The sequence below is a fragment of the Chitinophaga sp. Hz27 genome (genome assembly GCF_042263525.1).
Classification (GTDB): domain Bacteria; phylum Bacteroidota; class Bacteroidia; order Chitinophagales; family Chitinophagaceae; genus Chitinophaga.
In genome coordinates, this window is record NZ_JBHKFJ010000007.1 from 57,672 (window position 1) to 115,342 (window position 57,671).

The window sequence follows — 57,671 nt, forward strand, 5'->3', positions numbered from 1 at the left end:
TAGCCCTTATGCGCATATCCTGTTCACTGTTTTCAAATAGGTCCATTAATATATAAGAGAGCGCGTTTTATTTTTTATAGACGATGTTGGAGAAATATTTTTTATTTTTTTTAGATGTCTGTGAGCAAGAGCAACAGTAAAGCCCCAAAAACCTTTACAGACGTACCTTCCAATGACTCGCGCATTTGTTTAATGGCGCGATAGGCCAAGGTACGACAGGTGGCAATCTCAATTTCCATCACTGCAGCGATTTCTTCGTAAGTAAGATCACAGTGATATTTCAGATAGATGATTTCCTTTTGCCGGGCGGGTAGTTGGTTGAGCTGATCGGCCAGCAGGCGTATCAGTCTTTGTTCTTCCTCGTTGGCGATAATGGAAGACTGTATAGATTCCGACTGGAAATTAAGTGTAAAAAGAGAAATATCGGCCATTAGTTTCACCCTGGCATTCTTTTTCAGGGTGAGGTGTAGTTTGCGACGCATAGCGGCCAGCAGGTAAAATTTAATATTTACACTGCGACTTAATTTATGGTGGTATTGATGTAGATCGATGAAGAGGTCGTGGATACAGTCGAGGATAATTTCTCTGTCGGCCGTATATCTGTTACCGTAAGCGAAGAGGATGTCGGCGTAGATTTCATACAGTGCTTTGAATGCTGGCTGCTCGCCCGCAATGACACTGTTCCACAGCGCAGATTCGTTTACTACCTGATAGTTCTCCAAAACAGAAAGGATAAATTGCCATCAACAGATGGCCTGATAAAATCATGGATAAAAGTACAGTTCCTGGCTAAAAAGTTATATTAATAAATCTTTATTTCACTAGGTCCTACTCGATGGTCTTATCAACAAGATAATAATTTTAGTCGGAGTACTTATACAGGTAGTAAACTTTATTCTTTGATTTATTTTTCGAGGGTGCCGAACAAGCCGTTTTTATAATCGGCAAAGGCCTGTTCTATTTCCTCGCTGGTATTCATAACAAAATTATCTTTGGCGGCAATGGGTTCGTTGATAGGCTCCGCGTTGAGATACAGTATCCTGGTGGCTTCTGTGGCCTGAATATGTACGTCGGCGTTAGGATCGTCTTTATCAAAAATGACAAGGTGATAACCATTAACGCTGGTGCCATTCACCAATACATTACCATCTACTACATACAGCAGCGTCCAGTAATCGCGTTTAGCGTGCAGTGATACAGCAGCCCCCGCATCCAGACTGCCCCATATAGCAGTGATAGGTGTAAAGTTTTGCAGAGGACCTTGCTTGCCTTCATATTCGCCGCCTACCAGTTTCAGATGTACGCCAGGATGGGCAGCCACGTGTGGCATATCTTCTCCTTTAATATACTGGTAGTAAGGATTTTCAAATTTATGAGCAGCAGGTACGTTGAACCAGAGTTGTAATAGTTCGTAGGTACCGCCTTCCTGGAGAAATTCTTCGGAAGGACCTTCACTATGCAGGATACCTTTTCCGGCAAACATCCACTGCACATCGCCTGCGGTCACTGTCATGGCATTGCCGGCATTATCGCGGTGGAAGCCCTGGCCCTGCAACATAAACGTTACCGGTGCAAAGCCCCTGTGCGGATGCGGATGTAGGCGCTCTTCAGGAGAGCCGGCTGCGTAGAACTTCGCCGGCATATGATGCACTACAATAAAAGGATTGGCAAAACGAAACTGCGCTGTTGGGAGCGACTGGCGTACCACTTCTGTATCGGTGATTCGTTTCTCACGGCCTTCCAGCACATGCAGTATTTTCTTTTCCATTATCAGCTGTTTTGAGATGGTTCAGGCAATAACTTCAGGCGGGCTTTTTCCACTGAGCTACGGAACATTTTCAGTATTAATACCTCGTAATGTTCGATCTGAAGGATCTCTCCTTCTTTAGGAATATTCCCGTGTTCGTAGTTTATTAAACCAGACAGCGTTTCATAATGTTCGCTTTCCGGCAATGGAACAGGCAGGAACTCGTTGATGTCCGAAAGGTTTTCGTGGGCATTAACGATATAGGTGAGATCATCTTTTTTCTCTACGATAGGTGCTTCGTGGTCATGTTCGTCCTGGATATCACCTACCAGTTCTTCCAGGATATCTTCCATGGTAACGATACCTTCTGTATCACCAAATTCGTTAGTAACAACTGCCATTTGCAGGCGTTGCAGCTGGAAAGTACGCAGGAGGTCTTTGATCTTCATACTATCCGGTACATAAAATACCGGTTTGAGAATCTCGGCGATGTTATCGAGTTTATTTTCATGCACCGCTTTTACGAGATCTTTGGTATAGATCACCCCTTTGAGTTCATCGAGGGAGTTGCTGTAAACCGGATAACGGGAATAACCATCTGTGATCACCTGATTTACCAGTTGATCAAATGGCAGAGAGATGTCCAGTGCGGAGATATCTTTACGATGTGTCAGAATTTCTTTCACGCGGCTGTCGTCAAATTCAAATACGTTCTGGATCAGCTCACGCTCTGTTTCTTCGATGGCGCCACCTTCCTGGCTTTCGGAGATGATGAGTTTCAGCTCTTCTTCAGAATGTATTTCTGATTCGCCGGCAGGTTGCAACCCGAACAGGCGCAGGATACTGTTGGCGAGTCCGTTCAGCATCCAGATGAATGGACGGAATATGACGAAGATAAAACGCAGTGGCATAGCCACTGCCAGTGTTGTTGGCAGCGGTTTACGTATAGCCATTGACTTAGGAGCAAGCTCACCAAATACGATATGTAATACGGTAATGATAAAGAATGCAATAGGAATAGCGATGGCATGTGCCGCGCTTTCTGTGATCGACAATCCGATGGCTGCCATGAAGTTCAGGACCAGTGTAGTTACCACTGATTCCCCAACCCAACCCAAACCTAAGGAAGCCAGGGTAATGCCCAGCTGTGTGGCGGCGAGGTAGCCGTCGAGATTGCTCAATACGTGTTTTGCCGCTTTGGTAGCCTGTGTGGAGGCACCAGCAGCGCTGTTTATTTGTGAAGATCGTACTTTAACAATGGCAAATTCTGCCGCGACGAAAAATCCATTTAATAAAACAAGAATAATAGTTCCGAGAACTTGTAGAAACATTATGTGGGTAAATTGGTTCGCAAGCCCAAATATAGGTAAATGATTTTTTATACGTTACGGTATTTTTGACAGGTTATTATCCGCCTCCTCATATTACAAATAACCATAACGCCAATAATGCAGCTATTATTTTTTCCGACTAGTCTACTATTTTCGTAGAGTTTATGTATTTTGTGAAGAAATAGACAGGAAAAATCCATGGAGAAAGTAGTTTCAACAGTCGTACCGAGCGCCATAGAACCAACAACAGCACCGGTTTTGCCGGCATCCCCCAGAAAAAATCGTTTCTTATGGTGGTCTGCTGCTGTCATCCTCCTCTTGGCAATTCTGGGAACTATATGGTGGCATACCCCTGCCTTCCGCGCCTACGCGGAGGAAATTCCGGCTACTTTTTATTATTTCCTGATAGCAGGATTCATATTCGCCATGATCGACGGCGCCATTGGCATGTCTTATGGCATCACCTCCACTACCTTTTCCCTGTCGATGGGTATTCCGCCTGCTTCTGCGAGTACGGCAGTACATATCTCCGAAATCCTCAGTAATGGCATTGCCGGCTGGATGCACTTCAAAATGGGTAACATCAATAAAAAGCTATTTAAAATGCTGATTATTCCAGGAATCACCGGAGCAGTAATTGGCGCCTATCTCTTATCTTCTCTCGAACATTATTCTACCTATACTAAACCAGTTGTTTCGCTTTATACACTGATTTTGGGAACCATTATCCTGAAACGTGCCATACAGGCACGCAGAGCTAAAGTGCAACAGGGCAAAAAGATTAAAAGAATCGGTATTCTGGGTTTCTTCGGCGGCTTCATCGATGCTATTGGCGGCGGCGGCTGGGGTTCTATCGTATTATCTTCGCTGATCGCAGGTGGCCGTCATCCTCGCTTTTCATTAGGAACGGTTAAACTATGCCGCTTTTTTATTGCCATGCTCAGTTCTCTCACCTTTGTAACGGTATTATCGCATGTTCACTGGGACGCGGTATCCGGCCTGGTGATAGGCAGTGCGCTGGCCTCTCCCATTGCAGCAAAAGTTTCAAATAAAATATCTGCTAAAACTATTATGATCGCCGTGGCAGTGATTGTTATACTCGCCAGCCTCAAAAGTATTTACGGCTTCGCTGTTAAAATTATTTAAAACCAATACCATTTATTCTTCCGTTACTGGCCTGTTCACTTTTAGTGTAACAGGCTTGTTTATTTCATACTCGACCAGTGCATAGATGACCACGGCTATACGATCATCCAATGGCTTCACAGGCAGGTACTGATTCTCAATATTCACTTTGATCTCCGCCGTTTTATCTACAAAAAGATACCAGCCATCGCTCTGTTTCTTCACCACATACCCCGTTAATCTAACGGTGGTACTGTCTCTATCCAGCTGCCTGGCTTTTCGGATCACCTCTCCTACCGTGTATTGCTGGTTCTGCCGCGGTGGTATAAAGGCAACAGCAGCGATGACAGAAAGTATGAACAGCAGACTTTTCATGGAAGCGGATTTTGCTAACACTAAACAGCTGTCAGAATAAAATGTTCAGCGGCCCGCAAATCGCGCAGAGAAAGGGCCTTCGGCGCTGTTGCTCCGCCTGCGGCTCGCAAAGGAGCATAAGTAGCAAAGCAGCAAAGGATTATATTATTTTGTTTAAGCGGAAAAAAAGATACGCTTACATAATAACAAAACGCAGGTCTTTGCTCCTTTGCGAGAAAAAAAAGCTGGCACCATAAGGTGCCAGCCTGGTGTTATTAATGGATGGATGCGGATTTACTCTATTGTCAGCTGCTGTGCTTTACGAATATCTACCGTGCCTGCATCTACGAAAACACAACCTTTCTTATAGGTTGCATCGTATGTCCAGCTATTGATTACTTTCCCATTGAGCATTACTTTCGTTGGCTTCTTACCACGAAATACTTCCAGTTTCAATGTTCTGCTTTCCAGCTGACCGGCATATTTTCCAGTGGTTGCAGCTACATTTACGGTTGTTTTTCCAGCGTTCACCAGACTTGAGATGTTCGTATAGGCAAAAGCGTTATTTTTCTTGTATGCCAGCGTAGCGCCGTCATCTTCGTATAATCTGAAATGCCCTGCAGCTCCAGGATATATTTCCAGCGTCAGCGTATCTTTTGGATGCTGGCGATCATACAACATTTCAGGGTATTTAGGAATGATTGCTCCTGCTTTTACAAATACCGGCAGCTTCTCCAGCGGCGCTTTGAAGTCGCGCAGCCATTGGCCACCTGCGTAAGTATCGCCATTGTCGAAGTCTGTCCAAACGCCAGCAGGCAGATAAATACTATCTCTCTTTTCTTCATCCTTATATACAGGCGCCACCAGCAGGTATTCGCCACTCATGAACTGATACTGCGTGCTATGGCCCCAGGTAGTGGTATCTTTTGGATATTCCAATACCATCGCTCTACAAACAGGGGTTCCTGTTTCATAGGCTTCGCGGCAATAGCTATACATATATGGTGTGAGGCGCATCTTCTGCTTCATGTAGTGACGGTTAATACTCGTATATGGCTCACCGTAAGTCCATGGCTGCTTGTTTTCTTTAGCCCAACCGCTGATAGACATATACACCGGGGTAAAGCATTTCCATTGCATATCACGCACATACGTTTTTGCGCTTCCCTTGAAGATCCCGTCTACATCACCGGTAGCGTAGTTAAAGCCACTCAGGCCACTACCAATCACAGTAGGGATATGGAAACGAATATATTCCCAGTTTCCGCTCTGGTCGCCACTCCACACGGTGGCATAACGTTGGGTACCTGCCCATCCGGCCACACACCAGATAAAACCTCTGGCATCTGCATTGCTTTCAATTCCTTCGAAAGCAGCACGGTTGCCATCAAGGCCCCATTTATAACCTGGTCCTACCCAGGCCACATCCAGTTTCATCACACGCGTACCCAGGCGACTCACTTCATCCTTAATTTTATCAACACCGTTTTCTGTCCACAAGCCAGTATAAAACCCTAACTGATGCAAACGTTGTACAACGGTATCCAGTCCCTGGTATCCACAACCATAGCCATCGTTAGGTAATATCCAACCACCTGGCATATCTTTCTCCCGATAAACTTTGGCTACTTTGTTGATCACATCTCCGGTAACTCCTTTTTTATTATAGCAATCAGCATCACCAAATTCTAGTCCCCAACGTGGCACCATAAAAGGTCTTCCTGTTACATGGGTGTATTGGTCCAACATGGTTTTAAGTCCTGGCCCGAAGAAATAATATGCATCAAACTCATAGCCTTCATGCTGTAGCTGCACGGTATCTTTAAAAGCATATTCCCCTTTATTGAATGTATTTCTGAAAATACCATAACCGGCAGTGCTGATAAAGAAAGGCGCAGGATTAGAAGTGGTGTTGGCGCCCCAGTTACCGAAGTTATTACGGATAGGAATAATGCTATCGCGGTGAGAGAAGTTGCCATTTTGCATACCGCCACCATAGAAATAATCATCTTTTCCTCTGCGGATTGCCTCTGTGGCTTGTTCACCTAAACTGATAGGCTCTGTTTGTTCGGATACCAGTTTACCTTTCTTATCGTAAACGGCTATACGAAAAGGAACTTTATCGATATGCAGCTGAAGTGCTGTTGTAGTTACTTCATAGAACTTCCCTTTGTCTTTCACCTGGTAAGGAATGGCTTTATCTCCGTTCCACACCACGATACCATTACTGAAAGCGTCTGCAAATTGGCCGTCGGTACTCACCTGCAGGCGATATACATCTGGTTGCAGCCATTGTAATTTAACGTCGGCATTATTTAATTTAAAGAGTAGATGACCTGGTAATTGTTGAAGACTGGTAACATTTGCCAGCGGTACTTTTTTCAGGAGCAGATGGGTATGCAGGGTATCATTACCAGCATTTTCATCTCCCGGCAGTATTACCTGGGCCTGCAAAGGCCAGATGCCTTTACTATGCAGATCTGCCTGTTCCAGCAGGATATCACGATAAGAATAAGGTGGCAGCGGGTTATTACGTAAAGGAACAGTGACTGTTTTTACAGCAGCACCGGTACCAATACTATATTTCACCTGTAAATCGGCCGTAGCAGCCTGTGTGCCCAGGTTGGTAATACGCACGGTTAATGGCTCCTGTGAAGAAAATGCCTGCTTTCCGTTTTGTGGCGTTACCACACTGGTGATGGCAACATCCAACGGATAAACCTTTTCGTAGGTAGCCAGGAATATCTTACCATTCAGCGTGCCTTTGGCATCTTTTACTACATTGCCACTGCCTTCATCAAATTTATAATAGTGTAAGAGGTGATTGTATTGCGGATCTTTGTCACTCACCTCTTTAAATGCGAGGCGTGCAATGGTAGCGGCATCCAGCTCTGTATCCCACATACGCATCTCGTCTACGGTAGCGTTCAGGGTACCAAAGCCATCACCGTCCAGACCTATCTGGGACAAAGGTAGAGGAATGCTTTTATCGATCGTTTGTATAAACTTACCGTCAATATACAGAGAAGTATGTGCGCTATCGGCCACTAGTACCAGATGTGTGAGCTTTCCTACCGGCAGTTCATAATCAAACAACACGTCGAACTTACCTTTTTTGGTCAGACCAATTTTATTGGTATTGTTATATTGCTCCAGGCGAATACCACTCTCATAGTCGCTGCTGGTAAGCAGGGAAGAATAGGTGCTGACCTTATCTCGGCTCACAAGGCATTCTACCGTGTAAGGCGGTTTCAGATCTTTACCGTTCAGTTCAACAAAATTGCTGGGTCCATGGAAGCGCAGTCGGTATTGCGCATCGGCCTTAATAGCAGAAACAGATAAGAGCGCCGTCAATGCAGCAGCTCCTATCAGGGAGTTGATAGATTTCATTTTCATTGTTCACCAAATATAACGGAGCTAAAATTACTGATCATAATTGAGAATTCCGGCATAAATTGTATTTAGAAAACTATCTTATGGGGTTTATCCGTAGCTATCGCAGTGTTATTTGGTTGTTGGGTGGCATCATGGCAGGCAGTATTGCAGGCCTGGTATGGGGTTCCAAGGTAACGATCATCCAACCTATTGGCGAAATCTTTTTAAATTTATTATTTACTGCTGTTATCCCGCTTGTATTTTTTGCTATCGCAGATGCCATCGCACAAGTAGACGCAGGTAAAAAGCTGGGCAAAATACTAGGCGTGATGTCGCTGGTCTTCCTGGCTACACTCCTTATCTCGGCCATCTTCACCATGATAACGGTTACTATTTTCCCTATTCATCAGGTGATCACATTGACCAAGCCGGGTGGCGACATAGGTCAGCCGGGCAATCTAGGGGAACAACTCACCCGACTCCTGACAGTAAACGAATTTTATGAACTACTGTCCAGGAAAAACATGTTGCCGTTTATTATCTTTTCTGTGATCACGGGCTTTGCCGCTATGCGCGCAGGCGCCACAGGACAAGCATTCCGTAACTTCCTGCATTCTGGCAATGAGGTAATGAAACAGATCCTCCATGTAATCATGAAGGCTGGCCCTATTGGCCTTGGTGCTTACTTCGCCTGCCAGGTAGGCACGGTGGGGCCACAATTATTTGGTACTTATGCCCATTCACTGGGACTATATTATATAGTGGGCATAGTTTACCTGATCACTGGTTTCACACTATACGCCTTTATTGCCGGCGGGTTTCCGGGCATTCGCATCTTCTGGAAAAACAATGTAGTGCCCATGCTCACCGCTGTGGGTACAGGCAGCAGTATTGCTACCATCCCTGCAAACCTCGAAGCAGCACCTAAAATGGGCGTCCCTAATGATATTGCCAATGTTGTGATACCGCTGGGAGCCACCTTACACAAAGATGGCTCCAGTATTTCTGCCATCGTGAAAATGGCCGTGGTATTTGGTATGTACGGAAAAGGTTTCGACAACCCACACACAATTCTGATGGCGTTAGGCATTACCGTTATCGTCAGTATTGTGGAAGGCGGTATTCCTAATGGTGGTTATGTGGGTGAAATGCTGATGATGAGCATATACGGCTTTCCGCTGGAAGCCTTGCCTGCCATGATTATCATTGGTACGCTGGTAGATCCGCTGGCTACTATTTTGAATAGCACCGGCGACAATGTAGCGGCGATGATGACCACCCGTTTTTTACGAGGCAGGTTGGAAAAGCCCGTCCCTTCCGCTGAAACGGGTCTTACCTGATATTCGTTTAGGCATTGACGGTAGTCAATCCTGCCGGTATCTTTTTAAATGCCTGCTCCAGGTCCTGAATTAAATCATGATAATCTTCCAGTCCTACAGATAATCGAATCAGGCTGTCGCTAACACCGGCAGCCCTTCTTTTTTCGTCTGGGATGGATTTATGAGTCATCGCTGCAGGATGACAGAGTAAGCTTTTAATACCACCAAGGCTTTCGGCCAGTTTGAAATATTGAGTAGCAGTAACGAATGCAGTAGCACCTGCTGCCGTATCGTTTTTCAGGGTAAAAGAAATGATTCCACCAAACCCTTTGCTCTGGCGTTTTGCCAGCTCATGACCAGGGTGTGAGGTCAGACCTGGATAGAATACTTTATCTACTGCAGGATGCTGTTCTAGGTACTCAGCTACATGTTGCGCATTTTCTACGTGTTGGCGTATACGTAATGGTAAGGTTTCTATACCGCGTATCAGCAGGAAGCTATCGAATGGTGACAATACTGCACCACAAGCGTTTTGATAGAACTTAATTTCCTGCGCCAGTTGTTCTGTTTTACTGATGACTACACCGGCAATCAGATCACTGTGGCCACCGAGGTATTTGGTAGCACTATGCACGACGAGGTCGGCGCCCAGCGCCAGCGGCTGCTGCAGGATCGGCGATGCGAAGGTATTATCGACGCACAAAAGTATATTATGCGCTTTCGCAATTTTCGCGATCGCTTCTATATCAGAGATCTTCAACGTTGGGTTGGTAGGGGTTTCCAGCCATATGAGCCTGGTAGAAGGTGTAACAGCATTGAACACAGCTGTAACATCGGCAGTGTCTACATAATTAACATTGATACCAAACTTTTTATAGACTTTATCAAACAGTCTGAAAGCGCCACCATAGATATCATCTACAGCGATGATTTCGTCGCCGGCTTTCAGCAATTTTATCACTGCATCTATTGCCGCGAGGCCACTACTGAAGGCAGATGCGCCTGCTCCTCCTTCCAGCCCCGCAATAATTTTCTCCGCTGTTTCTCGTGTTGGGTTATTACTACGTGCATAATCATAACCTTTGTTTACTCCTGGTGCTTCCTGAACAAAAGTGGACGTCTGATAGATAGGAACTGCAATGGCGCCTGTTTGCGGATCTACTGGAAGAGAATGGATCAATTGTGTGATTGTACTCATTGGTCGTTGATTTTTGAGATGAATAAAAGGGGTTCTTTTTTGCAGTATACTATCAGGAGAGATGCAAGGTGAGGTCTATACCATTGCCGTTGGGCATTGGTTTAAATAAAAAAAACTCATCTGTAGCCAGATGAGTTTTATATCTAAAAGAAAATTAGTAAAACTTGTATCTGACTTATCTTCCCTCGCGTGGCGAGGATGGATGCAGCACCTTTCACAGTGTGAAGGTTGCTAAGGTATCGTCGGGCCATGTCCCTACTCCTTTCTTGATAAGCAACTATTAAAGAACTGATGCAAAGATAGGACGCATTTTCAATTCTCCAAATTTATTTCCTACAAAATCAGTAGACTTCTACTTTTTCTGGGCAGCAATAGTATCCAAAATCCCTTGCTGGTAAGGGGTTGGGGCCATATGGAAATATTTTTCAAATTTCTCAGAATTGAAATGATATGGATAGTTATTCTGATATAACATCTCTACCATCTCTTTAATCTGCTTGTCGAACAGACCGGTGAGCGTCAGCATAAATTTATTCAACTTCATATATTTAGGCTTCACTCCCATGGCATCGGCGATCATCGCAATATATTCCTTACCTGTAGGCGCCGGCGCCGCTGTAGGCAGATGCCATACCTGGTTCCAGGAGCTATTGTCTTGCAGCAACAGGTGCATAGCCCTGCCCGCATCTGGCGTATATGTATAGCTATGCGGCATGTCGTCGCGGCCAATCCACATGGCAGTACTACCTTTCGCATATTTATCGATGATCAACAGGTTCAGAAAACCGGTTTTATCAGCACGCGGGCCATAGAAATCAGCAGCACGGGCAATAGTAGCCGTGATATTCCCTGCTTTTACTTCGTCCATCAGCTGGGTAGCAATTTTTGCTCTGATTTCTCCCTTTTTGCTCAATGGCTTGTAAGGAGATGATTCCACTATCTGCCCTTCTACTAACCCATACGAATATACGTTGTCGAAGAAAAGCAACTTGGCATTACTGGCCTTGCAGGCATTGATTACATTGTTCATAATCGCTGGCCACGCTACAGACCAAACATTAATATCATATTTAAGGCCGGCGCAAAGGATCACAACATCAGATCCTTTTACAGCATTTAAGGTTTGACTGGCATCAGTGATATCTGCAGCCACCAAATCGGTGATACCTGCATATGATTGGGGATTACGACTAACAAGTCTTACACGCTGACCGGCAGCTGCCAGTTGGGAAGTAAGCTCATTGGCAATGACACCGCCTGCACCCAGGATAGTGTAAAGTAAACGGTTGTTCTGTTCAGACATAGTACGGGTTTGAAATACAAGTTTAGATTATAACGGAAAAGCTACTGGATAGTTGTAAATGGCAGCTCGAATTTCAGTAAAATCTATAGCATATACAAGGAGACGATTGGAAAATGAACTTATTTTAATCAATATATAATATTATGTCTGTGAGATGCTATTTCTGCATAAAACTGCCATGTCTGTCTGCTAATGTTTTTTTCCCTCCCAGATAATATCCACCGCCATGTAATGCACGTCTGTGATATCATGCCCGGTACCCAGCAAATCATTCATATACCCAATATCAACAGTAAAAGGAAGATGTTTTGGATGCATAGTATAATAAACAGTAAACCTGGTTTCGCGATAGCCATAATTATCCCAATGATCCGACTCATGCTCCTTGCTTATGGAAAACAAAACTTCCGCACTTGTACTCAGCTTATTATGATTGATAGTATTCAGCGGAATACTCAACTGTGATTTTATTCTTGTTCTGAATTGAAAATCTTCATCTGCAGTTTTAAAATCCGGTGTAAAGAATTTCCTGAATTCTTGTCGTAGGGTATTCTTCCATGTAAGATGCCTCACATTGGTTGTCAGCGCATACCGGCCATAGAGGCGGAATTCCTGCTCATAGGCAGGCTCCTCATGATGATAAGGATAACTTGCTTCATAATTGTTCTGCCGGCGGTAACTAAGGGCATACGAAAACTCTTTACTCTTTCTGTAGTGATGATAAAACTCCTGGTTCAACACCAGAATAGCTTGATTATGTAATGGATTTGCATCACCTGTTGGGTTACTGGTTCTACCCAATCCCACATAGGTAAGCGATTCCACTTTGCCAGCGGTATCCAATGGCTGACGCATACCCAGCGCCATCCAGAAAGCAGTGTTGGCTTTGCCCAGGCCCGGCGGACTTAATTGCGCATATGCAGGCACAATCAAACATAATAACAGGAAAAAAAATATAGCAATTGAAATGTTGGCTTTTCTTCTCATATTTACGGTTGACAACAAATAGAAATGCGGCGCATGCCTGCTGAGAAGCAGCCACACGGGCATCATTGTTCACTGTACCAATGTTTCAGGCTATATGGTTAAGGTAAGCATACGTTTTTCTTCCATTCACATTACCACACGTACATCTATCTGTATAGTTAATAAAATAACATGATTGCTAAATTAAAGCCTCTGCGTTGGAATATATAGTACAAATCAGGACTTCCTTGTTCGAAAACCCGACATATCCTCTATTTCTTTATTAGAACATTCATCTTAGGTGATAGTAGTAATTGTAGTAAGACGCCATTAGTCCATCCAAAACCGTCTTGCAGCGGATACTCTCCCCCACCCGCTGCCAGGTGGATATCGGAGACGTTATATTTTTCCAAGAGTTTTCCGGTATGATTGAAAACGGTGATATTGAGATCAGTCCAGCGTTTGGCAATGGTATCTGCTAATGTCTGCTGGCCATAGTTGCGGAGTCCTTTGATGGTCATATATTGTAGCGGCGCCCAGGCGTTGGGTGCGTCCCATTGCTGATGGTTGCTTACCTGCGTCGTCATTACGCCTCCTGGTGCCAGCAATTGCTGACGTATAAAAGATGCCATTCGTTTAGCCGTGGCCGTAGCATTGGTCATACCAAAAAATAAAGGCGTAGCACCAGCAATGGTAACAGCGGTTGTTTGCTTCTGCCGCTTCCAGTCATAATCGAAATACCAGCCGCTCCGTACATTCCAGCAATACCGGATAATGGCCTGTCTCCTGGCGGCAGCCAGTTTCTTAAACACCAATGCCGAATCAGCCTTTCCTTTTTGTTGATAGCCTTTGGCAATCGTTAATTCCAAATGATATATCAACCCATTCAAATCGATAGGAATAATATCCGTAGTGTGGATGGTGGTCAATTGCTGCGGGTCTGTAAACCAACGACTGCTGAAGTCCCATCCGGATTCGGCGGCGGCGCGGATATTACGATAAAAGGTAGCAGGAGCCTGACTGGTTTGTTGTGCAGCCAAAACATCTTCCCGATAAGATTCTTCTCTTGGCTGATCACTGAAATCCCAGTAGCGATTCAGCACCTGCCCATCCTGCAATTTCACGGCATGAGCCACTGCATTACCTTTGGATAACGTATCAGCACCGCGCATCCAGAAAGCATATTCTTTTAGCAATTCCGGTAGGTAATGTGCATATACGGAAGTTCCTTTAGACTCCTCCAAAAGAGAAACCATCATTGAGAAAAACGGAGGCTGACTTCTGGTAAGGAAATAGGTGCGATTACCGTTAGGAATGAAGCCCAGTGTATCTATCAGCCATGCGAAATTATTGATCATATTTTCTACCATCTCCTCTTTGCCAGCAGTATGTAAGCCCAACATGGTAAAATAAGAATCCCAGTAATATACTTCCCTGAACCTGCCACCAGGCACGATATAGGGATGTGGCAATGGGATAAGCGAAATACTGCCATCAGGCGCAGGATCACGGCGCAGCACCGACCATAGCGTATCAATATGATGTTCGATGCCTGCCCTTATATCACTATGATAAGGGTGTGCCTGTGATGCTGGCATCTCAAAGTAATTATCCACAAATGTTTTAAGGTTAAATCCGGGTTTGTCCTTAGCGGCTATCCAGGCATCCATAATAGCGGCAGGCGCCATCTTAGGCTTGAGGTCTGGAAATGTTTTGCCATCAGGATAAATACGATTGAGTTGAATATCTTCAAACAATCCCGGATAGATGGTTCGGGGAGTGCCCTGCTGTGCAGGTAATTGCAGGTAAATGATCAGCAGAAAAGCCGTGAGGATTGTTTTCATCTGGAATTGATTTTCGGGTTATAACGTGCCTGGCAATACGAAAATAACCAATTATCTCCGGCAAAAAAAAGCTGTATTCCTTGCGGAATACAGCCTTACGTGTAGTGTATCGAAAAAAAAGATAAGGCCTGAATATCAAGGGTCCAGCGGATCACGGCTGTCGGCCTGTAAAGAATTCAGGTCCGGCAGATAGGAAATACTGGTTTCACTTACGTTGATCGTTTTCTTCATAGGCAGATAGCCCAGGTCCTGCCGGCAACGTAATTCAAACAGTCGGGTGCTGATGTAGGTAAGGTGCATATTATCAGATACGCATAAAATTCTCTTATCTACCGGCATACCTGTACGGAACACGATACGGTTGGTATTACGGATATTGGTGGTGGTATGGCGCGCGTAAGGCTCCACGATCACCGCATCAGCAGGGACTTGCAGACTATCTACGAGATACTTTTTCATCTCAATGGCTTCTGCAAACGGCGTGAGGAAAGGATGAACATGTCCGCCGGAAACAACGATAAATGGCGCTGCGCCACTTTTATACATGGCGGCACCACTTTTACAGCGATTTTTTCCTGGATCACTGATATTGTCTTTGTTGCCAGGACCTGCCCCCAGTATGAGGATGACACTATAATTATATTTCTTCCAGTTAAGTTTTTTTATCCGCGCGTATGGATCTTTGTTGATATTAGACAATGGCTCATACCTGGCAGCTTCATCATGTTTGTTGAATACCAGCAATGCCATGGCCAGGTCCAGTGAAGGCTCAAAAAAGAGATTGTCCTGATTATCGGCGGATTGCAATTTATCAAGAATACCATTTACGCCCGCATAGTAGGCTGGCGATTTTACATAATAGGCTGCAGAATCGATGTTGGGATATCGGAAACCTTTGTTTTCCGTATAGGCGCGAAGTATATAGTTAATTCCTCTTGCGGCGTCTTGCCAGGCCATTGTCAATAAGGTGGTATCGCTTTCGCGGCTATATAGTTGAAAAAGGCCACTATTGCGCATGGCAAATATCAATGGCGCCATGGCAGCCTGGTTAGTGATGAGCAGATGATTTAGGCGATAGCTGATGCCCGCCACCGCATCATTGGAAAAATAGAAAGGCGCTACCAGATCATCTGCATCATTCTTTCCTGCAGGTACCGGCCCTGCCAACCTGCTATTATATTCTTTCGTGATTTTTTGCAGCTGGGTATCCTGTGCGACCAGTTTCCTGACTGCCGGCATTTTCTCCATCAATGTAAACAGGTAAAAGTTCCTGTCCTGCACAACATTGTTTCCGGCAAAAAAGCTATAGTGAGGGTCTGGTGGCGACAACTGCGCCAAGGCTGGGGTTCCGCTAACGAAAAGACAGACAACTAATAATCTCCGAAAATTAAACATATACAAGATTACTGATAATATACATTATTAGAACATTTCTTTTTCAGATTTGTTCATTTCTTAATTTAATAAAAAAATATAATACATTTTTAACGCTAATACATATACGATTAATATCCAAAACACTCCACCAGTAAGGATTACAGCTTAAATCAATTGTAAATCAACCATATAAATAGCTTACTTTTGTACCAACAAAATCACGATAGTAGCCAACATCCATGTATCATAACCACGAGCAGAAAACTTTTGTCCGTTTTGGGGTACTCATATTACTGGTAGTTATACTAACCACTTTATTTCTGATGATATATATGCGTAAGCGTACTTCAGAAAGAATTGGTAGTATAGTAAATGAATTGTCCATAAAAGATAACAGCAGCCCACACCTCAATAAGGCTTCACAATTGCTGTACCAGGCTGATAATAACTTCAGACTTTATACTGTTACTTACGATCAGCAATATTTCACTGGCTACCACCAGGCATTGAAAGGCGTAAAAGCAGAACTGGATAGCGCCCTGGCAGATCAAGGACCTTATGCTATCAGCACTCTACTCGCGAGTAAGGCTAGGCAGATGGAAATATTTACACATTGTAGCCAGCGTCTGGATTCATTATTACAACTGGAAACTGAATGGCAAAATATTACTGTGCCTACCGGCGTTCAGCCACAGGCAAATACTCGCACGCAAGTGCATGTAGATACGATCATCAGCACCCAGGAAACAGCCACTAAAAGTAAAAAGAAACTCTTCGGGCGAATTCGTGATGCCATTGCCAATAAGGCGGATACCAAACAAACACATAAGGTTGCCATCATAAAACATACACCAGGAAAGACGCCCCGTGGCATTCCCAATGACCAGCTTCAGGCGATGCAGGCAAAATATGACCAGCTCTATGTGGAAGCCTCCCGAACCCGGAACCGGATGAATAATGCCGAAGCTGACCTGGTAGCATCCAGCAACCGCTTGTTTATTGCCATACAGGAATTGCTTCAACAAGCCAACGATGCTACCCAAACCGCCATCAGCGCGGCACGAACCCAAGCCCGGTCGGGCGCTAATATTTCCCTGGAAAAAATCAGACAACAGGGATACTGGGAAATACCACTCATACTCCTGCTCGCGGCCATTATCGTTTACGGCATCATGCGCTTATACCGCTACGACCTTGCCCTGCTTCGTTCTACTCAGCAGGCGGAACGCCTGGCACGACAAAAATCAGAGTTTGCAGCCACGATCAGTCATGAACTCAGAACCCCGATTCAGTCTATATTAGGCTATAGCCAGCAGCTGAACAGGGAATATAAGCCTGAAACGGTGGCGGCTATACGAACAGGCGCAGAAATGCTATTGCAGGTAGTCAATAACGTACTGGAATATACGAAAATAGAAACCCATAAGCTGGTATTAAAGCAAGAGAAATTTTCACCCAGATCAGCCATAGAAGAGGTTTGCCAGGTACTACAGGTACAGGCAGAACTGAAATCGCTGGAGGTAACGGTCAACATCTATTTTCCTACTACCCTGCAGGTTTCCGGCGATGTATTCCGCTTAAAACAGGTCATCACCAACCTGGTAGCCAACGCTATCAAATACACAGATAAAGGCGCCATCACTATCACTGCAGCGATGCGCACCATGGAAAATGGCAGCTGTCTCCTGGAAGTAACCGTAACGGATACAGGTATCGGCATACATAACCGCGACCTCCCTCAGCTCTTCGACGCATTTACACAGGCATCCGCAGATAACAACGCCTCTTTCAGGCCTAACAGTAGTGGCCTCGGACTCCATATCGCTAAAAAAATCATTGACCTCCACGAAGGAAAGATATACGTTAAAAGTATCCATGGCAAAGGATCTACCTTCTATTTCGAAATTAAATACGAGCCAATCGTTTATTCTCCTGCCACCAGGAAAATTACAGTGCCGGTAAATATTAACCAGACGGCAATTAATAATAACAACCAGGTAGTACGCATACTCGTTGTGGAAGACAGTGTATTAAACCAAAAACTGCTTTCAATGATGCTGGACAGAATGCAGGTCTATTACAAGCTGGCAGGCAATGGAGAAGAAGCCCTGGCACTGTTTGAAGAATATACTTTTGATATTGTATTAACAGATATTGACCTGCCAGGCATGGATGGAATTGCGCTCACCTCGCATATACGTAGTATGGAAGACAAAAAGAAGGCAGGCGTTACTATCATTGCCATCACTGGCAATGTGATGGAAGAAGACCTCGCGCTATACCTACGTTCCGGCTTCAACGATTATATCATGAAACCTTATCGTGACGTAGACATACAGGAAAAGCTACAGCTTTTTGGTGTGATGGCCTGATTTGCGTAGCTTAACAGGGAACAAACCGAAACACCTTGACACTGGCCGATCGTATTATTGCATTTAATAAATCCTTACATTTTGAAGGGAAGCTGCCTGCAGGTATCCATGTCATGAACCCATTCCGCGAGAAAAAGGAAATCGTGGATATCATGAGTAAATTTTATAAGCAATTTTATAGCGATAATCAACCCAGGCAGATGATACTGGGTATCAATCCCGGGCGCCTTGGATCCGGGTCTACGGGCGTTCCTTTTACAGATACTACCCGTATGAAGCAGGTGGGATTGGAGATCACCGACTTCAAGACCCATGAGCCATCCTCTGTGTTTGTATATGATGTGATTAACGCTTACGGCGGCCCGGAGAAATTTTACAAGCAATTCTATATTACCTCTGTTTGTCCGCTTGGATTTACAGCAGATAAAGGTGATAAGGTCATCAACTACAACTACTATGATTCTGCCGCATTGACTAAGTCGGCATTACCATTTATCATTAAGAGTATAAAGGAACAACTAAGCTGGCCGATTAGCCAGGATGTTTGCTATTGTATGGGCACAGGCAAAAATGCAACATTTTTGCAGGGGTTAAATGCGGAGCATCAATTTTTTAAAGAGGTAGTAGCATTGGAGCATCCGCGGTTTGTCATGCAGTATAAGTCTAAGTCCAAGCAAGCCTATGTTCAGAAATACCTGGATGCATTTGCTGCACATCAATAGCAGCAGGGAGCAACAGTCTATCCCGGATTGTGGAGGCCTGGCTACACTTACTGCTAGGCTATTGCTTTACCGATACTATCAGCGATCATATTGAGCAGTCCCATATTGAGTCTATGTCCGGCGAAAGTAGCTCCGGAGGCTCTTAAGTAGCCATCATCATCTTTTTCCAGGAGTACCTGTTCACCGAAAACGTCAACGATGAAGCGGTCGTCAGCTGCTACTCCGGCGGATTTCACGAAGAAGCTGCCGGAGGGGGTTTGAATAGTAAAAGGCTGCATATACGAAATATTTTATCGTATAATATAGCAAACCCTGGGCCAGCTGTTATTAAACGGTAAGAAAATTATAGTATCGGTACCAGGTATTTTCGAATCCTTCATGGGAAATGGATTCCGCGACAAGATCATGATCGTTGCCGAGATTTTCCAGTTGAGGCAATGGTTGATCGCTGAGGGCGGTGCCTCCGAAGTTGAAGTTGCTGTTAGCGATGCCAAAAGTACCGTCTGGATAGAGTTCTATTTTTCTGCACTCAAAGCGAAGTTCATCCAGCTCAATGAGTTGAACTTCTGCTTCATCTTCCTCACGGTGCAGCCAGTAAATTTTGACATATTGCATGGATGACTACATTTTTTCCAGCTTACACTCCCATACCTGGTCGTGTTGCAGGGGACTTTCAACAATCACCCCTTTGATCCTGTAGGTGTTGCCCTCCTGCTCTATCTGGTCGCCCACATTAGGCGCGCCGGTATCATTGAACCGGATAGTAGCCATAATCCCAAAAGACTTATAGCTATTAAATTTGAGGATAGCAGCAGAGCGCAACGCAGCAGGAACGGGTTTCTTTCTGTTCAGCATTCTGAAGTAATATACTACCAGTAAGGATACTGCCGCTAAAGCGAACAATAAATAAGTGAACACGGTATAAAGGTTTAGTTGTTGGTCATCTGCAGTTGTTTGTGCAGATAAAATATTGTTGACAAAGGCATTAACAATTTAAAAAATATTTCGCACATATAGCCCAAAATTTTATGTTAAAAACTGCCATGCCTTTGTCTTTCTACACCATGTTATCCAGTGGCTATATTATCTTCAGATCAATCGCTTGTACTAATTTTCAGCACATCCAGGTCATTGAGTATTTCCGTAAAGGATTTGGGAGGTGTTTCCTCAAAAAATTGTAAGGGGCTATCGTATTTAAAGGTATAGCCCAGCATATGTTTGATCTTCGTGTTAGTTACAATTTTATAGGTATCATCTTCCGGTTGTTTCCTTCGCGGGCGCTGCATGTTGAAGAACGTTGCCGCTGCACAATGGTAGCTGAAACGCAGCGGGTGGCCGCTGGCACATGCATTGAATATTTCGCCCCAGATATCTTTTTCCAATACCCTTTCAATCACCCCTATACAATCCACACGATGGATCAGGTTTAGCGGCGTATCCTGGGCTCTTGGATCATTGATTTTCTTTTGTGAATTAGGTAACCTGTCGTAACCGGCGAGTCCGCCGTAACGCAGTACCACGGTATAAAAATCAGGCTTTCCTAAAAACTCCTTCTCTGCTTTCAGCAGGGCCAGGCCATTGGGCTTGTCAGGAAGTATAGTACAGTCTTCATATACCTTGTCATTTATATTTGGATAAACAGAGGTAGAGCTTACGAAAATGACATGCCTGATACGGGTACTTTCTAATTTCTTTGCGAGAAATTCCATTTCCTGTACAAATGCATTTTCGCCACGTTGCATACGAGGCGGCACATCGATGATGATGACATCAGCGTCCCAGAAACCCTGGTTATCGCCTTCTATACCGTTTTCTTTCAGCTTTACCTGGTAGCCTTCAATACCCAGTACATTCAACTCTGCTACTCCTTCTGCAGAGGTACGGGAGCCTTTCACTTTATATCCGATGGATGCAAGATGAACGGCCAGTGGCTTTCCTACCCAACCACAACCCAGAATGCTTACTACAGGATACTTTGGATTAAACATTGATAATTTACATTGATAAGATTCGTGATCAGACTTACACGGTTATTGTTACAAACATTGTATCCAGCCGGGTTAATCTTACTTAAAGCTATAACTTTTCAAGCATAATTTTAGTTCAGTAGAATAGTTTTTTTGAGATAAAAACCCCGCCAGTAGCCGGTATACAGATATCTGACCGAAAAAAATATATCATTTAATCTACGGGTAATACATCTCACAAAAACTATCAAATATAATACAGTAAAGCAAAACACCTCATATAACGTTTAAGAATATACGGCACCTACAGGTGACTCCATTTCTTCAAAGCGGTTATTAAAAGTTTGTTGTCTTCTTCACTTCTGCATGCAATTCTACAAAATCCTGAGCTTAGTCCCTCAAAATCGGAAGCATCCCTGATCAATATGCCATATTTCTCCAGCAACCACGACCTCAGTTCAGTTGCTGTACCAGTTAAAGTCTCAAATAAGAAATAATGTGTATAAGAACTATAGACTTTAAACTCCGGCATGGCTTTAATTTTTTCGCGGAGCTGAAAAGTATTTGCCAGCAGATCGTCCAGTTTAAAGGCAAATTCCTTTGGATGGTCGAGGATGTATAATCCTGCTGTTATGGCTAGCTGGTTGGTAGTCCATGGCGCCCGGAAAGCCCTTAACTTATCAATGAGCGCCTTCTGACCGGTAACGTAACCCAGGCGAATACCAGGACAGCAGGCCACCTTGGCAGGTGAACGCAATATCAGCAAGTTAGGCAGCCGGTGAATATGTGGCACCAGCGTATTTGTTTCCCTGGTAAAATCAATATAGGCTTCATCTACCACAAAAATGGTTTTACGATTGGCGTTGATCAATCGCTGAAGCGCTGATTCCTGTATTACTTGTCCACCGGGATTATTGGGGTTGCAGATAAACACCAGGGCCGTATCTATCCTGATGCCATCTTCCAGCTTATCCCACCAGAGAAATCTTATTTGATGTTTAAACACCTTACAAGCGGCTTCATAGGCGGAAAAGGTAGGTGCAATGATAGTGGTAGTGGCGCCGGCAAACAATTGTGCGATCAGGTATACGGCCTGTGTAGATCCATTGGTGACCATAACGGATCCTGGAGGAAGTCCCAATTCCTTTTCCAGCCCTTGTTGCAATGGTGCTGCTTCTGGTGAGGGATAATGGGAAATTGTATCCAGACTCGCTGCCAGGTGGTTTTTCAGTCCAGCTGTCAAGCCACTATACAAGGTATTCTCGCTGAAATCTGCGGTTATTTTACGGGGCATACTGATACCCTCTTCTCCATTCGCTGGTTTCATATGCACTTATTGATTTTTCAACGTCTTATAAACAGCAGAAAGATCAAGATGTTCACGAAGCAGGTCAGCCAATTTATTATATTGTTCTTCTTTCCATTGATGATAATCGAAAGAAAGGTCCGGGTCTTTGCCTGTTTGTTGCAGTAATGACTTTACAACCACGTCATTATCAAGGATGCCATGCATATAGGTACCCCAGCATTTAGGCGATTGCAGGTAACCGTCTGTACTGCCGTCAGCCAGTATATTCAAGGGTTTGGGTGCTTTACTAACGGTATCGCCCATATGAATTTCATATCCGCTGCAAGCATCTTCCTGGTCTGTAAATCTGAAATGACGTTGTTCTGTTGTTTTGCTGTTTTTTATTATGGTAGATACCGGCAATATGCCCAAACCTGGAACGGCGGCCGTTTCACCTTCAATGCCTTCCGGATCAGCGATCCATTCGCCCATTATCTGATAACCGCCACAAATACCAATGACTACCTTGCCTTGCTGGTAGGCCTGCAATACTGCCGATGCTGTACCATTATTGCGAATGGCTACCAGATCTGCTATAGTGCTTTTACTGCCTGGCAGAATAATGATATCCGCGTTGGTAATCTCCACTGGATTATCTGTATAAAAAAGATTAACGGAAGGATATCTTTCCAGTGGATCAAAGTCGGTGAAGTTAGACATATGTCTGAGCAAAACCACGGCCACATTCACTTTCCCGGCGGCGCTCCGGCGCTGCTTCGTGTGAAGCGTCACTGTATCTTCCTCTTCTATATGTATATCACGAAAGTAAGGTACCACGCCTATTACCGGCACACCTGTCAGCTCCTCCAACTGGCGGCGGCCATCATCGAACAGGGTGATATCTCCTCTGAATTTATTGATGATAATACCTTTGATCAACGCTTTATGTTCTGGTGGCAACAGCGCCAAGGTGCCATAGATGCTACCGAAAACGCCTCCCCTGTCTATATCCGCGATCAGGTACACGGCTGCATCAGCATGATGGGCCATGCGCATGTTAACAATATCTCTTGACCAGAGATTGATTTCACTGATGCTGCCCGCCCCTTCCATCACAATTGGGCTGTATCTGGCCGCCAACCTATCATAAGCCAGCGTTACTTCTTTAAATAAAGCATTATTATGCGGCACGCTGAAATACTCGCTGGCAGTGCGATTGCCCGCAGGACTTCCATGAAGCACCAGTTGAGAAGCTATATCTGATACGGGTTTGAGTAATACAGGATTCATATCGGTATGACAAGGCACACCTGCTGCTTCCGCCTGAACTGCCTGCGCACGGCCTATTTCCAGTCCTTCTGGCGTGGCATAGCTGTTGAGCGACATATTCTGCGCTTTGAAAGGAGCAGGATGATAACCATCTTGCAAAAAAATCCGACAGAAACCAGCCGTAATCACACTTTTCCCTACATCGGAAGCTGTTCCCGTAAACATGATACTCTTCATGATCGCAAATGTAGGGAGGTTTTTGCTTGCAAAGATGCATATGAGGCAAAGCACACAAAGCCCTTCATTAGTTGTTCCGTTATATCAGATGCATGCAGGTAAATCAGATAGTGTAGTTACTTATTAAAGGCGCTTTGACAAACCTGTTCCTTGCTCAGACCCTGATTAAATTTTATTTCTGTCACTTCATTACGGCGTTGCTTACCACCAGCCTCCATAATCAACCTGAATGGCACTTTAAAGCCATCCACCTCACGATAGTCGCCATAGTCGGTGGTTACATTACTACCCGTATTTTCCTCAGTAGTAAGGAGTTGACTTCTGAGTTTAAGACCCGTTTTTTCATCATAGTAATTCCGAAAAACAACACCGTTGCTGGTAGCAACAGAAAGTACATATGCAGCGACGCCATTGATATTTCCCTCTGTGGGTGCGAGTTCCAGCTTCACCATATCCGGATTGGCAAGATAATAGTATTCCGGGAAGATCATCTGCTTGTCCATCTCCACCCCTTTCTCAGCACCAGAAAGACTGATTAGTTTACCATTCTTCATCATCATGATGCTATCGCCTTGAATGCGGGTCAGAAAAAGCGTTTGTTGTTGGGCAGGTACATATACTTCTCTATAAAAAAGATAGCCATCTTTAAATTTTGCTCTGGTGGTCGTCAATACCTTTACGCCTACAGATTCTCCACTTAATGTAAAAGAGACGTCCTTTAAGGATTGCATCTTTTCCATACCGCCACAGGCATTAATATAATTACGCAGTATATCCGTTGGCGTTATACCAACAGGTACTTGTCTGGTCATATCGGGTATTTTCCAGGAATTATTGCTTCTGTTTTCATCCGGGAGGACGCCAAGTGGGTCCAGTGTTACTTCTACGAGCTTTGTATCAGAAGGATAGGGCAAAGCATAACTACTACCATGCTGCCATATTTCAACAGGCAGATGCAGGGTATCTGTTTTGCCATTGGCCTGTTTGATGGCGATGATAACAGGCATGGGCAGCTGTTCCAGGTTATCGATAAATATCAAAGCACCTTTGGTTGGATCATCATTCACATAGCTGACACCTTTAATAGCCTGATCTAGTTTCCAGCTATGCAGGAACCATCCTCTCCAGAACCAGCTAAGATCCTCACCAGCGCCATTTTCCATGCTGCGGAAGAAATCGTCCGGTGCTGGATGTTTATAGGCCCAGTTGCGGATATATTGGCGAAATGCATAATCAAATCTTTCAGGTCCGAGAATAACATTTCGCAGCAAATCCAGACCCATACCAGGTTTATAATAGGCAGAAACGCCCAGGTAACTATTGGCTACCACATCAGGGCTAGTCATGATAGGCGCCTCTTTGGGCTGATGTAAAGGGCTGACCTGGACTGGTTCAATTTTATTTTCAGTATGATTGAAGGCTTGTGTGGATATGCCGTTAATAAAGGTATTGAAGCCTTCATCCATCCAGGGATATTTCCTTTCATTGGAGCCAACGATCATAGGGAACCAGGTATGGCCAAATTCGTGGGTGGTAACGCCCCAGAGGCCACCAGTGGTAGCTTGCCAGGAACAGAACACGATACCAGGATATTCCATACCACCAACGCGGCCGGCCACATTGGTGGCTACCGGATATGGATAGGGGAACCACTGTTTGGAATAATGTTCCAAACATGCTTTGGTATATGCAGTTGCACTACCCCATCCGTTGCTGTCGGCGTTTTCGACCAGGTATACCGATTGGGCCAGTGCTTTTTTATTATCAGGCAGGTTTACTTTGGCAGCATCCCAGATAAAGGCTGTGGAGGCAGCCCAGGCAACATCGCGGGCATTTTTAATGGAAAAATGCCATGTTTTGAGACCTTGGACAGATGTTTTCGCCTTTACGGTAGCAGCGTCGCGAATGGAAATCGTTTTATCACTTTGTGTGGCCAGACTTAGCTGTTTTAATTGTTCACTGTTCAAAACCTTTGTGGCATTTGTCAGTTCACCGGACCCCACAACGATCATATTTGCTGGTGCGGTAATATCGTATTCAAAATTACCATATTCAAGAAAGAACTCACCATTGCCCTGGTATGGCAGATTATTCCAGCCTAATACATCATCATAAACGGCTATACGCGGATACCATTGCGCGATAGTATAAACAGTACCATAGGTGGAGTGCATACGCCCCATACGGTCCTGACCATCTTCTGGGATAGTAAATGCATAATCTATTTTTATTTGCAGGTCTGATTTTGCATTTAAAGGAGCAGGCAATCGTAGTTGCATGCGTGTATCTGTGATGAGATAATTTGCCTTTAAGGCTTTGCCATTGGTAATGATGGTCACATCTTTGATTTCAAAGCCATTCGTGAAGCCGTTTCCGGAAAGGCGGGCTGTCATGCCAAGCTGGGTGGCAGTACCACGGGAATCCTTTGTAAAGGCTTGTTGATCCAGCTGTAGCCAGAGATATGGTAAAGCGCTTGGGCTATTGTTGTGGTAAGCAATCGTTACGGCGCCGGTAATGCGTTGCTGAACCGTATCCAGCGTAGCCTTAATGTTGTAGTCAGCAGCATTTTGCCAGTAGGCTGGGCCGGGGCTTCCGTCAGCGTTGCGGTATTCGTTGCCATTGGAAGTGTAAAATATGGGCGCAAAGGCTTCGTGCTGGTCGAATTTTGACTGGGCTAAAGCTGGCTGCAGGACTGAAGATAATAATAGCAGCGTAAGGGGATAGAACTTTAATTTCATCGTTACGATGGAGGATGTTTTAATGTTTATTGGAAGATAATAAAAAAAGGACAGCTTACGCTGCCCTTTTTTGTATAGAGAGAAATCAGTAAGAATTATACGAGATTTTTTAACTCTTTTTTCACACGTCTGAGGCGGAAAGCGAAGATGATGCTAAACACGCCTGCCATCCAGAAGCCAGCGGCGAGGATACCCAGTATGGCGGCGACGCCAATGGTAGGATTATCAAGAATATAAATGGATACCATTACGAGGAGTATGCCACCGATGAGGAGCCAGCCCCAGTTAGGTATTTTTTCCATGCTGAGCTGGATACTGAATACGATGAGACTGATGCCACGAAAGAGGAACCAGAAACCCAGAAACAATGGGATAACTGCCATACTTACTGCCGGATAAATCATGAGCATGAAACCTACAACTACGTCGATAATACCAGACGCCAGCGACCATCCCCAGCCATACATATTTTGCCGGTTGCTTACTGCGAAAGAGATTTCGGCGATCCCTGTCACAAAGAGGGTAACGGCAAAGAATATACTTAGAATGACATAGCTGCTGAATGGGTTGGAGAAAACGATGAACCCGGCTATTATGAATATGATACCATTGATCAGATATAACCACCAGTATTTCACGTTGCTGCGAATAGTAGATAAGAGGTTAGACATAATTTATTTTTTTAATAAAAAATCGAGGCTTACATAAAGGTCTAACACACGCGTTTGTAAAATGTTCAGCGAAAGCTCGTGGAAAGCGCTGAAAACCTTAATTTTGCGGCAGCTGATTTAAATCATATTAATAACGATTCTTGGAAACTATCTTTGTGAGATGAATAATGCGATTAAGCAACAGAGAGGCCGACCAATTTGGTGGCATCAAGCAGATTTCGTGGGCATACACCTGGTGCCCTTCCTTGCGTTTTTTACCGGCACAACAGCGTTCGACTGGATTTTATGTGCGGCATTGTATGTAGTACGCATGTTTTTTGTGACCGCAGGATACCATAGGTATTTCTCGCATCGTGCTTTTAAAACGTCGCGATTCTTCCAGTTTATCCTTGCAGGTGGTGCGCAGAGCAGTTTACAGAAAGGCGCTTTATGGTGGTCAGCCAATCACCGTATTCACCACAAACATAGTGATACGCCAGAAGATCCACACTCTGCAAATGTATATGGCATCTGGTATGCGCATATAGGTTGGATCATGGGCCCTGAATACAAACCTACTCGCTTTGACCTGATCAAAGATCACAAAGCGAAAGAATTATTCTGGCTAAACAAATGGCATATGGTGCCTGCAGTAATCCTGGCTATTGCCGTGTATTTCGTAGGTAACAAAGTGAATGGTACCGGATGGTTCGACTGGCATGCAGGTTTATCTACCCTGTTCATTGGTTTCTTTGCCAGCACTATCTTCCTGTATCATGGTACTTTCACTATCAACTCTTTGATGCATAAAATCGGACGACAACGTTATGAAACTGGTGACCAGTCTCGTAACAGCGTATGGCTGGCTTTAATCACCCTGGGTGAAGGCTGGCATAACAACCACCACTACTACCAGAGCGCGGCTCGTCAAGGCTTCTATTGGTGGGAGATCGACATCAGCTACTATGTGTTGAAAACATTAAGTCTGTTCGGTATCGTATGGGAAATACGCCCTGTTCCGGCTAAAGTAAGAGAAAGCAACAAAATTGATAAAAGCAAAGTAAGAGACGGCAGATCTGTAGAAGATGTAAGAGCTTAGTTTCTCACAAAATATAAAAAGGAAGGTCGTGTCTAAGGAGTAGACACGACCTTTTTTTGTCTGCTTATAACTTGAGGCTAACCAACAATACACTACACGATTAATATTATTTTTCAGACGAACGGCGAAAGAAGAAAACAATCTGCAAATCATATCTACCAAACAATTACAAATTGTTTCCAGATAATTTAAGCCATGAAGTGTATCGTGAGATGATAATTTTAAATGACAGTTATTAAGAATATTTGATTCGCGTTTGATTATTCAGGTTGATACAAGGTGCTGTAGTTCCGCATTTACAGTTGCAAGATGTAAAAATAATATTGATAAGACAATACCGCCAAGGGGTGATTTTCAAAGCTGTACAAAAATAGCATAGTGTAGCAATTCCTGCACATTTCTGCACCTCAGCTTTTGCATAATATTTTTACGATGAGTTTTGACTGTATCTATGGAGATATATAGCTGCGCAGCAATCATAGGATTAGTGAGTCCACGCACGATCAATTGAAATATCTCTTTTTCTCTGGCAGATAAAGAATGGAATTGCTCTGCATGGGCCATTTTAAACAGGGAGCTTTTCAGCATACGGTTTAGCAGGAAAATGTACTCATTGAGCTCTTCACTTGCGATCTGCAAGGTTATTTCAGACTGTCCTTTAGAAAGGCTCCTGACCTTAATTTGCGGAGGCTGTGCAATAGTACGTTTATTACTCTTAAGGAGCCATTGCATTGCCTCTTCCGGATCTTTAAAAAACCGGGAGTTTACGTTAGCCTCTCCTTCTTCAAACAAGTTAGCCACAGACAACAGGTGCAGCATGTTATCACCTACTACGATGCCTACCTTCCCGTCAAAGCCAGCCTTGATGGCCGCAACATTCAGGAAAGAGTCTGTCCAGTGTTGGAGATCGGGTGTAATGGAGTATTCACAGTTGTTGTTGTACCAAAGCGTATGTTTGGGCAGCACCCGCATATAGGCTTCTTTAAAGGCAGAAATACCGGCAATATATTCTTCTGCGGTAGCACAGGTAGCCCAGTTAGTAGCTAGTATGCCATTTTTTTCGTGTAAGGATACATCGATAATATCAGTTGTAGTAACAAGTTCCATAAACGGCGGATAAATAGTGACGTAAGATCAGGCTGGTACCTGTAGTTGGTAATACGTATAAGGCCACGCTTCAGAACAGTTGCTCTTCGGATAATTCAGGAATAGTCGGTGTTGGTATTAATTGTATAACCAAGATAATCATTTTATTCATTCATACAAGAGCTGCGTACCAGCTTTTTATTTTCGTCATTAGCGTTTATCTTGGGCAAAATTTTAACCACATGTCACACTATACACCGGATACGGCCCGCTATAATAAAATGACCTATCAGCGCTGCGGTAAAAGCGGTCTGGTATTACCAGCAGTATCGCTGGGTCTCTGGCATAACTTCGGCTCCATCGACAATTTCGAAAATGGCCGTAGTATTATACGCCATGCTTTTGATAATGGTATTACACATTTTGATTTAGCCAATAATTATGGTCCTGTGCCAGGTAGTGCAGAGGAAAATTTCGGGCGTATTTTGAAGAAAGATTTTACTGGTCATCTCAGAGATGAATTAGTTATTTCCACTAAAGCTGGCTATACAATGTGGCCAGGGCCCTATGGCGACAAAGGCTCGCGGAAATACCTGGTTGCCAGTTTAGACCAGAGCTTACAGCGAATGGGTTTAGATTATGTAGATATTTTCTATAGTCATCGTCCGGATCCGGAAACGCCGATAGAGGAAACAATGGGCGCGCTGCATAACCTTGTTCAGCAAGGGAAAGCACTGTATGTGGGTTTATCGAATTACACCGCAGAACAAACCGCGGCGGCTATTTCAGTTTTGAAATCGCTGGGCACTCCTTGCCTGATTCACCAGCCCAAGTATAGTATGTTTGAAAGATGGGTAGAAAATGGTTTACTGGATGTATTGGAGGCTAACGGTGTCGGATGTATTCCTTTTTCTCCACTCGCACAAGGATTATTGACCAACAAATATCTCCATGGTATTCCAGAAGGTTCCAGGGCCAGCAAACCATCTGGTTTCCTGCAGGAAAAAGATATTACACCTGAGAAGATCAATAAGGTACAACGCCTGAACGAACTGGCTACGCAACGTGGTCAAACCCTGGCGCAAATGGCGCTGGCGTGGATTCTCAAAGACAGCAGAATTACTACCGTGCTAATAGGCGCCAGTTCTGTTAAGCAGCTGGATGATAACCTGCAGGCATTGGAAAATCGCAGGTTTAGCGCTGACGAGCTTTCTGCTATTGAAAATATTTTAGGATAATTTTTAATAAAAAAACAAGAAGGTGTCTCAAAAATAATATCAAACTGAAACAGTTGACAGATGTATTGTTTACAGCAATAATTGAATATATACCATTCGCTTATCTGTATTCATTTTGCAGAACTGATCTCTGCTTGCTGTAGAGAAGATACCCTGCCGCTGACAATTAATTTTGAGACACCTTCTTAATTTAATAATAGTGTATTAATCTACCCTTACAACCACCTTTCCTACTGTTCTCCAGGTTTCTACTTGCAGGTGTGCTTTACCCATTTCATCAAAAGGATATACTGCGGCTACGATGGAGCGTAACCTGCCGTCTTTCAGCCAGGAGGCGATGTCTTGCATATCTTTGCCATTGGAGTTAACCAGTATGAACTTCCCGTCTACCTGATAACGTTTAGCCATTTCCGTTGTACCTTCCAATGCTCCGCCGCTGATGGTGATCAGGTTTCCGCCGGGCTTCATTACTTCCAGGGAGGTGGCCACGGATTGGAGTCCTTGGGAATCCAGCGTATAGTCTATACCGTTAACATGGTCTTTGAGTGGCTGTGTATTATAATCTATGTGCTGGTCGATGCCTAATCCCAACAGTACTTCTTTGTTTGCGGCAGAGGAGGTACCGATTACATAGGCGCCCAGACCTTTTGCAATTTGCACGGCATAGTGTCCAACACCGCCGGCAGCGGCATGTATCAGCACTTTCTGACCGGGCTGGATATTTCCGTTACCGACTATTGCCTGCCAAGCGGTGAGGGCGGCCAGTGTGGCAGCAGCGGCTTCCTCATGAGAAATATTATCTGGCTTGATGGCCAGCTGATCTGCGGGCACCGCTACGTATTCCGCATAGGCCTTCCCGTTACCTGGGAAGTTGACCATTCCAAATACAGGATCATTGACATTAAACAAGGGGGATTCGCTGGCGACAACTATACCGGAGATATCCCATCCTATAATCATTGGATCTGTTTCTTTCAAGACTTTTGCAAAACCGCTACCGGAACGGGTTTTCACGTCTACTGGATTTATGCTGATAGCTTTTACTTTTACCAGTACTTCACCAGCGTTGATTTCAGGGGTAGGTATATCTTTGATCACCAGATTTTCTACGGGGCCAAAGTCTTTTAAAATTAGTGCTTTCATCTGTATAAATAATTTATGAAAGCAAATTTATACAGACGACAACCTTATTTACCTGTACATATTTTCCATAATTATGTAATTAAATACGCTCATCTAATTTCACCACTACTTTTCCGGCAGTTCTTCCTGATTCTATTTGCAGATGTGCTTTACCGATTTCTTTAAAAGGAAATACAGCTGCGATAATTGATTTCAACTTTCCTTCAGCTAGCCATGACGCGATTTGTTGCATGTCTTTTCCATTGGATTGTACGCGGATATAGCTGGCATTCACCGGATAGCCTTTTGATTTATCTGCGATAATAGCTTCAGAAGCGCCTGGCAGGCTAATCAGGGTACCACCGGGTTTGATAACCTGTAGCGAAGTGGTGATGTTGTCGCCACCTAAAGTATCGAGTACAAAATCGAGGTCACTGACTTGCGCTTTCAGTGGTTGCGTGGTATAATCGATATGCTGATCTACGCCCAGTTGCTGCAGTAGCTCTTTATTTCTGGCAGAGGAAGTACCGATTACATAAGCACCTAGTTGCTTCGCTATTTGCACGGCATAATGCCCCACCCCTCCTGCCGCTGCGTGTATGTGCACTTTATGGCCAGGTTGTATGCTGGCGGCAGCAAGCGCCTGCCAGGCCGTCAATGCTGCCAGGGTAGCTGCAGCAGCTTCTTCATGGGAAATAATATCAGGCTTCAGCGCCAGCTGATCGGCAGGTACGGCTACGTATTCTGCATAGGCTTTTCCATGGCCCAGGAAATTAACCATTCCAAAAACAGCATCACCAGTTTTGAATGCAGACGATTTACTTTCAGTTACCGTTCCGGAAATATCCCAGCCGAGAATGATGGGATGTATATCTTTCAGGAACTTAGCCACACCTCCGCCAGCACGTGTTTTCACATCAACGGGGGTAATACTCAGGGTGTTTACTTTTACCAGCACCTCTCCTGTTGCAATCTCAGGTACAGGAATATCTGCCAAAACAAGATTATCGATCTCTCCAAAATCTTTTAGTATCACTGCTTTCATAGAACAATTATTTTAATGAAAGCAAATTAATACTACCTCATTAATCAAAATCTGTACAATCTTTCTATAAATCTGTACATTTATAACATCATGAAAAAACAACAGCTCTACGAACCATTCGAAATTGAGATCAAGGAACTTCCTGCTGGAAGCATTGAAACCGCTCATGGCCACCACTTCTTTGAGCTGGCATACATTGTTTCCGGGAAGGGCATTCAGCATATCAACAACCATCATTGCCAGTACCATCCAGGGCATATGTTTCTGATCACACCCGAAGACGTACATGCGTTAGAGGTAGAGACCACCACGATTTTTTTCTTTTTAAGATTTACAGATATATACATTCAGCAACACGCAGTTTCACTGGAAAATATTGAAAAACTGGAAAGCATTTTACAGAATGCGAATCATCAACCGGGTTGTATTCTTAAAAACCAAACCGACAAATGCCTGGTAAAACCCATGGTGGACGCGGTTATCCGGGAGAAAGTGAATAGAGACATTTACAACCAGGAACTCATACATCTCATGGTAAACACCCTGATCGTAGTGGTGGCACGAAATATTGCCAAGTTTTTACCGCAGCAAACGGATGAACAAACGGATGCTAAAGCCCTGGATATCCTGCAATATATTCGTCAGCATATATTTCAACCGGAGAAGATCAGGGCAGAGATTATCAGTAAACATTTTGGCGTATCAGAACATTATCTCGGTAGGTATTTTAAGAAGCACACCAATGAGACGATGCAACAATTTGTGATGAACTACAAACTAAGGATGATAGAGCACCGCTTACAGTTCAGCGATATGCGTATTAGTGAAATCGTGTCGGAGCTTGGGTTTACAGACGAAAGTCATTTGAACCGATTCTTTAAAAAACAGAAAGGTGTGAGTCCTACCGCGTTCAGAAAAAGTAACAGAAGGATACCAATGTCGTCGTGAACAGTAATACCCTTCGTATAGTCATTTAAGTTTGGTTCTTTTTGCTCTTACATATTGTACAGGCCATGGCATATCGTCGTATTGCAGGTCGTGAGCGGCCCTTAGCGGGAAATATGGGTCCCGGAGCAATTCTCTGGCCATGATCACGAGATCAGCCTTGCCTTCAGCGATGATGCTTTCCGCTTCCTGCGGGGTGGTGATCATGCCTACGGCGCCGGTAGGGATATTCGCTTCTTTACGGATCTTTTCAGCGAAAGGCACCTGATACAGTGGCCCCACCTGAATTTTCTGGTGTGCTGCTAATCCGCCGGTGCTGGTATCTATCAAATCAACGCCTTTCTCTTTAAGTATGCTGGCGAGTTTCACGGATTCTTCGGGTGTCCAGCCGCCATCGGCCCAATCCGTAGCGGAGAGGCGCATGAACAGCGGGAATTGCGGTGGCAATACCGCTCTCACGGCTTCAGTTATTTCTACCGCCAGTCGTATCCTGTTTTCGAAAGAGCCGCCGTATTCGTCGGTACGTTGGTTACTGAGCGGCGACAGGAAGTTATGCATCAAATAGCCATGAGCGCCATGTAATTCTATTACTTCAAAACCTGCTCTGATAGCGCGTTCTGTGGCTGTGGCAAAATCTTGTATTACTTTTTTGATGCCCTCTTTGGTAAGTGCTACCGGCAATGGATATACGTCGTTGAAAGGAATGGCGCTGGGTGCGTATACAGTCCATCCGCCCTGATCTTCCGGAACAGCTTTATGTCCTTCCCATGGGCGGCAAGTACTTGCTTTTCGGCCGGCATGGGCCAGCTGCATGCCTGGTACAGCTCCCTGCGACTTAATAAATTGTGTGATACGTAATAACATGGGAAGATGTTCTTCTTTCCAAATGCCCAGATCCTGTGGGGAGATACGGCCTTCCGGAGAAACGGCAGTAGCCTCTGTAATAATCAGTCCGGCCCCGCCAACGGCACGGCTACCCAGATGTACCAGGTGCCAGTCATTCGCGAACCCATCTTCTGAGGAGTACTCACACATGGGTGACACCACAATTCGGTTCTTCAAAGTGATCGCCCTTAGTTGAAGGGGCTCAAATAAATGTGCCATGATACTGATGGTTTTCCATACTGAAGGTAAGAAAAGATAGCCAATGCCTTTATGCTGCGCAGGCATCTCCCTATTACAAAATTGTTATTTTAATTGTTGATCAACAGCTGATGTATGAATCTTTTCTTGGTCAAATTTTAACTTTTTGCAATAGTTAAAATGGTTTTCTTCGTCTGGTACTAAACCTGCTATACCCGTGGACAATACTATTCAACCCTGGCCGCTTGCTAAGCGCATTCTTTTCCGTTTTTTATTTATTTACCTGATCTTGTATATCCCTACTGTTGCGATTACAGAAACTGCTATTCCAGGCCTCACACCTTTATGGAAGTGGATGACGACTACCGCCGGTAGTATCCTTTACAGCAAAGCCTATACAAATAATATTCATCCCACGGGCAGCGGCGATACGCAGTTTAATTATGTATGTCTTTTCACCAACCTCCTGCTAGCTCTGGCAGGCACCATCATTTGGAGTATCCTGGACCGCCGGCGGGCATCTTACAGTAGCCTAAGTTACTGGTTCAGGGTATTTCTTCGTTACTGGCTGGGCATCATGTTATTGACATATGGAATGAGCAAAGTGATACCACAGCAGTTCCTGCCACCTTCTCTCTATGACCTGGACAGGCCACTTGGCGAATCTTCCCCGATGGGACTGGCCTGGAAATTTTTTGGATACTCGGTAGGCTATAATGTGTTTATGGGACTGGCGGAGGTGATACCGGGGATTCTACTGTTCTTCCGCCGAACAACGCTGTTAGGTGCATTAATGGCAATAGGCGTCATGGGACATGTTTTTGTACTGAATCTCACTTATGATATTCCAGTGAAGCAGTTATCCGGACATTTGTTATTCCTGGCAATAATAATTGCGGCGCCTGAGTGCAAACGATTGTGGCAATTTTTTACCAATCAGAATTTCGTGCAACCGTCTACGTTATATACACCCGTATATACCAAACGTTGGCAGTTATATCTTTTTAAGGGTATCAAGATATTTTTCCTGCTACTGGCGGCGTATGTCTTCTTATACAGAGCCACTACCAGAGGATTTAGCTATAAAACTAAAATGGCGGAAAGGTCCGCGTTGTATGGTATTTATGAAGTAAAGCAAGCCGATGTTGCGGTAGATTATTATTATATTAACCGCTGGCAGAAAATATATTTTGACCAGGGAAATACTTGTGTTATTATCAGTGGCGATAGTTCTACTTTTTATTTTAAAAACAAGGTAGACAGTGTGCGGAAGACCGTTTCCATGATAGGTCCTAAAATGGGCAGCTATGATTTCAAGTATACGGAGTTGCCGGATAATCAGTTACAACTCACTGCTATTATCAATAATTCGCCGGTAACTTTACTACTGCAAAGAAAAGCATTGGATCAATATCCGTTGATGAATATGCCATTTAAGTGGATCAATGAGTATCCGATTAATCAATAATAAAATGGGCTGGCCTTTTGTGAATGCCAGCCCATTGTTTTCATTTATTCATCTCCGTTAGTAGCCGTGATTCTGGTCCAGTGTAGATTTCCCATCTTTAATACTCAAATCAATCTGGCGCTGGGGAATAGGAAAATATTCATTCTTCTTAGCGGTAAATCTACCGCCCGCGATATCTGAAGTAATAGTAGATTCATATGTAAAGTAGGCATTGAGCGTTGTTTCAGCTTCTCCCCATCTTACTAAATCAAAAAATCGATGTCCTTCCATTGCCAGTTCCAGCTTACGTTCGAAGTGGATAGCTTTTAGCGCCCAATCTTTTCCGTTGCCGGCAAAGGTTCCGGCAGTATAAGTGCCGATGACGTAATTAGCCGCCGGATCATCTGTAGTACCTTCCAGTGGGTGAGCGTCATCGATGTAGGCATGCACCCATCCGGAAGGGTCCATGGCGCGGGCTCTCACCCTGTTTACATAGGCTTCCGCTTTGGATAGATCGCCGGCCTGGGCCTGGCATTCAGCAGCCATTAGCAATACATCAGAGAAGCGGATCATCACATAGTTGATTGCATTACCCGGGGCCCAGCCATTGGGATCATAGAACTGATCCTGGGTTGCCTGCATGTAAACATTTTTCTTAGGAGAATAAGGACCGGCAGATGTTTGAGTACGAATCCAATCACGACCTGGATGCAGGCCCCAATCCAGGTATGGAATGCCTCTGCGACCTACTGTCCAGTCAAGGCGAGGGTCCAGGTTTCCCTGATCCGGTGTAAAATCATCTGCCGATGCAATACCCATATCGTTTTTCACCGGGTGTTGGTTGTAATCATCCAGGTACGGTAAACCGTTTGCATCGGTACGATAGGAATTTACCAGATCTTGAGAAGGCTGATAAAAGCCACAGCAGCTGAAAGGGCCACCATAAGGATAGTTCAGCATTTCACCCTGGTTAGCATTACCTGTTCCACCAGAGCCATCGTTTGCACTGTATTGAATAGAGAAAACGGATTCCTCATTATTTTCTGTTGCACCATCATAGTTATCGTGGAAATGCTTTACCAGGTCGAATTTCGTGCCTTTGGTAGTAACACCATTATTGATAACATTTTCGAAGATGGGCATGGCATCACTATATTTTCCCTGGTAGAGATATGTTTTGGCGAGATAAGCAGCTGCCGCCCATTTATTAGCTCTTCCCACCTCTGACTGGCGCTCATTCAGGTTTTGCATGGCATACTGAAAATCAGCTTCTATTTTAGGCCATATACTTTCTTTGTTTGGGAGCTTGTATTGATCTACGTTGAGATTAGAAAAATCGGTATTGGTTTCATCCATCCAGGGCACTTTATCAAACATCTTTTTTAAGTCTGAATAAAAATGCCCGCGCAGGAAACGTGCTTCTGCAGCCACTTCTGTCTTTTCTGCATCGGTCATATCCGTGACTTTGGTTAGGAGATGCAAAACAAAATTGCATCTGCGTATGCCTTCATAATTCACGCGCCATTTATCATTGAAGAAGCCGTTGCTGGCATTGGTACCAAATGTTGCTACTGTTAGAATTGTGGAAGCATCATCAGGAGAACTGCCTTTATGTGCATCGCCGCCGCAAACGGAGCCATACACCCAGTTATCAGGCGATACCACATAGCCGCTTCCTCCGGAGAGGTTTACCATATCACCATTTACAAAGTCTTGTCCGTCGATAGCGCCGTATGCGCCTACCAGCAGGATATTCACCCCTTTTTTATTGGTAAGCTGTGATTCATCGAGGGCTGCCTGTGGCTTACGTTCCAGGAAATCTTTACTACAGGCGCTCAGTAACAAAAGTATACCTGTAGCCCATCCAAAAAATCTATGAGTATGTGTGTTCATGTTCATTTTTTTTGCATCAGGAGATCAGAAACCGAGATTAATACCGATCAGATATTGGCGCTGGTTGGGGTAACCGCCTTCATCTACACCAAAGTCCGTAACGCCTGCGCCGCTGATTTCAGGATCGAGGCCGGAGTATTTAGTGATGGTGAACACGTTGGCCGCTTGCAGGTATAAACGTAGTTTGTTGATATGATACCTGCTAAGCCATGCGGATGGCAGCGTATATCCCAGCTGTATATTTTTACAACGCAGGTAGCTGCCATTTTCCACCATATAGGAGTTAGGAACGCCGCTGGTGCTGGCATAGGCGTTGATTTCCTGGATTGGCGCTTTAGCATCGTGGTGATCGGGGCGCCAGGAGTCATACAAGGCCGTTTTGCTTTTTGCTCCTTCAAAAGTGCTGTAAAAGTCTCTCCACCAGCGCACATTATTCCAGATCTGATTACCATGTGTACCAAAGAAAAACATAGAGAAGTCGAACCCTTTATAAGCCAGTCCGATGTTCAGTCCATAGGAGAAATCAGGATTAGGATTGCCGAGGAAAGTACGGTCATCTGCATCTATCTTCCCATCGTTATTTACGTCTGCATAACGAAATCTTCCCAGGCCTTCATCTGTCTGATAAACAGCATGTGGATCATTGGTGGCTTTTTGTGCAATGGCATCTGCCGCGTCGAGGTCTTGCTGACTATTCCAGAAGCCAATTACTTTATAACCAAAGAATGATGAAACCGGGTGCCCTACGGCATTCCGTATGATATTGCTACCGTCAAATCTTCTTGAATCTGTATCGAAGTAATCAACGCCATCAGCAATCTTCAGGATTTCATTCTTGTAGGTAGTTAGTGTACCCGTTACCGTTAGTTTGAGTCCTTTTGCGATCTCACTATGCCAGCCAATGGAGAAGTCGAAGCCGGTATTTTTCATACTGGCAATGTTTACAAACGGCGAGGCCGCGGTGCCTGCGAGGCCGGGCAGTTCTGGATTATACAGCAGGTCACGAATATTTTTCTGGTAATAGTCGGCAGAGAAATCGAGGCGACCATGCAGGAAGGTAGCGTCTAAACCGAAATTAGCATTACCATCACTTTCCCATCTGGCGGCCGGATTGCCGATCTGGAAGCCTGCAAAACCAGGGGTCAGACTTTTATTCGTTCCACTGAGATCGTAGTAGCTGGAATTACGATTGCCAGCATATAAAGAGAAGCCGTTGTTGATACCAAGGTTGAGCTGATTGCCCATGATTCCCCATCCACCGCGGAGCTTCAGGTCAGAGATCCAGGTGAGATGTTGCATGAATGCTTCCTGTGAGATGCGCCATCCTGCGGATACAGCAGGGAACCAGCCGTAGTGGTTACCGCTGATAAAGCGGGAGGAGCCATCACGGCGGATGGTGGCGCTAATCAGGTATTTATCTTTGAACGCATAATCGACGCGGCCTATCAGCGAGGCCAAAGCATCAATAGAACGGTTACTATAGTTGGTTTGGGTACCTGTGCCGGTAGAGAGGTCCGGGAAGTTAGGATCGAAAGTAAAATAGTCCATGGTGGTACCGCCCACAGAGCGACTATTATGCTCATAGGCTTCTGTGCCCAGCATCACTTTCAGGTCATGTGATTTACTGATGGTTTGATGATAGGTCAGGGTGTTGGTCCAGGTCCAATCATAGCCATTGTCTGCACTTTCAGAATAAGAATTCACGGAAGTATTTTCCTTGTTTTCATACTGTGGGTAGGTAAAAGAGTGGCGCCATGCAGAATAGACTTCTCCGCCGAAGCTGGTGCGGAAGGTGATATATTTCAGAAAGTCTATTTCAGCGAATACATTTCCGAGGAGCCGGCTGCTGAGACCTTTGTTGTTGCGCGTCCGATATTGAATGGCTACGGGATTGAAGGCATCGCCGAGGTCATCAGGTTTTGATCCTGCGAAGTTCCCTTTGATATCATACACAGGAATAATTGTTTGTTCTCTGATCGCATGGCCGATGACTGCATCGCTGGAAAGCTCGTCTACAGCAGGATTGTCGGTAACAGAATAGGCCAGGTTCTCTCCTACCCGTATATGATCGGAGATGTTATACTGTGTATTGGAGCGGATGGTATACCTTTTCAGATAGGTATTCATCAGTGTACCTTGCTGATTAAAATAGTTGAGGGAGAAGAGATAATTTCCTCTTTCGCCGCCGCCGCTGACAGCGATATTCTGGCTGGTGATGGGAGCTGGTCTGAATACTTCGTGATACCAGTCTGTCCCTGCTTTATTAGCTCTAACGATCTGATAAAAATTATTCATTTCGTTAGGGTCGGTATAGTCAGGGTTAAGAAAATACAGTTTAGGGTCTACCGCAGGATCCCCTTCCTTAGCGCCTTCCGGCAGGATATAATCAGGTATTATTGGCGTGTTGCCGTTACCGTAGAGCGCATCGCTTGGGTCCTGGCCGGAGTTTTTATAGGCCATCCATCGGAGGTTGGCTCTTTCTTGTGGGTTGAGGGTATTCCATACGTTGCCGCTTTTGGGAACCTGGCGGCCATAATAACCGTCATAGCTGACGTTGATTTTGCCGGCACCGCGGCGGGTCGTAATGATGATTACGCCGTTAGAGGCTCTTGCACCATATATGGAGGCAGCACCGGCATCTTTCAGGACCTGGAGAGTGGCTACATCATTGGGGTTGATATCTGCAATGCTGGTGGTGGGCACGCCATCTACAACGTATAGCGGGCTGTTGTTCCCAAAGGTATTAACACCACGGATACGTACTTGTGGCGCTTCTCCCGGCTGACCGGAGCCAATAACGGTAACACCGGAGGCCTGGCCTTGCAGCTGTTCTGTTATTTGAGCAGAAGGTTGTTTTTGCAGATTATCAATGTTCACGATGGCGACGGAACCAGTGAGGTCTTTTTTGCGCTGGGTGGTATATCCTGTGACAACAATTTCATTGAGAGCGCTGGCGCCTTCTTTCATGGTAACGTTTACCACTGCTCTACCGTCTACGGTTACACGCAATGATTCATAGCCGATGGAGGAGAATTCCAGGGCTTCAGCGGTGGCGCCAGTAGTGAGCAGACTAAATGTTCCGGATGGAGTGGTGACCACGCCATTGTTAGTACCCGCTACCTTCACGGTTACTCCTGGGATGGGATTACCTTTCACATCTTTTACGGTTCCTTTCACCGCATGTTGCTGCTGTTGTGCATCATGTGTATTGGTAGCAGCAGGCTTTTCGGTGATGATATAAAAATGTTCCCGGAGTTTTTCGAAATGCAGGTTAAATGGCGCGAGTGTTTTCAACAGCGCTTCTTCGGCGGAGTGGCAGTCGCTGACCTGTACCGGCGATTTCTTACTTTTCACCAGGTTGCTTTTATAGGCGATAGAGACCTGAAAATGTTGTTCTATCAGTTGCAGAACGGTTTTCAATTCTGCTTCCTGCAGCCGTTGGGCATCGGGCGCTGCTACTACGGGAACGGCTGTACTATTTGCAGCCAGGTCCTGGGCAGCCAATGTTGGGGACAGGAATAACAGGGCTAATGACGGCATTAGCATTACACGTAAACCTTTTTTCATTAATACAGGTTTTAACGATTAATAATAGCGATAAGCATTTTGGTTGTCATTTCTTTTGAATCCAGATATCGTTGCCTTTTTGGTTGAATTGAATGCGGAAAACGTTTGCCAGCTGCAGCATCATGGTATCAACATTATAAACGACGGGCATAGAACCCGATACCTTGTATTTCAGCAGTGTTGTGTCATTTATGATCAGGTTACATCCGAAAGTCTGTTGCATAAAGGTGGCTGCATCTTGCAGCGTATAATCTTCCATGATAAGTTTTCCGTTATGCCAGGCGGTAAACTTTGCAGGGTCTGTTTTACTCTTGGCATAGTCGCCGGCTACCTTATTATACCGGACCATTTCACCAGGAACCAGGGCCATGGAAGCGGATTTTCCGGGAACAGACTCGTTGATATGCAGTCTGATACTTCCTTTTTCCAGTACCACTATTACATCAGGGCCTTTACTATTTACGTTAAACTGCGTGCCTGTCACTTCTACATTAAAATGTTCGTAGGTATGCACGATGAACCGTTCGCTATTGGTTTTATGTTTTACGTGGAAGTAGGCTTCACCATCCAGCCATACTTCTCTGCCTTTGCCGGGGGAGGTTGTAAACAGGAGGCGCGAATCAGCGTTGAGTACTACTTCCGAGCTATCAGGCAGCAGCCAGGTTTTCTTTTCACCAGGGAGCGTACGTGCTGATAGCATCACGGGTTGTTTTGTTGTTCTTGTCAGCATAAATGCCGCAGTGATCACGATGCCTGCAAGCACCGCTGCTGCATATTTCCAGGGGAGATAGTGCCTGTTATTACGTATATCAGGCTGTTCTTCCATTTTATGCCAGATAGCATCCAGGAGTAACTCTTTGTCTGCCTCTGGTAAGACGTACGCCTTAAACTGAACGCTATTTACCAGTTTCCGGGCGGCATCGATTACAGGTTCCTTTTCCGGGTATTGCAGTAGCCAGTTTTCCCAAAACACGTTGTGGCGTTCCGGTTGCAGTATCCAATCCTGAAAGTCCTGGTCCAGTGCGAGTTGACTGGCGTTATAGTTATAGTAATCCGGTGTTGCCAACAGGAGTGTTTTTTATTAAAGAGCAGATAAGCGTTAGTATCTCATCATTTTTAAATTTTTTTTTTAGTGAAATAGAAAAAAAATGGGGCAAGCCTTTACAGACCTGCCCCATTGGTAGTATAAAATAGTTCGTTATTGATTAGTGAAATAAACGGAAATAGTATTCCAATCTTCATCTGACATGGTACTACGGCGAACAACTGCCATGAGCTTGCCCTGGACTTTTATCAGGAATATATCTTTCTGTGTTACAATCTCGTATTGGTTTTTCTCAAGTAACAAATCTTGTCTTTTGAAAAAAGATTTATTGATAAACGACAAATCCAGTTTATCCGCTGGGGTTACCTGTAGCAAGGTCAATTCATTTCTATTCAGGAAAAAAAGCAGGAATACCCCCAGGGTATTGAATACAGAACAGATTACCACACCATACTCAAAGGGAATAGGCAGCAGGGAAAAGCACAAAATAGCGAAAGGGATGGCGATTGCCAGGAAGTACCACTGCATTTTCATCAGTAGTCTAGGTTCTATTTTTACGACCATTTATTTTTCTTTTGGTTTATCTCTAATTGTTATCAGCAAAGGTCTTTTCGATCAATTATGATGGCATCCTAACAATAGGAACATTTTTCATAACTGAGCAACAGGGAAATTCTCATCGGCAATTATCAATATCATTTTAATGCTACAGCATTCAATATTAATCATTTAGGATGTAAGAACAAAGCGTGATTGCTTACTAGATAAGTAAGAAAAGAACTACAAAAACAGCGCAGGTGTGGTTACTGTGGTCTATTTGTGTAGAAAAAAGAGGACAACGGGAAGGCTTACTGTTTTTTTGAGGATGGAGATGGCTTTGGAGATGGTGTTATAGACGGAATCTACTTGCATATCCATCATTTCAGCGACTTCTTTGTAGCTGAGGTTTTGATAGAATCGTAGGTAAATGGCTTCTCTTTGTCGGCGGGTGAGGGTATTTAGTGCCTGTTGGAGTAGTTTTTGTTGTTCAGCTATTATTTCCTGTTTGATCAGGTGCGTTTCTTGTGGTTGTGTGAGTTCAAATTCGAAGTCGAGCAGTTCATCTCTTTTGCGTTCATTTTTCAATGATCGGAGGAGTCGGCGGCGAAGACTGCTGATGAGGTAATACTTGATATTGATAATATTCTCCGAGAGATGTGATCTGCTGGACCATAGGTCCTGGAAGAGATCTTGGAGGCAGTCTTTGACTCTTTCGGCATCCTGGCAGAAGTGCATACCATAGTGAAAGAGGTCATTGATATGGCTATCATAGATGGCTGCGAAAGCGGGTCTGTCGCCCTGTCGGAATTTATTCCAGAGGGTATTATGTGAAGCCACCACGTGCATGTCGGGCTTAAAGGCGTTCGCTTCTTTCATACTGATTTTGGTTGTTGTGCGGATGATATAAAGCTTGTCAAATAATCTGAGAGTTGCAAATTTTTTAGTTGAGTAACAAAAAATATATCCGGTATAATTCAAAATCAAATACATGACTATGAAAAAAATCGTATATCCGATGGCGTTTGCCATGATGTTGCTATTAAGCAGTTGTGCAGTTATTGGAGGTATTTTCAAGGCGGGGGTATGGGTAGGAATTATTATTGTGGCGATAGTGATTGCGTTGATTGTATGGTTGATATCGAGGGGATCGGGGAATAACTGATGAATATATTAGAATAAGAACGGTCTCTACATAGTAGAGACCGTTCTTATATATTTAGCTGTGAGAAGATGGTAATATTAAGCTTGCGTGTGGCCTGGGCGGATGCGGAGGTGCTGGTGGGCGCCTTGGCGGTACACAGCTGACGGCCAGGGTGATAAAAATGCCCAGGATGAGGATGATTTGCTTCATGGTCTTGGCTATTTTATATATAGACCTGGTGCAAAACCAAGGCCAGAAAAATAAAATCACCCTTTTTTGGTATAGATAAGTTAAATAAATATCTCTTATTTTGATATAGATATACTGAAGCCCCTATACGACCTGTACAGATGATGTTGTTATGTATCCACGGGCGAACTGTCTGCAACTTGTTAAGCACTAAATAATACGACCTCAAAATGCAAATGAAAAAGACCCCTTTTTCCCCTGGGCCTATGGCGATGTTACTGTTATTGCTACTGGTGGGGATATTTCACAGTAATTTATTGGTTGGGCAAAGTGGCGGAAGATTGCCACTGCGGCCTGGTGACACGATTGAAATAGAGCTGGATTCCACTGGCAGGATGAAGAATGATCCTGGTTCCTTCGCCATGGTGGCAGGTGGGAATTACACGATCCACTTATGTGTCGATCTCCCGGAAAGTAAACGAAAAGAGTTATGGGATTATGTTGCAGGCATCTGCGATAAGACATTAAAAGACCTGGATAAAAATGCCCAAAATCTACTTACCTTCTATTCAAAAGCAAAGATAGATGAGATTAAAAAAGATTGCAAAGAGCTGCGGGATATATTAAAAAGTGACCATCCCCTCCAGGCCTTCTCCGCAAGTAAATGTGATTTTAGATCTTTCTATTCTTCCGATAATCATCAGAAACAATTATTGGACGAAATTTTATTTAGTCAGTTAAAGATTACTGTTAGATGTGGAGACAGTGTATTTACAGGTTCTCCCGGTAGCATCCTTGACAAAATGGTTCCTTATACTGCAACAAGTGTGGAAGGCAAGATCAAAATAGAAATGGACGACCTGAAGAAGCAGTTTATCCGTGCTTATTACAACAGGTCGAGACAAGGATTTGCAGACATTTTGAATACACTTACTTATTCAAATATCAATACTATTTTAGGTAGAAATGTTAGCGCAGAAAGAGATAGTGCAGTAGCGTTAGCAACGGCAATCAAAGACCTTAAATCACCATTAATTTGTGATGATGAGATGTGGAATCATTATCAACAGTTAATGAAAGCAACGACTAATGTTGCACAAACGGGCAACAGGGCGCTCGACTGGATGTATCATTGGATCTGGTATACGGGTACTACCATCCGGCTTAACCCATTGTCATTTACGGATGAAGCATTAATCCCAGAAGATATTGAACCAGAAAAAGAACAGGTAAATGATTACAATAATTACCTGAACCATACCATTTCTCTCATGCAGAAGTCAGCGTCTTTATCACCTGCCAACCTGGATTATAAGACCATGAATTCATTATTGGATCAACGTAGTTCCAATAGTTATAAAACAACATTGCACGATAAACGAGTTGCAGAAAATGCAGGCCGAGCTAAATCAGAACAGTTAATCTTTTCTACGATCAATCGTACATCATTCCGGAGTGTAGACAAAAAGAAGTCGGACGATTATCAGCAATATATTTATGATGCAGCCAATTCATTAAAGGGTAATTCATTCCCGGAAGTAATTTCAACAGAAAAAACGATTGACATTGTTATCGTCAATCTTACTGACCAACAAGATGCAGCAATCAAGGAGGATAGTCATACTATTGATGACAGGTCATCCACAGCTGGCGATATTGCTGCCATAGGTGATGTTTTTTCTGAAGCCTTTACGGGAGGATCAGCAGCGCAGAAATCAATTGCAGCAATAGAAAAGTCGCTTAAAGCAAAAGATTACCAAAATTCTTATAAATTCCAAAGGACTGAGACTAGTATAAAAGAGGTGGAGTCTGCAAAATATTATAATGCATTCTATACTTCAAATGACACTCTAGTAGCTCCTCCTCCTGGCCTAACAACCAAGCTCAATTATACTATCTCTTCTTTAGAAAGAAATGGAATCATCCTCCTAACATTAACTATTTCCGGAAATGAAACCAGTGAAAAAATATCAAATCAAACCATTCGTCTGCTCGACTCAATGGGCTTGGAAGACTGTAAGTTCTTTCAAACAATTGTGTTGAATGACCTAAAAAAGAAAGTGCCTAGTAGGATTATTACTGGAACAGGCAACAAACTAGAAATAGATAGGATATTTGATAATGAACTTAACAGGTGGGACTCTATTGCAAAAGCAACTATCAAAGCATTGATAGCTAAAAGCTCAAGAAATACATTAACTGTAGTGCAGCAGTTAAAGCAAAAAGTAGCTGAACTTGATTTGCAGGCAGGGCTGTTCGAATATCCAAGGTACCTACTACCACCAGCAGCGTATAAGGCTAATAATGACACCACACCGGCTTATCGGAATTTCTTCCATGTGATGAATGAGCAAACAAAGGCCAGTAAAGTGTCGCTGGACCTCTCTGTGAAACAACAAAAAGATTCAGTCCCGCTAATTCATTTCAGAGATAATTATAAAGTCTCTTCTCCTCATCATTTTACCGCCAGTGTAGGATTAATCTGTGTATTCCCATTTGATAAGATGAACCGCACGACAGCCACTATGGAAAATGGCACCATTAAAGTCGACAGAGATGACTCCAGATTCAGGGTGTTTGCTGGCTTGCACTATCACATAAAAAAGATTTTATTGGCAGATGATCGGCCAGTATGGAAACTAAGGGGAAATGAATTGTGGTCAAGATTTTCCGGCTTTGCCGGCGTTAGTTTCCCAGACCCATTATATAATCCTATGACGGGCATATCCTGTGATATATGGACAGGAGTTAAGGCTAATACAGGCGTACAATGGTATAGGTATACCTCTTACCGTGTATTGAATAATCAACTACAGGAAGAGAAATCACAGTATGGTTTCAGAGGACTCTATGTAGGATTAAGCATTGAACCTGTAAGCTTCGCAAAATTAATTGGCCTGATTAACTTCTAATACTATGAAATCTGTATATAAATACCTGATAATACTTTTTGCATTCTCTTCCTGTTATAAACTGAAAGGCGACCTATCGGGGCAATCGTATATCCGTGGGCGTTTATTTTTAACGGATACGATTACACGTCATGCTATTGATTCATCTTTAGGAAAGAAGACCGTAATCATTAGCTACAATAACAATGATACGCTGAACTACCTACTTAGCACGGTGACGGACAATGATGGTTATTTCCTATTCCAGAACCTGCAAGCAGGACAGACCTATAGGGTATATTATGAGGAAACAGTCAATGGGTTAACGTATACGGCCCAACGAATAATAACGGCGCCACAGGATACCCTGATATTATCGGCTTCGCCGGCGCTGAAGAAGCAAACCGGGTTACGGGTAACGATTACCGATGGTAATGGTGGTTATATCGCCAAGGTGCCTATCTGTATCTTTTCTAGTCCAGTGGGTGGTTTCAACAATAATAGCTGTGATGGTAGTAGCTATAGTATGACGACCAATGCGTCTGGCACTGATGCTATATTTTCTATTCCTGCACATAAGTACTACATCTTGGCAAAAGTGAACCTTGGTGATATGACCTTAAACTTAACCACAACAGCAGACGTAAAGGATAGTGTCGTATCTATCACTATGACTGCCACCAGGCCTACTGTTAGCAATGGATTTGAGTTTACCATAACGGATAGCACAGGCGCCATCCTTCCTACTGCTGATATTTGTTTGTTTACAAGTCCGGTATTATATAAGCTTGGCAGTTGCGATGGCAGCAACTACCACATTAGTGGCAACCTGAAAGGGAAAGGCAGTATTTATAATATCGCGGCAGCCGACTATTACATTTTGGCTACCAAAATAGTAGGTACGGATACTTTTATTACGAGGCCTTCTGCCGCTATCAGCGCCGACAATACGATCAAACAGGTACCGTTGACGTTATATCATAAGTAGTCATGGTATTACGACATAGAAAAAAAAGTACTATAATTTTGTAAAATTCAAAAAAATGCTACTTTTGCATCCCCTCCCCTTTTGGAGTTCGGGACGTAGCGCAGCCCGGTAGCGCACTAGCATGGGGTGCTAGGGGTCGCAAGTTCGAATCTTGTCGTCCCGACTTTTAGCCGATTTTTTCTGTAATGAAAAATTACGAAATAGGCCGAAAAGCCCGCAGATATTGTATCTGCGGGCTTTTTCATTTTTCCCGCATATCAATTTATTTCATCGAATTTCAATGTATTAGCTGAGTAATCCCGTGAGTAGGTAGTTGAGTAACTTTACCTACTCAACGTAAATTCTCAGTTATATGTAAGTTATTATAAAACAAATCATTGCATTTGATATCATCTTATTCCAATTGATATCAGCATACTTTGATCTACTCATTTATTGAACTCCGTGGGGCCGATCCAGTGAGTAATTATTGTTCATTTAAATGAGAGAAAAAATGAGAAGTGAAAACACATTCGGCGTAACATTTTCCATTCGCCAGAACAAGAACAAGAGAAAGGACTACTCCGTGTTTGCCAGGATCGCATGTAACAATACCCCTGAGCGAGAAATTACCATCAAAGGTGGGTTTAAAATGGAAGATTGGGATGAAGACAGGCGCTGGCCATTGCAAACCACCCAGGAATTGAAGGAACTATCTACCTACCTCGAAAAAGTGAAAGCCAAACTAACGACTATCTTCCAGGAACTTGAATTGAAGGAAGGGGTATTATCTGCGGAGAACATTAAAAACCATTACCTGGGCATTGGCCCGGATGTTCAGAAGGTAACCATGTTACAACTTTGCAAAATTGCTTATGATAAGTACAAAAGTGAAATTAAACCAGGGAGCCTGAAGAACTATGGTGCTACCAATAGATATCTTGAAAGGTATTGCAAACAAAAGTATGCCGCAGCAGATGTGCCACTCCGCCACTTAAATTTCAACTTTATTGATGGACTATATACCTATATCCTTCAGAACCCTATTAAACCAAACGATCCATGTAATAAGAATGGTGCGATGAAACATATGGAACGTGTCAAAAAGATGGTTTCATGGGCTGGTAAAAATGGTTGGTGTGAGAAAGACGTACTCAGTGATTTCTCCATTGACATCAAACGCAGAGAGACAGAGTACCTTAACTGGGAACAACTACAAAAAATTGAAACTATCAAGCTTAACACTCCTGTACAGGAACTCGTCAGGGCAATATTTGTTTTTTGCTGTTATACAGGTATGGCTCCTGTTGATGTTCAAAATCTCAGACCAAGCCAGCTATCGACTGATATAAATGGCAACGTATGGATGACATACGGCAGGGCTAAAAGCGAGGTTCCTGCCTGGGTTCCCCTCTTACCGAAAGCTAAAGATATTCTGGAACAATTTGGATTAGAATCAGGTGCCACCTATAGGAAAACAGTATTTGCCTACGTTAGCAACAAAGTTCTTAACGACAACCTTAAGGTTATTGGGTTAGCATGTGGAATTGAAAAGGATCTTCATGCCTATATGGCAAGGCATACTTTTGCTACCACAGTAACCCTACAAATGGGGGTGCCACCAGAAGTATTACAAATTATGATGGGTCATGAAAAAATAGAAACAACCATGATTTATGCCAGGGTTGGAAATCCATTAATCCTAATGTACATGCAACGTGTGCAACAGCGGATATTAAAAGGCGATACTATAGGCACGCATGGTATAGATGAACAGAAGTTTATAGCTCTGCTGGAACAGATAGCACCGAATGTACTGGAGAAAGTGTTTACGACAGTACTAATGCCAAAACTAATGGAGGTAGTCTCTAACAATAACCATATTCAGAGTTCTAGTAATAGCAATTCTCTTCAATTATTAGAAGAGGCTTGTCAATAAACAAAACAATGGTATAGGCAAAAATGCCTATACCATTGTTCTAAAATTATTTTATTGGGCTTCTCCCCTACAGAACACAGAACAAGGAAAAACTAAATACCTAATTAAGCAATGATTGTTTCCTGTACTTCTCTAGCTATATCAGGTCTAACGGGCATAAAATAAGAAAGGCTATACAAAAGATAGGTTACAGTAATACTACCAGGTCCAAACACCTAATATCAGAGATATAGCACCTAAAAAAATTAACAGCCTTGCAACTACCTTTCCAATACGCTCTAAAAAGGTATTCCATACAGCAGAGCGGTAATTTGGAAAATTTTGTAACCCACCTTCTCCCCTACGGTAGAATTCACGTCTGCTGATTATAACCCTTAGAAAGATTCCTGGTATCAAAAAGATGAAGCCCAAAATGAGCAAATAAACGCTACCCATATGGTTATTATTGAGAGTAAACAATACATGAATTTAGTAAATCTCAATGACTTTTCCACCGCATTTATATGGCAGTAAAACTAACCCCCATTACCCACGCGCCTTGTTTACTCGTCGTTTTTCCATTAGAGATACAACTTCATTATAGTCGTAATAAGCTAAATTCCCTATCATACTAAACTTCAACGTACCCTTATTCCGCATGGTCTGCAGCGTTCCGGAGGAAAGGCCCAACATCTTCTTAACCTCGTAGGTTTTCAGCCAACGTTTAGGTTCCTCCTGTTTATTCCTTGCAAACATGGCTTCTAACTCTTGCAATAGCTCTTTCTTAAAGATAAATAGATCTTCCTTTGTTAAAACTTCTATAGTACTCATAAAATCCCTTTTAATGAAACCAAAGCCCCTGAGAGAGGCTTTGGTAGGTTATCCCCGTCTGCATAGCTTATCGCTGGCAGTGGCACTCCTACCACTGTTTCCTTTTCGGCTATGCAATAAGGTAGGTATCAAGCTGCTGTACCACTATTCCATTCAGACATATATACGATGCTACCAAGTACTGGATGATATGATGGCACGTATTTAATATATCCCAGGTCGTGCAGATCATTAATGCAGCGTTGATAAGTAGATCGGCTGATTTTTGCCAATTCCAATACCTCTGGTCTGTCAATAGAAACCGGCTCTTCAAAATCATTTAAATTCCATAATTGAAAGAGGGCCATGTATAAGCTAAGATGTGGCGCTCCAATACGATTATCGTTCTTAATGGCTTCGTAAATTTCAGCTAATCGTTCTCTCACTTTATCCATAAAACAAAATTTATCTGATAAGAAATCAGGACTGTGATTGTCCATTACGCTGTCTCTGAGTATTAGTAGCTTGTTGCACTTGGTTATTCGTCTGATCTGTAGACTGATTGAGATCTGCAGCTTTCTTAAGCTCTTCTATATTGGATTTTTGCAGGTTCCCGGTATAAACTCTCAGTGTCTCGTATTTGGGTAGCGCCTCAATAAAAAAGCTCTTGCCCGAAACCTCCACATGCTGGCGGTTTCCTCTTTCCAGTGAAGCATACAAGGTGTCTGCTTTTTCAGGATCTTTAAGATCACTTATTGGCAATGGACCAACAATCTTTCGGATATCATAACCACTCACAGTCTCCATAGGATGATTACCATTTTTATCTGTTTCCTTAAAGTTCAGATAGGCCCAGGTATCAGTATCTTTATCCAGCAGGAAAGATCTTTGCTGCATGGCATTATAAGCATTCTTTACGGTGATATTACCACTATCCTTATCCTGTGTAAAAGTCTGCCGTTGGATATCTCCGACCTTAGGACGAACAAGCAATTCCATTCCATTTCTGAAAATCATATCACTGCCTTCCCTGGTAGAACGTCTATACGGCAATGTTACCACTGCCAAATCTTCCCCAAACTCCTTAGTAGAATACAGTTTAAAATCCGGTTTACCACTTTTAATGTTCATTGATAATGCTTCATCAAGTGAATCTCCCATTCCTATTTTTCGGAGATCATTTTTATGATACTCCAACACCTTTTCATTCATATCACTGGAAAATTTTTGAGTTAATATTAATTGGTTAGGTTCCTCATACCAAAGCGGCGGAGGAACACCATAGGTTATCCCTTTTATAACATCAGGCAAAGACTTTAGCTCAACACTCCCAAATATTTCAAATCCATCTCTCATATTGGAGGCTTCATGTTCTGCAGCAAGTTGATTTTGACCAAAGGCAAAATCATTTATCGACAGTTCTCCTGATTTGGCATCATAGACCATCCATGAACGGTTATTACATTCTTGCTGAATTTTGTCGTGGACCTCTTGATTTATTGATGCTTCAGGTCCAATTAAAGAAGGACTATCCGAATAAAACGAGGCCGGATAAGTCAACGCAAAGGTAGAAGAGGGATTAAATACGGGATCTATTCTCCATTCAGTTTCACCCATTCGACGATTAGGAGGAAAGGCATAACTGACCAGGAAACCTGTATCTCCCATGACATCTCCAGCAGCATCAAATTTCATCATTGTACCTTTGTATGTACCACACAAAGAGAAATCCCTGTAACCCAAGAAATGTTCTGGTTCCGCCTTAATAGCATCGAACAAACCCTGCATACCACTTTGGTAATCGCTGTGAGTACTTATTCTAAAGGTTTCATGGCCTATCTCAAAAACCTGATGACCAGGATGCGTATGTTTCATTACCACATAAGAATCTATTACATGATCAGGAATGAACAATACCTTGTCATTTCCACCACGATGTTTAAGATTATTCTCCATAACTAATTATTCAGGATTAAATAATTGGGAAAGCACGAATCAAATGACGATTCTTTATACGCAGTTTTATGCTCCTGCCTCCATCTTTCTCGGTAATCAATAAGTAAAGTTGCTTTTTATCTGGTATTGTAAATTTTGGCACCGCGAAAACAAGGATACTTTCTGTATTTGCCTTAATTAGTCCAGTTTCACCAGAAGTATACGCTGGTGCAATAAACTTTTCCTGGTAGGCAGTGCGCTTAGCCACGTTCTTGTCTCTTATCGAGAAGTTAAGTTGGTCAGTATAAAAATTTATCGCTGAAGAATTCTTCATGCAAACACGAAAATAGAAGATGTCATCTTTGATGTAGATGGAAGTTATGTGTGCTTTGATAGAAAAATTCTTGTCATGTGGTCCATGCCCTTTTCTACTTGCCATTCTTACCAGATCAGCATTTCTTTCAACATTTTCTACCTTGATGGTATCGGTAGATAGTACTGCAGGATACTCCTTATTGTCGTCAGGAAGTTTCCGAAAACGTAGATTTAATACAGAAGGAGAACTCTCATAACAAACCAAGAAGGAGTAAAACCTACCATCAGCAGTAACAACACTTAGGTTTGTTTCTTTAAAGTCTTCCTTACCAGCCTTCAATTGTAAAATATTTTTTACTCCCTTTGCCTTCTGTACCATTAGATCTCTACTACCACGATCCACTGATGTTACAGCGTAAGGAAATATAAGGTTCGAAGTTTTACTGTAAGAAACAGCTACCCGTAAAGGTTTTAAATTATCGTAATACTGTGCCATAGCTGGCAACTTTCCTATGCAGAACAACACTGCAATTCCAATTACACATTTCATCATCACTTAGGAATTTAAAGTAAACAGAATACTATCCCTGTCGGTTTCTCAATAACACCTGATATCCGGCCTTAACAGTAACCTTTATTAGCTTTACCTTTTTGCTTAACAGAGATTTCGCAGTTTCAATACCTGCACTTGCTGCCTGAACTCCAAGCGAAGGGTCCATTGACATGATTGGCATACTTTGAATGGTCTGATCAGCGGAGTTTTTCGAAACGTCTCGGGCAATTGCACCTGGCACATAAATACCAGCCATTCCATCCTGATCATATACGGCCAGGGCTACGGACAGAATAGTATTATTAGTGCGGATAGAATTAATCTCTACCTGCAACCGTTCTCCGTTAACTGCAACAGCGCCATAAACGTAGCTATTCTTGGGAACAAGCCTACCCGCAATATAGACATCATTAGTAATTCTCATCTTCAACGTTGACCCAGAGACTAAAGTTTGATACTCAGGAATCTCAGCAGAAATGGCGTTATCTTCTTCTTCAGGAAACAAATCATCATCGATAGAATAAAACCTGTTTGATAGTAATTCTATTGCCACACCTGAATCTTTTGGAGCATTTGATGCATGTTTATCTATTGAAGAAACAGTAATATTATCATCGTTAGCAACATTAACAGGATAAGCTACTTCCTTATGTTCAGCCGATAGCTTCCTCACCTTCTCCCTTACACGATCTGGATATTGGATATCCAGGATCTTATCCAGCATTCCGTCAAGTTTTGCCATCTCTGGATCATCCTGATTTCCATCCTGAAGAGATTTCATCATTTTCTCCAATTGCTCAACATCGGCAGATACGGCAGAAGGAATATTAGTACCTACACTGTTATCTTTAACAACATCGGCATTATGGATGCTTATTTCCTTTTGACTCATTACCCTATTCAATTCATCCAATTTCTGCTGTACCATAGTAACATTTTTATCCGTTACTGGTTTTTCAGCATATGGAGCCTCCACCACTCCCGCCCTATTCGCTGACACAACATTATCCTTCTGAACAAACGATGCAAAATCCAAATCCTTTGATTCTACATCAGCCTTATTCTCATAATTAGGATCACGTCTGGCCACCTCTCTCCACTTTGCAGAATCTCTATCAGATTTCTCATAGTAATCCAATTTGCTCATATGGCTATCATCCTGCAACACAGGTGCTGGAAGTTCATAATTCAAAGCATCTTTCTGCTTTACCACTGATGCCGCTAATCCCTTACCACCACCTAATAGAGAGAAAAAAATAGTTATAAACGGAAAAACAATCAACGGCAGAACGACTGCAAATTTCCTTTCTCTCAAAAATTCTTCTGATATCTCATGCTTATTTTCCATAACACACATTTTAAAACCAACAACACATTTAAAGCATAAATTAAGATGGCGTTTGCCCTTTGCTTTGCTTAGTACCAGTATTTAGATCCACTCTATGATCACTAAACTCATTATTCTGGCTCACACCGGCTGCACTCTTCAATTCTTGAATAGTAGATTTTTGCATATTTTCTGTATACACACGCAGGGTATCGTATTTGGGTTGAGCCTCGACAAAAAAATTCTTCCCTGAAATTGCAATTGCCTCACGATTTCCACTTTCCAATGAAGCATAAAAGCTATCCGCTTTCTTCGTATCTCTCAGTTCTTCTATTGGCAGCGCACCTAGCACTTTTCTTAAGTCATAGCCCTTTACCGTCTCTATCTGATGATTACCATTTTGATCTGTTTCCTTAAAATTCAAAAAAGCCCAGGTATCGTTGCTTTTATCCAGCAGAAAAGACCTTTGTTGCATGGCGTTATAGGCATTTTCTATTGTAATAAATCCATCTTTGGGTGTATCAAAAGATTGACGTTGAATCTCCCCTGTTGCTGAACACAATAGTATTTCCATTCCATCTCTGACCATTGAATGATTATCACTTGCATCGGATCTCTTGTATGACAGATTAATTACAGCTAAATCATCATCGAACCACCACGTTTCAAACAATTGAAACTGCCGTCTATCTCCTGTAAGATTTACAGCAAGTGCATCATCCAAACATTTACCTAAGCCTAAATTCCGGAGATCATTTTTATGGTATTCAAAACCCCTGTTATCACAGGCAAAATCAGTTTCTTTGTGGAAGTGAACCGGATTGATATTTGCAAAATCAGGCAAGCGAAAGAAATAGTTATCTGGATCATTAATAATTATCGGTTTACAAGGGTTATAATCTTCCAAGTACTCCCAGTGACGATCCCGTGTATCAACATGCCATTCATAACACATATGTGAAACTATCATCCCTGTTGATTTGACCACCTCTGCATACTTATCCAATTCAAAGTCCATATTTTTAAAAGAGGCAAAAACAGAGATACTTAGATATCTGCAATCTTTGGTATCTTCACTCATCTTAGCTTTAAACATGCAATTGTATGCCTCTAGCAGATCTGTAGTACGACCGATCTCACTAATTTCACCATATTCAGAAATCAATCCCATTGGCTGAAAATCACGAACAACTATATATTGATCTACTAATTCGTGGGGATAAACAGATAAATTCTCCCACCTTCCACCAATCATTCTAATATCACGTTCTCCCATAAAAACAAATTAGCGCCTACATTACAATTATAATCTACCACTCATGGTTCAATAAGATCCAGACTATCAAGAACCCCCTTGTGCCTAGCATACAGACTGTCATATACTTTTCGCCCATCTGAAGTGCTTTTTAAACTATCAACATAATATCTAAAGGCGGCAATACGCTGGTAACTCTCACTTTTTTTGGGATCACCAGGAACATGCAAAGGCATTTTGTGGGGAACAGTATGTTTGGGAATGCTGATTTGTGTCGGCAACATAGGTATATGATTTAACACAATACCCAGGTAGGTAAACAAACCAGCTCCCAGACAGAAAAAAGCAACTATCATCATCTTTTGGTAATGCTTTGGCACATGAGTGAACATCGCCCCCCATCTATCCAGGTGTCGTTTTACGGGTCCAAGTAATGTATAACACCACTTATCCAACCATTCATAACCCCCACCCTGCGGAACTTGCTCAATTTTCTTTTTACCTTTCCAACTCCACTTCATACATTAACGATTAATTATATTCAGATCATTATTCTGAAGGATAGACCAATGTAGTATCAGAAAACCATGCGAATTATTATCTGTACTCTGGGCATCCTGCAGATACCCTTCTGTAATAAGGCTCCTGGTAGTTATACTTGTAGGACGCTTAATCTTAATCGTCGCATAACACTTAAAATAATAGGGCGTTTGATTAAAATCGATCTGTACACTATCTACCTCTATGCGCTGACTTACATTGCCGGAAATAACATTGGTATAAAATCCAGATTCTTTCAGACTTTGATATCTTTCCTTTGCAGATCCATCAGCCAGATACATGGCTTTCGTCAGATTTTCCTGAATACTCCTTTCATCAGGATCTAGTGTAAAGAAAAGTCGGTGAAACTCCTTTACATGCGCCCTTGCTTCCACCGGTATATAGTTCTTTCTATCATCAGAAAATGCCTCTATAACTTTATCACCATACAACACATAAATCTTACCTTGTACCTTAGCCGCCAAATCATAGCTTTTATAGTAGCAGAAACATGAAAAAAGCAGATTACCCAGAATCA

The 57,671-nt window shown here is 43.3% G+C and carries 49 protein-coding genes, 1 tRNA gene and 1 riboswitch (2 of these 51 cut by a window edge); of the genes, 13 read left to right on the top strand and 37 right to left on the bottom strand.

The window, feature by feature from the left end; translation table 11 throughout:
* From ACE38W_RS17165 to ACE38W_RS17180, 4 genes are all read right to left on the bottom strand, one after another.
* Positions 1 to 16 carry the 5' portion of a FecR family protein gene (locus tag ACE38W_RS17165; RefSeq protein WP_375832507.1) on the bottom strand. It extends 1,004 nt beyond the left edge of the window, so the window shows 16 of its 1,020 coding nt (coding positions 1-16); the start codon lies at positions 14 to 16; its stop codon lies off the left edge, out of view.
* 94 nt (positions 17 to 110) lie between these two features.
* Positions 111 to 722, bottom strand: a complete 612-nt coding sequence (locus ACE38W_RS17170; protein WP_375832509.1) for an RNA polymerase sigma factor — start codon at positions 720 to 722, stop codon at positions 111 to 113.
* A 182-nt stretch (positions 723 to 904) separates the two neighbouring features.
* Positions 905 to 1,768, bottom strand: a complete 864-nt coding sequence (locus ACE38W_RS17175) for a pirin family protein (RefSeq protein ID WP_375832511.1) — start codon at positions 1,766 to 1,768, stop codon at positions 905 to 907.
* A 2-nt stretch (positions 1,769 to 1,770) separates the two neighbouring features.
* Positions 1,771 to 3,078, bottom strand: coding sequence for a hemolysin family protein (locus tag ACE38W_RS17180; protein WP_375832513.1), 1,308 nt, complete (start codon positions 3,076 to 3,078; stop codon positions 1,771 to 1,773).
* Between the two features lie 198 nt (positions 3,079 to 3,276).
* Between ACE38W_RS17180 and ACE38W_RS17185 the strand changes: the two genes are divergently transcribed.
* Complete coding sequence (locus ACE38W_RS17185) at positions 3,277 to 4,224, top strand: sulfite exporter TauE/SafE family protein (protein WP_375832515.1); 948 nt, start codon at positions 3,277 to 3,279, stop codon at positions 4,222 to 4,224.
* Between the two features lie 12 nt (positions 4,225 to 4,236).
* Here the strand turns inward: ACE38W_RS17185 and ACE38W_RS17190 are convergent, their stop codons facing one another.
* Complete coding sequence (locus tag ACE38W_RS17190; RefSeq protein ID WP_375832517.1) at positions 4,237 to 4,578, bottom strand: NirD/YgiW/YdeI family stress tolerance protein; 342 nt, start codon at positions 4,576 to 4,578, stop codon at positions 4,237 to 4,239.
* A gap of 273 nt (positions 4,579 to 4,851) precedes the next feature.
* Positions 4,852 to 7,953: a TIM-barrel domain-containing protein gene (locus tag ACE38W_RS17195; RefSeq protein ID WP_375832519.1), complete on the bottom strand. Its 3,102-nt coding sequence runs from the start codon at positions 7,951 to 7,953 to the stop codon at positions 4,852 to 4,854.
* An 80-nt stretch (positions 7,954 to 8,033) separates the two neighbouring features.
* Between ACE38W_RS17195 and ACE38W_RS17200 the strand changes: the two genes are divergently transcribed.
* Positions 8,034 to 9,272, top strand: coding sequence for a dicarboxylate/amino acid:cation symporter (locus ACE38W_RS17200; protein WP_375832521.1), 1,239 nt, complete (start codon positions 8,034 to 8,036; stop codon positions 9,270 to 9,272).
* Between the two features lie 7 nt (positions 9,273 to 9,279).
* On the opposite strand, the gene ACE38W_RS17205 is transcribed toward ACE38W_RS17200, so the two are convergent.
* From ACE38W_RS17205 to ACE38W_RS17225, 5 genes are all read right to left on the bottom strand, one after another.
* Positions 9,280 to 10,449, bottom strand: coding sequence for a trans-sulfuration enzyme family protein (locus tag ACE38W_RS17205; protein ID WP_375832523.1), 1,170 nt, complete (start codon positions 10,447 to 10,449; stop codon positions 9,280 to 9,282).
* A gap of 172 nt (positions 10,450 to 10,621) precedes the next feature.
* Positions 10,622 to 10,725, bottom strand: a riboswitch (SAM riboswitch).
* 76 nt (positions 10,726 to 10,801) lie between these two features.
* Positions 10,802 to 11,752 carry an NAD-dependent epimerase/dehydratase family protein gene (locus ACE38W_RS17210; RefSeq protein ID WP_375832525.1) on the bottom strand — a complete coding sequence of 317 codons (951 nt, stop codon included), beginning with the start codon at positions 11,750 to 11,752 and terminating at the stop codon, positions 10,802 to 10,804.
* Between the two features lie 189 nt (positions 11,753 to 11,941).
* Positions 11,942 to 12,739, bottom strand: coding sequence for a DUF2490 domain-containing protein (locus tag ACE38W_RS17215; protein WP_375832527.1), 798 nt, complete (start codon positions 12,737 to 12,739; stop codon positions 11,942 to 11,944).
* 251 nt (positions 12,740 to 12,990) lie between these two features.
* On the bottom strand, positions 12,991 to 14,562 hold the full coding sequence (gene treF / locus ACE38W_RS17220) for an alpha,alpha-trehalase TreF (protein WP_375832529.1): 1,572 nt from the start codon (positions 14,560 to 14,562) through the stop codon (positions 12,991 to 12,993).
* Positions 14,563 to 14,697: 135 nt separating this feature from the next.
* Positions 14,698 to 15,957, bottom strand: a complete 1,260-nt coding sequence (locus ACE38W_RS17225; protein WP_375832531.1) for a YdcF family protein — start codon at positions 15,955 to 15,957, stop codon at positions 14,698 to 14,700.
* A 221-nt stretch (positions 15,958 to 16,178) separates the two neighbouring features.
* Between ACE38W_RS17225 and ACE38W_RS17230 the strand changes: the two genes are divergently transcribed.
* Positions 16,179 to 18,311, top strand: a complete 2,133-nt coding sequence (locus ACE38W_RS17230; protein ID WP_375832533.1) for an ATP-binding protein — start codon at positions 16,179 to 16,181, stop codon at positions 18,309 to 18,311.
* 35 nt (positions 18,312 to 18,346) lie between these two features.
* On the top strand, positions 18,347 to 19,033 hold the full coding sequence (locus ACE38W_RS17235) for a uracil-DNA glycosylase family protein (RefSeq protein WP_375832535.1): 687 nt from the start codon (positions 18,347 to 18,349) through the stop codon (positions 19,031 to 19,033).
* 53 nt (positions 19,034 to 19,086) lie between these two features.
* Here the strand turns inward: ACE38W_RS17235 and ACE38W_RS17240 are convergent, their stop codons facing one another.
* From ACE38W_RS17240 to ACE38W_RS17275, 8 genes are all read right to left on the bottom strand, one after another.
* Positions 19,087 to 19,311, bottom strand: coding sequence for a hypothetical protein (locus ACE38W_RS17240; protein ID WP_375832537.1), 225 nt, complete (start codon positions 19,309 to 19,311; stop codon positions 19,087 to 19,089).
* Between the two features lie 49 nt (positions 19,312 to 19,360).
* Positions 19,361 to 19,648, bottom strand: coding sequence for a DUF6881 domain-containing protein (locus tag ACE38W_RS17245; RefSeq protein ID WP_375832539.1), 288 nt, complete (start codon positions 19,646 to 19,648; stop codon positions 19,361 to 19,363).
* Positions 19,649 to 19,654: 6 nt separating this feature from the next.
* Positions 19,655 to 19,951, bottom strand: coding sequence for a hypothetical protein (locus ACE38W_RS17250; protein ID WP_375832541.1), 297 nt, complete (start codon positions 19,949 to 19,951; stop codon positions 19,655 to 19,657).
* Between the two features lie 176 nt (positions 19,952 to 20,127).
* Complete coding sequence (locus ACE38W_RS17255; RefSeq protein WP_375832542.1) at positions 20,128 to 21,021, bottom strand: SDR family NAD(P)-dependent oxidoreductase; 894 nt, start codon at positions 21,019 to 21,021, stop codon at positions 20,128 to 20,130.
* 283 nt (positions 21,022 to 21,304) lie between these two features.
* Positions 21,305 to 22,327, bottom strand: coding sequence for a pyridoxal phosphate-dependent aminotransferase (locus ACE38W_RS17260; RefSeq protein WP_375832544.1), 1,023 nt, complete (start codon positions 22,325 to 22,327; stop codon positions 21,305 to 21,307).
* 6 nt (positions 22,328 to 22,333) lie between these two features.
* Positions 22,334 to 23,794, bottom strand: coding sequence for a cobyric acid synthase (locus ACE38W_RS17265; protein WP_375832546.1), 1,461 nt, complete (start codon positions 23,792 to 23,794; stop codon positions 22,334 to 22,336).
* Between the two features lie 116 nt (positions 23,795 to 23,910).
* The gene (locus ACE38W_RS17270; RefSeq protein ID WP_375832548.1) at positions 23,911 to 26,532 is read right to left on the bottom strand and encodes a M1 family metallopeptidase; all 2,622 of its coding nucleotides are present in this window, start codon (positions 26,530 to 26,532) and stop codon (positions 23,911 to 23,913) included.
* A gap of 95 nt (positions 26,533 to 26,627) precedes the next feature.
* A complete protein-coding gene (locus ACE38W_RS17275) occupies positions 26,628 to 27,203 on the bottom strand; it encodes an HdeD family acid-resistance protein (protein WP_375832550.1) in 576 nt (191 codons plus the stop codon).
* A 160-nt stretch (positions 27,204 to 27,363) separates the two neighbouring features.
* On the opposite strand from ACE38W_RS17275, the gene ACE38W_RS17280 reads away from it, so the two are divergent.
* On the top strand, positions 27,364 to 28,281 hold the full coding sequence (locus ACE38W_RS17280) for an acyl-CoA desaturase (RefSeq protein WP_375832552.1): 918 nt from the start codon (positions 27,364 to 27,366) through the stop codon (positions 28,279 to 28,281).
* Positions 28,282 to 28,635: 354 nt separating this feature from the next.
* Here the strand turns inward: ACE38W_RS17280 and ACE38W_RS17285 are convergent, their stop codons facing one another.
* A complete protein-coding gene (locus tag ACE38W_RS17285) occupies positions 28,636 to 29,388 on the bottom strand; it encodes a response regulator transcription factor (protein ID WP_375832554.1) in 753 nt (250 codons plus the stop codon).
* A 221-nt stretch (positions 29,389 to 29,609) separates the two neighbouring features.
* On the opposite strand from ACE38W_RS17285, the gene mgrA reads away from it, so the two are divergent.
* Positions 29,610 to 30,605, top strand: coding sequence for an L-glyceraldehyde 3-phosphate reductase (gene mgrA / locus ACE38W_RS17290; RefSeq protein WP_375832556.1), 996 nt, complete (start codon positions 29,610 to 29,612; stop codon positions 30,603 to 30,605).
* 204 nt (positions 30,606 to 30,809) lie between these two features.
* On the opposite strand, the gene ACE38W_RS17295 is transcribed toward mgrA, so the two are convergent.
* Complete coding sequence (locus ACE38W_RS17295) at positions 30,810 to 31,748, bottom strand: NADP-dependent oxidoreductase (RefSeq protein ID WP_375832558.1); 939 nt, start codon at positions 31,746 to 31,748, stop codon at positions 30,810 to 30,812.
* A gap of 79 nt (positions 31,749 to 31,827) precedes the next feature.
* Positions 31,828 to 32,772 (bottom strand): NADP-dependent oxidoreductase, encoded by a 945-nt coding sequence (locus ACE38W_RS17300; RefSeq protein WP_375832559.1) that lies wholly within the window; start codon positions 32,770 to 32,772, stop codon positions 31,828 to 31,830.
* A gap of 90 nt (positions 32,773 to 32,862) precedes the next feature.
* Here ACE38W_RS17300 and ACE38W_RS17305 point away from each other — a divergent pair, with 90 nt between their 5' ends.
* Positions 32,863 to 33,720, top strand: a complete 858-nt coding sequence (locus ACE38W_RS17305; protein ID WP_375832561.1) for a helix-turn-helix domain-containing protein — start codon at positions 32,863 to 32,865, stop codon at positions 33,718 to 33,720.
* Positions 33,721 to 33,741: 21 nt separating this feature from the next.
* On the opposite strand, the gene ACE38W_RS17310 is transcribed toward ACE38W_RS17305, so the two are convergent.
* A complete protein-coding gene (locus ACE38W_RS17310) occupies positions 33,742 to 34,821 on the bottom strand; it encodes an NADH:flavin oxidoreductase/NADH oxidase (protein WP_375832563.1) in 1,080 nt (359 codons plus the stop codon).
* A gap of 196 nt (positions 34,822 to 35,017) precedes the next feature.
* Here ACE38W_RS17310 and ACE38W_RS17315 point away from each other — a divergent pair, with 196 nt between their 5' ends.
* Positions 35,018 to 36,268 (top strand): hypothetical protein, encoded by a 1,251-nt coding sequence (locus ACE38W_RS17315; protein ID WP_375832565.1) that lies wholly within the window; start codon positions 35,018 to 35,020, stop codon positions 36,266 to 36,268.
* Between the two features lie 57 nt (positions 36,269 to 36,325).
* On the opposite strand, the gene ACE38W_RS17320 is transcribed toward ACE38W_RS17315, so the two are convergent.
* The 5 genes from ACE38W_RS17320 to ACE38W_RS17340 all read right to left on the bottom strand — a co-directional run bounded on the left by ACE38W_RS17320 (position 36,326) and on the right by ACE38W_RS17340 (position 44,168).
* Positions 36,326 to 38,140 (bottom strand): RagB/SusD family nutrient uptake outer membrane protein, encoded by a 1,815-nt coding sequence (locus tag ACE38W_RS17320; RefSeq protein ID WP_375832567.1) that lies wholly within the window; start codon positions 38,138 to 38,140, stop codon positions 36,326 to 36,328.
* 24 nt (positions 38,141 to 38,164) lie between these two features.
* A complete protein-coding gene (locus ACE38W_RS17325) occupies positions 38,165 to 41,707 on the bottom strand; it encodes a SusC/RagA family TonB-linked outer membrane protein (protein ID WP_375832569.1) in 3,543 nt (1,180 codons plus the stop codon).
* A 46-nt stretch (positions 41,708 to 41,753) separates the two neighbouring features.
* Complete coding sequence (locus tag ACE38W_RS17330) at positions 41,754 to 42,773, bottom strand: FecR family protein (protein ID WP_375832571.1); 1,020 nt, start codon at positions 42,771 to 42,773, stop codon at positions 41,754 to 41,756.
* Positions 42,774 to 42,905: 132 nt separating this feature from the next.
* Positions 42,906 to 43,316 carry a hypothetical protein gene (locus tag ACE38W_RS17335; protein ID WP_375832573.1) on the bottom strand — a complete coding sequence of 137 codons (411 nt, stop codon included), beginning with the start codon at positions 43,314 to 43,316 and terminating at the stop codon, positions 42,906 to 42,908.
* A gap of 249 nt (positions 43,317 to 43,565) precedes the next feature.
* Positions 43,566 to 44,168, bottom strand: a complete 603-nt coding sequence (locus tag ACE38W_RS17340) for an RNA polymerase sigma factor (RefSeq protein WP_375832575.1) — start codon at positions 44,166 to 44,168, stop codon at positions 43,566 to 43,568.
* A 112-nt stretch (positions 44,169 to 44,280) separates the two neighbouring features.
* Here ACE38W_RS17340 and ACE38W_RS17345 point away from each other — a divergent pair, with 112 nt between their 5' ends.
* Positions 44,281 to 44,454, top strand: a complete 174-nt coding sequence (locus tag ACE38W_RS17345) for a phosphatidate cytidylyltransferase (RefSeq protein ID WP_375832577.1) — start codon at positions 44,281 to 44,283, stop codon at positions 44,452 to 44,454.
* A gap of 54 nt (positions 44,455 to 44,508) precedes the next feature.
* Here ACE38W_RS17345 and ACE38W_RS17350 read toward each other — a convergent pair whose 3' ends face one another.
* A complete protein-coding gene (locus tag ACE38W_RS17350; protein WP_375832579.1) occupies positions 44,509 to 44,643 on the bottom strand; it encodes a hypothetical protein in 135 nt (44 codons plus the stop codon).
* Between the two features lie 215 nt (positions 44,644 to 44,858).
* On the opposite strand from ACE38W_RS17350, the gene ACE38W_RS17355 reads away from it, so the two are divergent.
* From ACE38W_RS17355 to ACE38W_RS17370, 4 genes are all read left to right on the top strand, one after another.
* The gene (locus ACE38W_RS17355; protein ID WP_375832581.1) at positions 44,859 to 47,534 is read left to right on the top strand and encodes a hypothetical protein; all 2,676 of its coding nucleotides are present in this window, start codon (positions 44,859 to 44,861) and stop codon (positions 47,532 to 47,534) included.
* Between the two features lie 4 nt (positions 47,535 to 47,538).
* A complete protein-coding gene (locus ACE38W_RS17360) occupies positions 47,539 to 48,501 on the top strand; it encodes a hypothetical protein (protein WP_375832583.1) in 963 nt (320 codons plus the stop codon).
* Between the two features lie 89 nt (positions 48,502 to 48,590).
* Positions 48,591 to 48,664: transfer RNA gene (locus ACE38W_RS17365), tRNA-Pro, on the top strand.
* A 330-nt stretch (positions 48,665 to 48,994) separates the two neighbouring features.
* Positions 48,995 to 50,419, top strand: coding sequence for a site-specific integrase (locus tag ACE38W_RS17370; protein WP_375832585.1), 1,425 nt, complete (start codon positions 48,995 to 48,997; stop codon positions 50,417 to 50,419).
* A 525-nt stretch (positions 50,420 to 50,944) separates the two neighbouring features.
* On the opposite strand, the gene ACE38W_RS17375 is transcribed toward ACE38W_RS17370, so the two are convergent.
* From ACE38W_RS17375 to traK, 8 genes are all read right to left on the bottom strand, one after another.
* Entirely contained in the window at positions 50,945 to 51,229 is a 285-nt protein-coding gene (locus ACE38W_RS17375; protein WP_375832587.1) for a helix-turn-helix domain-containing protein, read from the bottom strand.
* 128 nt (positions 51,230 to 51,357) lie between these two features.
* Complete coding sequence (locus tag ACE38W_RS17380) at positions 51,358 to 51,663, bottom strand: MarR family transcriptional regulator (protein WP_116973996.1); 306 nt, start codon at positions 51,661 to 51,663, stop codon at positions 51,358 to 51,360.
* A 25-nt stretch (positions 51,664 to 51,688) separates the two neighbouring features.
* Positions 51,689 to 53,164 carry a hypothetical protein gene (locus tag ACE38W_RS17385; RefSeq protein ID WP_375832589.1) on the bottom strand — a complete coding sequence of 492 codons (1,476 nt, stop codon included), beginning with the start codon at positions 53,162 to 53,164 and terminating at the stop codon, positions 51,689 to 51,691.
* Between the two features lie 16 nt (positions 53,165 to 53,180).
* Positions 53,181 to 54,011 (bottom strand): conjugative transposon protein TraN, encoded by an 831-nt coding sequence (traN, locus tag ACE38W_RS17390; protein WP_375832591.1) that lies wholly within the window; start codon positions 54,009 to 54,011, stop codon positions 53,181 to 53,183.
* 28 nt (positions 54,012 to 54,039) lie between these two features.
* Positions 54,040 to 55,359 carry a conjugative transposon protein TraM gene (gene traM / locus ACE38W_RS17395; RefSeq protein WP_375832593.1) on the bottom strand — a complete coding sequence of 440 codons (1,320 nt, stop codon included), beginning with the start codon at positions 55,357 to 55,359 and terminating at the stop codon, positions 54,040 to 54,042.
* 40 nt (positions 55,360 to 55,399) lie between these two features.
* On the bottom strand, positions 55,400 to 56,614 hold the full coding sequence (locus ACE38W_RS17400; protein WP_375832595.1) for a hypothetical protein: 1,215 nt from the start codon (positions 56,612 to 56,614) through the stop codon (positions 55,400 to 55,402).
* 41 nt (positions 56,615 to 56,655) lie between these two features.
* Positions 56,656 to 57,114, bottom strand: coding sequence for a hypothetical protein (locus ACE38W_RS17405; RefSeq protein ID WP_375832597.1), 459 nt, complete (start codon positions 57,112 to 57,114; stop codon positions 56,656 to 56,658).
* A 3-nt stretch (positions 57,115 to 57,117) separates the two neighbouring features.
* Positions 57,118 to 57,671, bottom strand: partial view of a conjugative transposon protein TraK gene (gene traK, locus ACE38W_RS17410; RefSeq protein ID WP_375832599.1) — the 3' portion only. 64 nt of this gene lie beyond the right edge of the window; the window shows 554 of its 618 coding nt (coding positions 65-618); its start codon lies beyond the right edge, outside the window; the stop codon is at positions 57,118 to 57,120.

What these genes read in the sequence shown, in the direction of transcription:
- traM (WP_375832593.1), bottom strand. Translation starts at nt 55,359, where the DNA reads ATGGAAAATAAGCATGAGATATCAGAAGAATTTTTGAGAGAAAGGAAA.
- ACE38W_RS17385 (WP_375832589.1), bottom strand. Translation starts at nt 53,164, where the DNA reads ATGGAGAATAATCTTAAACATCGTGGTGGAAATGACAAGGTATTGTTC.
- ACE38W_RS17370 (WP_375832585.1), top strand. Translation starts at nt 48,995, where the DNA reads ATGAGAAGTGAAAACACATTCGGCGTAACATTTTCCATTCGCCAGAAC.
- ACE38W_RS17275 (WP_375832550.1), bottom strand. Translation starts at nt 27,203, where the DNA reads ATGTCTAACCTCTTATCTACTATTCGCAGCAACGTGAAATACTGGTGG.
- ACE38W_RS17195 (WP_375832519.1), bottom strand. Translation starts at nt 7,953, where the DNA reads ATGAAAATGAAATCTATCAACTCCCTGATAGGAGCTGCTGCATTGACG.
- ACE38W_RS17355 (WP_375832581.1), top strand. Translation starts at nt 44,859, where the DNA reads ATGAAAAAGACCCCTTTTTCCCCTGGGCCTATGGCGATGTTACTGTTA.
- ACE38W_RS17405 (WP_375832597.1), bottom strand. Translation starts at nt 57,114, where the DNA reads ATGAAGTGGAGTTGGAAAGGTAAAAAGAAAATTGAGCAAGTTCCGCAG.
- ACE38W_RS17210 (WP_375832525.1), bottom strand. Translation starts at nt 11,752, where the DNA reads ATGTCTGAACAGAACAACCGTTTACTTTACACTATCCTGGGTGCAGGC.
- ACE38W_RS17230 (WP_375832533.1), top strand. Translation starts at nt 16,179, where the DNA reads ATGTATCATAACCACGAGCAGAAAACTTTTGTCCGTTTTGGGGTACTC.
- ACE38W_RS17185 (WP_375832515.1), top strand. Translation starts at nt 3,277, where the DNA reads ATGGAGAAAGTAGTTTCAACAGTCGTACCGAGCGCCATAGAACCAACA.
- ACE38W_RS17325 (WP_375832569.1), bottom strand. Translation starts at nt 41,707, where the DNA reads ATGAAAAAAGGTTTACGTGTAATGCTAATGCCGTCATTAGCCCTGTTA.
- ACE38W_RS17280 (WP_375832552.1), top strand. Translation starts at nt 27,364, where the DNA reads ATGAATAATGCGATTAAGCAACAGAGAGGCCGACCAATTTGGTGGCAT.
- ACE38W_RS17245 (WP_375832539.1), bottom strand. Translation starts at nt 19,648, where the DNA reads ATGCAATATGTCAAAATTTACTGGCTGCACCGTGAGGAAGATGAAGCA.
- ACE38W_RS17215 (WP_375832527.1), bottom strand. Translation starts at nt 12,739, where the DNA reads ATGAGAAGAAAAGCCAACATTTCAATTGCTATATTTTTTTTCCTGTTA.
- ACE38W_RS17335 (WP_375832573.1), bottom strand. Translation starts at nt 43,316, where the DNA reads ATGGTCGTAAAAATAGAACCTAGACTACTGATGAAAATGCAGTGGTAC.
- ACE38W_RS17305 (WP_375832561.1), top strand. Translation starts at nt 32,863, where the DNA reads ATGAAAAAACAACAGCTCTACGAACCATTCGAAATTGAGATCAAGGAA.
- ACE38W_RS17180 (WP_375832513.1), bottom strand. Translation starts at nt 3,078, where the DNA reads ATGTTTCTACAAGTTCTCGGAACTATTATTCTTGTTTTATTAAATGGA.
- ACE38W_RS17295 (WP_375832558.1), bottom strand. Translation starts at nt 31,748, where the DNA reads ATGAAAGCACTAATTTTAAAAGACTTTGGCCCCGTAGAAAATCTGGTG.
- traN (WP_375832591.1), bottom strand. Translation starts at nt 54,011, where the DNA reads ATGATGAAATGTGTAATTGGAATTGCAGTGTTGTTCTGCATAGGAAAG.
- ACE38W_RS17200 (WP_375832521.1), top strand. Translation starts at nt 8,034, where the DNA reads ATGGGGTTTATCCGTAGCTATCGCAGTGTTATTTGGTTGTTGGGTGGC.
- ACE38W_RS17205 (WP_375832523.1), bottom strand. Translation starts at nt 10,449, where the DNA reads ATGAGTACAATCACACAATTGATCCATTCTCTTCCAGTAGATCCGCAA.
- ACE38W_RS17270 (WP_375832548.1), bottom strand. Translation starts at nt 26,532, where the DNA reads ATGAAATTAAAGTTCTATCCCCTTACGCTGCTATTATTATCTTCAGTC.
- ACE38W_RS17340 (WP_375832575.1), bottom strand. Translation starts at nt 44,168, where the DNA reads ATGAAAGAAGCGAACGCCTTTAAGCCCGACATGCACGTGGTGGCTTCA.
- ACE38W_RS17310 (WP_375832563.1), bottom strand. Translation starts at nt 34,821, where the DNA reads ATGGCACATTTATTTGAGCCCCTTCAACTAAGGGCGATCACTTTGAAG.
- ACE38W_RS17225 (WP_375832531.1), bottom strand. Translation starts at nt 15,957, where the DNA reads ATGTTTAATTTTCGGAGATTATTAGTTGTCTGTCTTTTCGTTAGCGGA.
- ACE38W_RS17375 (WP_375832587.1), bottom strand. Translation starts at nt 51,229, where the DNA reads ATGAGTACTATAGAAGTTTTAACAAAGGAAGATCTATTTATCTTTAAG.
- ACE38W_RS17240 (WP_375832537.1), bottom strand. Translation starts at nt 19,311, where the DNA reads ATGCAGCCTTTTACTATTCAAACCCCCTCCGGCAGCTTCTTCGTGAAA.
- ACE38W_RS17360 (WP_375832583.1), top strand. Translation starts at nt 47,539, where the DNA reads ATGAAATCTGTATATAAATACCTGATAATACTTTTTGCATTCTCTTCC.
- ACE38W_RS17345 (WP_375832577.1), top strand. Translation starts at nt 44,281, where the DNA reads ATGACTATGAAAAAAATCGTATATCCGATGGCGTTTGCCATGATGTTG.
- mgrA (WP_375832556.1), top strand. Translation starts at nt 29,610, where the DNA reads ATGTCACACTATACACCGGATACGGCCCGCTATAATAAAATGACCTAT.
- ACE38W_RS17265 (WP_375832546.1), bottom strand. Translation starts at nt 23,794, where the DNA reads ATGAAGAGTATCATGTTTACGGGAACAGCTTCCGATGTAGGGAAAAGT.
- ACE38W_RS17175 (WP_375832511.1), bottom strand. Translation starts at nt 1,768, where the DNA reads ATGGAAAAGAAAATACTGCATGTGCTGGAAGGCCGTGAGAAACGAATC.
- ACE38W_RS17255 (WP_375832542.1), bottom strand. Translation starts at nt 21,021, where the DNA reads ATGTTTAATCCAAAGTATCCTGTAGTAAGCATTCTGGGTTGTGGTTGG.
- ACE38W_RS17320 (WP_375832567.1), bottom strand. Translation starts at nt 38,140, where the DNA reads ATGAACACACATACTCATAGATTTTTTGGATGGGCTACAGGTATACTT.
- ACE38W_RS17190 (WP_375832517.1), bottom strand. Translation starts at nt 4,578, where the DNA reads ATGAAAAGTCTGCTGTTCATACTTTCTGTCATCGCTGCTGTTGCCTTT.
- treF (WP_375832529.1), bottom strand. Translation starts at nt 14,562, where the DNA reads ATGAAAACAATCCTCACGGCTTTTCTGCTGATCATTTACCTGCAATTA.
- ACE38W_RS17260 (WP_375832544.1), bottom strand. Translation starts at nt 22,327, where the DNA reads ATGAAACCAGCGAATGGAGAAGAGGGTATCAGTATGCCCCGTAAAATA.
- ACE38W_RS17400 (WP_375832595.1), bottom strand. Translation starts at nt 56,614, where the DNA reads ATGGGAGAACGTGATATTAGAATGATTGGTGGAAGGTGGGAGAATTTA.
- ACE38W_RS17300 (WP_375832559.1), bottom strand. Translation starts at nt 32,772, where the DNA reads ATGAAAGCAGTGATACTAAAAGATTTTGGAGAGATCGATAATCTTGTT.
- ACE38W_RS17350 (WP_375832579.1), bottom strand. Translation starts at nt 44,643, where the DNA reads ATGAAGCAAATCATCCTCATCCTGGGCATTTTTATCACCCTGGCCGTC.
- ACE38W_RS17285 (WP_375832554.1), bottom strand. Translation starts at nt 29,388, where the DNA reads ATGGAACTTGTTACTACAACTGATATTATCGATGTATCCTTACACGAA.
- ACE38W_RS17380 (WP_116973996.1), bottom strand. Translation starts at nt 51,663, where the DNA reads ATGGATAAAGTGAGAGAACGATTAGCTGAAATTTACGAAGCCATTAAG.